General features: G+C 62.1%; 52 protein-coding genes, 1 tRNA gene and 2 riboswitches (2 of these 55 cut by a window edge). Of the genes, 33 read left to right on the top strand and 20 right to left on the bottom strand.

The genetic code is table 11. The annotated features are described in order from the left end of the window. On the top strand, positions 1–1,523 hold the 3' portion of the coding sequence (locus GQ59_RS11675) for a glycoside hydrolase family 94 protein (protein WP_051903920.1). It extends 6,982 nt beyond the left edge of the window; 1,523 of the gene's 8,505 nt are visible here — the last part of the coding sequence; its start codon lies off the left edge, out of view; its stop codon occupies positions 1,521–1,523. 91 nt (positions 1,524–1,614) lie between these two features. Here GQ59_RS11675 and GQ59_RS11680 read toward each other — a convergent pair whose 3' ends face one another. Next, positions 1,615–3,384 (bottom strand): glucan ABC transporter ATP-binding protein/ permease, encoded by a 1,770-nt coding sequence (locus GQ59_RS11680; RefSeq protein ID WP_037081825.1) that lies wholly within the window; start codon positions 3,382–3,384, stop codon positions 1,615–1,617. Positions 3,385–3,696: 312 nt separating this feature from the next. On the opposite strand from GQ59_RS11680, the gene GQ59_RS11685 reads away from it, so the two are divergent. Beyond that, complete coding sequence (locus GQ59_RS11685) at positions 3,697–4,437, top strand: LuxR family transcriptional regulator (protein WP_037081325.1); 741 nt, start codon at positions 3,697–3,699, stop codon at positions 4,435–4,437. 119 nt (positions 4,438–4,556) lie between these two features. Next, entirely contained in the window at positions 4,557–8,018 is a 3,462-nt protein-coding gene (pyc, locus tag GQ59_RS11690) for a pyruvate carboxylase (protein ID WP_037081327.1), read from the top strand. A gap of 2 nt (positions 8,019–8,020) precedes the next feature. On the opposite strand, the gene GQ59_RS11695 is transcribed toward pyc, so the two are convergent. Then, positions 8,021–8,215, bottom strand: a complete 195-nt coding sequence (locus tag GQ59_RS11695; protein WP_037081329.1) for a hypothetical protein — start codon at positions 8,213–8,215, stop codon at positions 8,021–8,023. 128 nt (positions 8,216–8,343) lie between these two features. Between GQ59_RS11695 and GQ59_RS11700 the strand changes: the two genes are divergently transcribed. The 4 genes from GQ59_RS11700 (at position 8,344) to GQ59_RS11715 (ending at position 12,802) form a co-directional block, all read left to right on the top strand. Further along, complete coding sequence (locus tag GQ59_RS11700; RefSeq protein WP_037081331.1) at positions 8,344–9,534, top strand: MFS transporter; 1,191 nt, start codon at positions 8,344–8,346, stop codon at positions 9,532–9,534. A 126-nt stretch (positions 9,535–9,660) separates the two neighbouring features. After that, positions 9,661–10,911 (top strand): flavodoxin-dependent (E)-4-hydroxy-3-methylbut-2-enyl-diphosphate synthase, encoded by a 1,251-nt coding sequence (ispG, locus tag GQ59_RS11705; protein WP_037081333.1) that lies wholly within the window; start codon positions 9,661–9,663, stop codon positions 10,909–10,911. Positions 10,912–10,915: 4 nt separating this feature from the next. Beyond that, positions 10,916–11,980 (top strand): histidinol-phosphate transaminase, encoded by a 1,065-nt coding sequence (gene hisC / locus GQ59_RS11710; protein ID WP_037081335.1) that lies wholly within the window; start codon positions 10,916–10,918, stop codon positions 11,978–11,980. Positions 11,981–12,142: 162 nt separating this feature from the next. Further along, the gene (locus tag GQ59_RS11715) at positions 12,143–12,802 is read left to right on the top strand and encodes a YiaD family glycine zipper/OmpA-like lipoprotein (RefSeq protein WP_037081827.1); all 660 of its coding nucleotides are present in this window, start codon (positions 12,143–12,145) and stop codon (positions 12,800–12,802) included. A 29-nt stretch (positions 12,803–12,831) separates the two neighbouring features. Here the strand turns inward: GQ59_RS11715 and GQ59_RS11720 are convergent, their stop codons facing one another. Continuing rightward, positions 12,832–13,473 carry a LysE family translocator gene (locus tag GQ59_RS11720; protein ID WP_037081339.1) on the bottom strand — a complete coding sequence of 214 codons (642 nt, stop codon included), beginning with the start codon at positions 13,471–13,473 and terminating at the stop codon, positions 12,832–12,834. 19 nt (positions 13,474–13,492) lie between these two features. Then, the gene (locus GQ59_RS11725) at positions 13,493–14,407 is read right to left on the bottom strand and encodes a polyprenyl synthetase family protein (protein WP_037081341.1); all 915 of its coding nucleotides are present in this window, start codon (positions 14,405–14,407) and stop codon (positions 13,493–13,495) included. A gap of 130 nt (positions 14,408–14,537) precedes the next feature. Here GQ59_RS11725 and mtgA point away from each other — a divergent pair, with 130 nt between their 5' ends. From mtgA to GQ59_RS11745, 4 genes are all read left to right on the top strand, one after another. Beyond that, positions 14,538–15,284 (top strand): monofunctional biosynthetic peptidoglycan transglycosylase, encoded by a 747-nt coding sequence (gene mtgA / locus GQ59_RS11730; RefSeq protein ID WP_432762581.1) that lies wholly within the window; start codon positions 14,538–14,540, stop codon positions 15,282–15,284. 74 nt (positions 15,285–15,358) lie between these two features. Next, positions 15,359–16,006: a glutathione S-transferase family protein gene (locus GQ59_RS11735; RefSeq protein ID WP_037081344.1), complete on the top strand. Its 648-nt coding sequence runs from the start codon at positions 15,359–15,361 to the stop codon at positions 16,004–16,006. Between the two features lie 149 nt (positions 16,007–16,155). Continuing rightward, positions 16,156–16,341, top strand: coding sequence for a 50S ribosomal protein L32 (gene rpmF, locus GQ59_RS11740; RefSeq protein WP_037081346.1), 186 nt, complete (start codon positions 16,156–16,158; stop codon positions 16,339–16,341). Positions 16,342–16,479: 138 nt separating this feature from the next. Then, complete coding sequence (locus tag GQ59_RS11745; protein ID WP_037081348.1) at positions 16,480–16,887, top strand: hypothetical protein; 408 nt, start codon at positions 16,480–16,482, stop codon at positions 16,885–16,887. Between the two features lie 14 nt (positions 16,888–16,901). On the opposite strand, the gene phaR is transcribed toward GQ59_RS11745, so the two are convergent. After that, positions 16,902–17,477 carry a polyhydroxyalkanoate synthesis repressor PhaR gene (gene phaR / locus GQ59_RS11750; protein ID WP_037081350.1) on the bottom strand — a complete coding sequence of 192 codons (576 nt, stop codon included), beginning with the start codon at positions 17,475–17,477 and terminating at the stop codon, positions 16,902–16,904. Positions 17,478–17,736: 259 nt separating this feature from the next. Between phaR and GQ59_RS11755 the strand changes: the two genes are divergently transcribed. Then, a complete protein-coding gene (locus tag GQ59_RS11755; protein ID WP_037081352.1) occupies positions 17,737–18,918 on the top strand; it encodes an acetyl-CoA C-acetyltransferase in 1,182 nt (393 codons plus the stop codon). 140 nt (positions 18,919–19,058) lie between these two features. Further along, positions 19,059–19,787 carry a beta-ketoacyl-ACP reductase gene (locus GQ59_RS11760; RefSeq protein WP_037081354.1) on the top strand — a complete coding sequence of 243 codons (729 nt, stop codon included), beginning with the start codon at positions 19,059–19,061 and terminating at the stop codon, positions 19,785–19,787. 252 nt (positions 19,788–20,039) lie between these two features. On the opposite strand, the gene GQ59_RS11765 is transcribed toward GQ59_RS11760, so the two are convergent. Together GQ59_RS11765 and GQ59_RS31055 are read right to left on the bottom strand one after the other, a co-directional pair. After that, positions 20,040–20,297, bottom strand: coding sequence for a YMGG-like glycine zipper-containing protein (locus GQ59_RS11765; RefSeq protein WP_037081355.1), 258 nt, complete (start codon positions 20,295–20,297; stop codon positions 20,040–20,042). Between the two features lie 41 nt (positions 20,298–20,338). Next, a complete protein-coding gene (locus GQ59_RS31055) occupies positions 20,339–20,494 on the bottom strand; it encodes a DUF3309 family protein (protein WP_007775119.1) in 156 nt (51 codons plus the stop codon). A 725-nt stretch (positions 20,495–21,219) separates the two neighbouring features. Here GQ59_RS31055 and GQ59_RS11775 point away from each other — a divergent pair. From GQ59_RS11775 to GQ59_RS11795, 5 genes are all read left to right on the top strand, one after another. Continuing rightward, positions 21,220–24,387: a helicase-related protein gene (locus GQ59_RS11775; RefSeq protein WP_037081357.1), complete on the top strand. Its 3,168-nt coding sequence runs from the start codon at positions 21,220–21,222 to the stop codon at positions 24,385–24,387. Positions 24,388–24,392: 5 nt separating this feature from the next. Next, entirely contained in the window at positions 24,393–24,806 is a 414-nt protein-coding gene (locus tag GQ59_RS11780) for an RNA-binding S4 domain-containing protein (protein WP_037081358.1), read from the top strand. A 203-nt stretch (positions 24,807–25,009) separates the two neighbouring features. Beyond that, complete coding sequence (fdxA, locus tag GQ59_RS11785; RefSeq protein WP_037081359.1) at positions 25,010–25,348, top strand: ferredoxin FdxA; 339 nt, start codon at positions 25,010–25,012, stop codon at positions 25,346–25,348. 385 nt (positions 25,349–25,733) lie between these two features. Continuing rightward, a complete protein-coding gene (locus GQ59_RS11790; protein ID WP_037081360.1) occupies positions 25,734–26,306 on the top strand; it encodes a CarD family transcriptional regulator in 573 nt (190 codons plus the stop codon). A gap of 310 nt (positions 26,307–26,616) precedes the next feature. After that, a complete protein-coding gene (locus GQ59_RS11795) occupies positions 26,617–27,483 on the top strand; it encodes an RNA polymerase factor sigma-32 (protein WP_037081362.1) in 867 nt (288 codons plus the stop codon). A gap of 14 nt (positions 27,484–27,497) precedes the next feature. Here the strand turns inward: GQ59_RS11795 and GQ59_RS11800 are convergent, their stop codons facing one another. After that, complete coding sequence (locus GQ59_RS11800) at positions 27,498–29,012, bottom strand: M48 family metalloprotease (RefSeq protein WP_152564310.1); 1,515 nt, start codon at positions 29,010–29,012, stop codon at positions 27,498–27,500. A 324-nt stretch (positions 29,013–29,336) separates the two neighbouring features. Here GQ59_RS11800 and GQ59_RS11805 point away from each other — a divergent pair, with 324 nt between their 5' ends. Both GQ59_RS11805 and GQ59_RS11810 read left to right on the top strand, forming a co-directional pair. Continuing rightward, on the top strand, positions 29,337–29,849 hold the full coding sequence (locus tag GQ59_RS11805) for a winged helix-turn-helix transcriptional regulator (protein ID WP_037081366.1): 513 nt from the start codon (positions 29,337–29,339) through the stop codon (positions 29,847–29,849). A gap of 62 nt (positions 29,850–29,911) precedes the next feature. Further along, the gene (locus tag GQ59_RS11810; RefSeq protein ID WP_201772423.1) at positions 29,912–31,261 is read left to right on the top strand and encodes an MATE family efflux transporter; all 1,350 of its coding nucleotides are present in this window, start codon (positions 29,912–29,914) and stop codon (positions 31,259–31,261) included. Here GQ59_RS11810 and GQ59_RS11815 read toward each other — a convergent pair whose 3' ends face one another. From GQ59_RS11815 to GQ59_RS11840, 6 genes are all read right to left on the bottom strand, one after another. Beyond that, positions 31,262–31,969: a thiamine ABC transporter ATP-binding protein gene (locus tag GQ59_RS11815; RefSeq protein WP_037081370.1), complete on the bottom strand. Its 708-nt coding sequence runs from the start codon at positions 31,967–31,969 to the stop codon at positions 31,262–31,264. It abuts the gene before it with no gap. After that, positions 31,962–33,581, bottom strand: a complete 1,620-nt coding sequence (gene thiP, locus GQ59_RS11820; protein WP_037081371.1) for a thiamine/thiamine pyrophosphate ABC transporter permease ThiP — start codon at positions 33,579–33,581, stop codon at positions 31,962–31,964. Before thiP ends, GQ59_RS11815 begins: the two co-directional genes overlap by 8 nt. Positions 33,582–33,585: 4 nt before the next feature. Then, the gene (gene thiB, locus GQ59_RS11825) at positions 33,586–34,596 is read right to left on the bottom strand and encodes a thiamine ABC transporter substrate binding subunit (protein ID WP_037081372.1); all 1,011 of its coding nucleotides are present in this window, start codon (positions 34,594–34,596) and stop codon (positions 33,586–33,588) included. Positions 34,597–34,635: 39 nt separating this feature from the next. Then, a riboswitch (TPP riboswitch) is annotated at positions 34,636–34,743 on the bottom strand. A gap of 62 nt (positions 34,744–34,805) precedes the next feature. Further along, positions 34,806–35,255 (bottom strand): response regulator, encoded by a 450-nt coding sequence (locus GQ59_RS11830; protein WP_037081373.1) that lies wholly within the window; start codon positions 35,253–35,255, stop codon positions 34,806–34,808. A gap of 159 nt (positions 35,256–35,414) precedes the next feature. Then, complete coding sequence (locus GQ59_RS11835; RefSeq protein ID WP_037081374.1) at positions 35,415–37,235, bottom strand: ABC-F family ATP-binding cassette domain-containing protein; 1,821 nt, start codon at positions 37,233–37,235, stop codon at positions 35,415–35,417. 3 nt (positions 37,236–37,238) lie between these two features. Continuing rightward, a complete protein-coding gene (locus GQ59_RS11840; RefSeq protein ID WP_174459613.1) occupies positions 37,239–37,895 on the bottom strand; it encodes a thiamine diphosphokinase in 657 nt (218 codons plus the stop codon). Positions 37,896–37,989: 94 nt separating this feature from the next. On the opposite strand from GQ59_RS11840, the gene GQ59_RS11845 reads away from it, so the two are divergent. From GQ59_RS11845 to GQ59_RS30550, 6 genes are all read left to right on the top strand, one after another. Further along, positions 37,990–38,829 (top strand): AAA family ATPase, encoded by an 840-nt coding sequence (locus GQ59_RS11845; protein WP_037081829.1) that lies wholly within the window; start codon positions 37,990–37,992, stop codon positions 38,827–38,829. Beyond that, positions 38,826–39,266, top strand: a complete 441-nt coding sequence (locus GQ59_RS11850) for an NUDIX hydrolase (RefSeq protein WP_037081376.1) — start codon at positions 38,826–38,828, stop codon at positions 39,264–39,266. The genes GQ59_RS11845 and GQ59_RS11850 overlap by 4 nt, the downstream gene beginning before the upstream one ends. A gap of 53 nt (positions 39,267–39,319) precedes the next feature. Beyond that, positions 39,320–39,397, top strand: a riboswitch (SAM riboswitch). 58 nt (positions 39,398–39,455) lie between these two features. Continuing rightward, positions 39,456–40,376 (top strand): homoserine O-acetyltransferase MetA, encoded by a 921-nt coding sequence (gene metA, locus GQ59_RS11855; RefSeq protein WP_037081378.1) that lies wholly within the window; start codon positions 39,456–39,458, stop codon positions 40,374–40,376. Positions 40,377–40,387: 11 nt separating this feature from the next. After that, the gene (locus GQ59_RS11860; protein WP_037081380.1) at positions 40,388–41,569 is read left to right on the top strand and encodes a vWA domain-containing protein; all 1,182 of its coding nucleotides are present in this window, start codon (positions 40,388–40,390) and stop codon (positions 41,567–41,569) included. A gap of 82 nt (positions 41,570–41,651) precedes the next feature. Beyond that, positions 41,652–42,674 carry an aldose epimerase family protein gene (locus GQ59_RS11865; RefSeq protein WP_037081382.1) on the top strand — a complete coding sequence of 341 codons (1,023 nt, stop codon included), beginning with the start codon at positions 41,652–41,654 and terminating at the stop codon, positions 42,672–42,674. A gap of 298 nt (positions 42,675–42,972) precedes the next feature. Beyond that, on the top strand, positions 42,973–45,099 hold the full coding sequence (locus GQ59_RS30550) for a methyl-accepting chemotaxis protein (protein ID WP_051903921.1): 2,127 nt from the start codon (positions 42,973–42,975) through the stop codon (positions 45,097–45,099). Between the two features lie 54 nt (positions 45,100–45,153). On the opposite strand, the gene GQ59_RS11875 is transcribed toward GQ59_RS30550, so the two are convergent. From GQ59_RS11875 to GQ59_RS11895, 5 genes are all read right to left on the bottom strand, one after another. Further along, the gene (locus tag GQ59_RS11875; protein WP_037081384.1) at positions 45,154–46,959 is read right to left on the bottom strand and encodes a PAS domain S-box protein; all 1,806 of its coding nucleotides are present in this window, start codon (positions 46,957–46,959) and stop codon (positions 45,154–45,156) included. Between the two features lie 215 nt (positions 46,960–47,174). Next, positions 47,175–47,249, bottom strand: a tRNA-Gly gene (locus GQ59_RS11880). Between the two features lie 194 nt (positions 47,250–47,443). Then, entirely contained in the window at positions 47,444–48,097 is a 654-nt protein-coding gene (locus GQ59_RS11885) for a hypothetical protein (protein ID WP_037081386.1), read from the bottom strand. A gap of 13 nt (positions 48,098–48,110) precedes the next feature. After that, positions 48,111–50,264, bottom strand: a complete 2,154-nt coding sequence (locus GQ59_RS11890) for a xanthine dehydrogenase family protein molybdopterin-binding subunit (protein ID WP_037081388.1) — start codon at positions 50,262–50,264, stop codon at positions 48,111–48,113. Between the two features lie 3 nt (positions 50,265–50,267). Then, the gene (locus tag GQ59_RS11895; RefSeq protein WP_037081390.1) at positions 50,268–50,726 is read right to left on the bottom strand and encodes a (2Fe-2S)-binding protein; all 459 of its coding nucleotides are present in this window, start codon (positions 50,724–50,726) and stop codon (positions 50,268–50,270) included. A gap of 306 nt (positions 50,727–51,032) precedes the next feature. On the opposite strand from GQ59_RS11895, the gene GQ59_RS11900 reads away from it, so the two are divergent. The 4 genes from GQ59_RS11900 to GQ59_RS11915 all read left to right on the top strand — a co-directional run bounded on the left by GQ59_RS11900 (position 51,033) and on the right by GQ59_RS11915 (position 53,600). Then, positions 51,033–51,542 (top strand): prolyl-tRNA synthetase associated domain-containing protein, encoded by a 510-nt coding sequence (locus GQ59_RS11900; RefSeq protein WP_037081392.1) that lies wholly within the window; start codon positions 51,033–51,035, stop codon positions 51,540–51,542. 57 nt (positions 51,543–51,599) lie between these two features. Then, positions 51,600–52,574, top strand: a complete 975-nt coding sequence (trxA, locus tag GQ59_RS11905; RefSeq protein WP_037081393.1) for a thioredoxin — start codon at positions 51,600–51,602, stop codon at positions 52,572–52,574. Positions 52,575–52,722: 148 nt separating this feature from the next. Further along, on the top strand, positions 52,723–53,400 hold the full coding sequence (locus tag GQ59_RS11910) for an LON peptidase substrate-binding domain-containing protein (RefSeq protein WP_037081394.1): 678 nt from the start codon (positions 52,723–52,725) through the stop codon (positions 53,398–53,400). Positions 53,401–53,411: 11 nt separating this feature from the next. Beyond that, a complete protein-coding gene (locus tag GQ59_RS11915) occupies positions 53,412–53,600 on the top strand; it encodes a Trm112 family protein (protein WP_037081395.1) in 189 nt (62 codons plus the stop codon). 244 nt (positions 53,601–53,844) lie between these two features. Here GQ59_RS11915 and GQ59_RS11920 read toward each other — a convergent pair whose 3' ends face one another. Then, entirely contained in the window at positions 53,845–55,059 is a 1,215-nt protein-coding gene (locus tag GQ59_RS11920) for a ubiquinone biosynthesis hydroxylase (RefSeq protein WP_037081396.1), read from the bottom strand. An 87-nt stretch (positions 55,060–55,146) separates the two neighbouring features. Here GQ59_RS11920 and tesB point away from each other — a divergent pair, with 87 nt between their 5' ends. The 3 genes from tesB to GQ59_RS11935 all read left to right on the top strand — a co-directional run. Next, positions 55,147–56,031, top strand: coding sequence for an acyl-CoA thioesterase II (gene tesB, locus GQ59_RS11925; RefSeq protein WP_037081397.1), 885 nt, complete (start codon positions 55,147–55,149; stop codon positions 56,029–56,031). A 224-nt stretch (positions 56,032–56,255) separates the two neighbouring features. Continuing rightward, positions 56,256–56,594 (top strand): P-II family nitrogen regulator, encoded by a 339-nt coding sequence (locus GQ59_RS11930; protein ID WP_007773854.1) that lies wholly within the window; start codon positions 56,256–56,258, stop codon positions 56,592–56,594. Positions 56,595–56,622: 28 nt separating this feature from the next. Then, a protein-coding gene (locus tag GQ59_RS11935) for an ammonium transporter (RefSeq protein ID WP_037081398.1) crosses the window boundary here: on the top strand, positions 56,623–56,744 show its start. 1,306 nt of this gene lie beyond the right edge of the window; 122 of the gene's 1,428 nt are visible here — the first part of the coding sequence; its start codon is at positions 56,623–56,625; its stop codon lies off the right edge, out of view.

Below are 56,744 nucleotides of genomic sequence, written 5' to 3' on the forward strand. Positions count from 1 at the left end.
AGTTCGCTCCGATCCTCGAGGCGAACCGCGACTTCTGGACCGCTTTCACCGGCCGCCTGAAGATCTCGACGCCGGACAAGTCGCTCGACAACATGGTCAACCACTGGCTGCCCTATCAGGCGCTCGGTTGCCGGATCATGGCCCGGACCGCCTTCTACCAGGCATCCGGCGCCTTCGGCTTCCGCGACCAGCTGCAGGACACCTTGGCCTTCCTGGTGCACGAGCCGTCGCTGGCCCGCCGCCAGATCGTCAACGCGGCTTCGCGGCAGTTCAAGGAAGGCGACGTGCTGCACTGGTGGCTGCCCGGCTCCGGCGCCGGCGTGCGGACGATGATCTCCGACGACGTCGTATGGCTCGCCTACGGTATCCACCAGTATGTCTCGGTAACCGGCGATGCCTCGCTGCTCGACGAGGAACTGGCGTTCATCGACGGTCCGGTGCTCGAAAAGAACAAGCACGACTCCTTTATCCAGCCGACGGTCTCGACCGAGACCGCCACCATCTACGAGCATGCGGCAAGGGCGCTGGACCTGGCGATCACCCGTACGGGCGACAAGGGCCTGCCGCTCATTCTCGGCGGCGACTGGAACGACGGGATGAACCGCGTCGGCATCGGTGGACGCGGCATGAGCGTCTGGCTCGGCTGGTTCCTGGCCGCGGCATTGCGCAACTTCCTGCCCTATGCGGAGGCGCGCAAGGACAAGCAGCGCCTCCAGCGCTGGACGGATCATATCGAGACGCTCAAGCAGGCGCTCGAAAAGGCCGGCTGGGACGGCACCTACTATCGCCGGGGCTATTTCGACGACGGCTCTCCGCTCGGCTCGAGCACCAGTGACGAATGCCGTATCGACTCGCTCGCCCAGTCCTGGAGCGTGCTCTCGGGCGAAGGCGATCCGGAACGTGCCGCCCAGGCGATGGATGCGGTGCTCGAAAAGCTGGTCGACAGCCAAGCCGGCATTATCCGCCTGTTCACGCCGCCGTTCCAGGATACCCGCAAGGACCCGGGCTATATCAAGGCCTACCCGCCGGGTATTCGTGAGAACGGCGGCCAGTATACCCATGCGGCGATCTGGGTCGTGCTGGCGCTGACCGCGCTGAAGCGGGGTGACGATGCCTGGAAGTGCTTCCAGATGCTGAACCCGATCAACCATGCGCTGGACCGCGATGCGGCCGAGACCTATCGCGTCGAACCCTATGTGGTCGCGGCCGATGTCTATGGTCACGGTTCCCATACCGGGCGCGGCGGCTGGAGCTGGTACACGGGTTCTGCGGGCTGGCTCTACCGTGCGGCGACCGAGGGCATCCTCGGCATCCGCCGCCAAGGCGACCGGCTGTTCGTCGATCCGGCGCTGCCGAGCGACTGGGATGGCTTCACCGCCGAACTGACCATCGGAGACACGGTGCACAAGATCACCGTCGAAGGCGACAAGGTCACGATCGACGGTCAGGCGGTCAACGAGACGGAAGGTTTCCTTCTTGCCGGAGCCGCTGCCAAGCGTCTGCCGGAACCGGCCAATAGCTAAGACCTCGGGCGACCCGGAGGCTGAAGTTGTCAAAAGAAAACCCGCCGCCATGCGAATGGCGGCGGGTTTTTCATTGAAGTTCCCTCAGCGATCAGGCCGGCTGTGCCACCGAGCCGCCAGGGTCTGCCGCTTCGTCGTCGGTCAGGATGCCGCTTGCCTTCAGCAGCGAGGCGAAGCGTCCGCCACTCGCGCTGAGTTCCTCATAACTGCCCATTTCGGCGACGCGTCCGTTCTCGAGGAAGATCACCTTGTTCGCATCGCGGACGGTCGAAAGCCGGTGGGCGATGATGAAGGTGGTGCGGTTTTCGCGGAGGCGGTCTATGGCCGTCTTGACGCGCGCCTCGGTCTCGACGTCCAGCGCGCTGGTCGCCTCGTCGAGCACAAGGATCGGCGCGTTCTTGAGGATGGCGCGGGCAATGGCGATACGCTGGCGTTCGCCGCCGGACAACCGGTTGCCGCGCTCGCCGACCGGAGTCTCGTAGCCGTTCAACCGCGTTTCGATGAACTCGGCAGCGGCGGCGGCTTCTGCCGCCCTGGCGATTTCCTCCTCGCTCGCGCCCTCGCGGCCGAGGCGGATGTTCTCGCTGATCGACCGGTTCAGGAGGCCTGCATCCTGGAAGACGGTGGCGATGGAATGGCGCAGCGATTTCCGCGTCACGGTGCCGATGTCGATGCCATCGATCAGGATCTCGCCTTCCTGGGGGTCGTAGACACGCTGCAGGAGGTTGATGAGCGTGGTCTTGCCGGCGCCGGTCGGGCCGACGATGGCGACGGTCTCTCCGGCTTTCGCCGTGAACGAGACGTTGTGGACGCCCTGGCTCGTGCTGGCGAAGCCAAAGGAGACATTGCGGAATTCCACATCGCCGCGCACTTCGCCGAGGTCGGCCGCATCTGCCGGCTCGGCGCGCTCTTCGACGGAATCCTCGAGGAGGAAGAAATCCTCGAGCTTGGCGCGCGCTTCGAAGATCTGGGTCGCGAACTGGCGCAGGAGGTCCAGACGACCGATCAGCAGGTTGGCGAAGCCGATGAAGGCCACGACGTCGCCGACCCGGATTTCGCCGCGCTGAACCAGAAGTGTGCCGATGACCAGGATGACACCCATGGACACCGTCGAGGCGGTGCGGTTGAGGGCGCCGGCCAGGGCCCACCAGTCGAGCACCGGATATTGGGCGGCAAGCAGGTCCTTGGTATAGTCCTTGAGCGCCAGGGTCTCGGCCTCGATGCGATTGTAGCTATGCAGCACCGATACGTTGCTGATCGCGTCGCTCACGTGGGAGAAGACCGTGTGATAGTGGTTTTCGACCGACGCCTGCCCCTCCTTGGTGCGGTTCATCACCGTCACGCCGATGATCCAGTAGAGGATGCTCAGCACCAAAAGGACAAGGCTGAGCCGCCAGTCCATCGAGATCGCCGTGGGGACCAGCAGGACGAGCGCCACTGCGGTGGCGAGATGGGTACGCATGAATTCGAGCCAGAGGCCGAAGAGGCTCTCTGCCGCACGCAGCAGGGTGTGCAGCGCATGGGAGGTGCCGCGGGTGTGGTGCCAGGCGAGTGGCATGGAGATGATTCGTCCGAAAGCCTCTGTCAGCAGCGATGCGCGTCGGCCATGGGCGAGCCTGTCTGCTTCACGGGCGACGAGCACATAGGCGACGGTATTGAAGACACCGAAGCCGGCCCATAACATCAGTACCGGCGTGACGGTACTGCCGGACGAAATGGCATCGATGATCCGGCCGAAAAGGATCGGTTCGGCAATGGTGATGACGGCAAGCACGATATTGGCGACGACGACGGCGGCGACGCGCCACTTGTTCTTCGCCAGATATTGGAGCGCTCGTGCGTAAACCTGGAACAGCGTCAACTGGCGCAACCTCTTTCATGTGGAGCCGCCATCGGGGCGGCGCCGGTAAATCTAGTGATCGGAAACGGCAATTCCGCGACGGGAGCCGGAGATAATACTCTTCTGCCAGAAATGTTTCATCGAGGGCAAGGCTTCCCGCATTCGGTGTCTTGAACCAGCCCGCGGCTTATTGCACAAAGCCGTCAAGGGCTAGATTTCGCGGTATACCTTCAATGAATGATAACTATGCTAATCGATTGTGCATAAGGGAAGTAACTGAAATTTAACATAAAGAAAAGAATCGCCCGGAATGAACGCGGCGGGGAGCAAGCCTTGAATATTCATCTGGTCGTGCAACTCTTGGTACTCGTGGGCGAACTCAAGACCGAGGCGGAGCTGACGGCCCAGCTCGAATCCCTGCTGAAGGCCTATGGATTCGAATATTACGGACTGGTCATCCGGCCACGCTCCCTCCAGAATTCGGACGGTCTTGTCCTGGCCGGCTGCTGGCCGGAAGGCTGGCAGGAAATCTACGAAGCCCGCAAATATGCCCTGGTCGATCCGACCGTTCGTATGCTCAGCATCGCGCAAAGGCCGTTCCGCTGGCGAGATGCGGTCCTCAGGCTGCGGAACGATCCGCATCGGCAGCGCATGCAGCGGATGATGCAGGAGGGGACACGTTTCGGCCTTCAGGACGGCTACGTGTTTCCGGTCTATGGCCGCAACGGCTTGCTCGGCAACATGACGCTCGGCGGCCGGCCGGTGGATCTCTCGCCCGCTGAAATGGCGCTGTTCGATGCCGCCGCCAAGAAGGCGTTCTGGCGTTTTCTGGACCTGCGCGGACAGGCGGAAGAGCTGGAGGCCGTCGCGAAGGTGGACACCCAGCTTACCCGTCGCGAGATGGAAGTCATCGTGCTGCTCGCCGACGGCCTGACCTCCAACGAGGTCGCGAAGTCGCTGGATATATCGAGCCATACGGTCGACTGGTACATCAACGGGCTTCAGGAGAAGCTGCGCGCCAAGAACCGTCAGCATGTGGTCGCTTCGGCATTTCGCCTCGGCCTCATTGCCTGAGCGATTGGTCTTCTTGCGACACATCCGGTCTCCCCAAGAAATTGCGCTTGCCTGATTAAGGCAATACTGATTTCTTTGCAGTGCAGCATTACGTTCGATGGCGCCTGAGGAGATCCGTCTTGCCTATTTCCAAGATCTTAGTTGCCAACCGCTCCGAAATAGCGATCCGGGTCTTCCGTGCGGCCAATGAGCTCGGCATCAAGACTGTTGCGATCTGGGCGGAAGAGGACAAGCTTTCGCTGCATCGGTTCAAGGCCGATGAGAGCTATCAGGTCGGTCGCGGGCCCCATCTTTCCAAGGACATGGGGCCGATCGAAAGCTATCTTTCGATTCCGGAAGTGATCCGCGTCGCCAAGCTTTCCGGCGCCGACGCCATTCATCCGGGATACGGCCTGCTTTCCGAAAGTCCGGAATTCGTGGAGGCCTGCAACGATGCAGGCATCATCTTCATCGGCCCTCGGCCGGATACGATGCGCCAGCTCGGCAACAAGGTCGCGGCCCGCAACCTGGCGATTTCGGTCGGCGTGCCGGTGGTGCCGGCGACCGAACCGCTGCCGGACGACATGGCCGAAGTCGCCAAGATGGCCGAGGAAATCGGTTATCCGGTGATGCTCAAGGCGTCCTGGGGCGGCGGCGGGCGCGGCATGCGCGCCATTCGCGATCCGAAGGACCTCGTCAAGGAAGTGACCGAGGCCAAGCGCGAGGCGATGGCCGCCTTCGGCAAGGACGAGGTCTATCTCGAAAAGCTCGTCGAGCGCGCCCGCCACGTGGAGAGCCAGATCCTTGGCGACACCCATGGCAATGTGGTGCATCTCTTCGAGCGCGACTGTTCGATCCAGCGCCGTAACCAGAAGGTCGTGGAGCGCGCGCCGGCACCCTATCTGTCGGAAGCCCAGCGGGCTGAACTGGCGGCCTATTCGCTGAAGATCGCCGCTGCGACCAATTATGTCGGCGCCGGCACTGTCGAATACCTGATGGATGCCGATACCGGAAAATTCTACTTCATCGAGGTGAACCCGCGCATCCAGGTCGAGCATACGGTAACCGAGGTCGTCACCGGCATCGATATCGTCAAGGCGCAGATCCATATCCTCGAGGGTTTTGCGATCGGCACGCCTGAATCCGGCGTGCCGGCTCAAGCTGACATCCGCCTCCACGGCCACGCGCTGCAATGCCGTATCACCACCGAAGATCCGGAACACAATTTCATCCCGGATTACGGCCGCATCACCGCCTACCGATCGGCTGCCGGTTTCGGCATCCGTCTCGACGGCGGCACCGCCTATTCCGGTGCTGTCATCACCCGTTATTACGATCCGCTGCTGGTCAAGGTGACGGCCGCCGGCTCGACGCCGGCCGAAGCGATCAGCCGCATGGACCGGGCGCTCAGGGAATTCCGCATCCGCGGCGTTGCCACCAACCTGACCTTCCTCGAAGCGATCATCGGCCATCCGAAATTCCGCGACAATTCCTATACGACGCGGTTCATCGATACGACGCCGGAACTGTTCGAGCAGGTCAAGCGCCAGGACCGCGCCACCAAGCTCTTGACCTATCTCGCCGACGTCACCGTCAACGGCCATCCGGAAACCAAGGGCCGGCCGGCACCGTCCGAGCATAGCGCCAAGCCTGTCCTGCCCTATATCAACGGCCCGGTCCCGGACGGAACCAAGCAGCTCCTCGACACGCTCGGTCCGAAAAAATTCGGCGAGTGGATGCGCAATGAAAAGCGCGTGCTGATGACCGATACGACGATGCGCGACGGCCATCAGTCGCTGCTGGCCACCCGCATGCGCACCTATGACATCGCGCGGGTCGCCGGGGTCTATGCGCGGGCGCTGCCGAACCTGTTCTCGCTGGAATGCTGGGGCGGCGCGACGTTCGACGTTTCGATGCGCTTCCTGACCGAAGATCCGTGGGAACGTCTGGCGATGATCCGCGAGGACGCGCCGAACCTGCTGTTGCAGATGCTTTTGCGCGGCGCCAACGGGGTCGGCTACAAGAACTATCCCGACAACGTGGTGAAGTATTTCGTCGCCCAGGCCGCCCGGGGCGGTATCGACCTCTTCCGTGTCTTCGACTGCCTCAACTGGGTCGAGAACATGCGCGTCTCGATGGATGCGATCAACGAGGAGAACAAGCTTTGCGAGGCGGCGATCTGCTATACGGGCGATCTCCTGAACTCCGCGCGCCCGAAATACGACCTCAAGTATTACGTCTCGCTGGCCGAGGAGCTGGAGAAGGCGGGCGCCCATATCATCGCGCTGAAGGACATGGCCGGTCTCCTGAAGCCGGCTGCGGCGCGGGTGCTGTTCAAGGCGCTGCGCCAGGCGACCTCGCTGCCGATCCATTTCCACACCCATGACACGTCCGGCATCTCGGCCGCGACGGTGCTTGCGGCGGTCGACGCGGGCGTCGACGCGGTCGATGCGGCGATGGACGCGGTATCCGGCAATACGTCCCAGCCCTGCCTCGGCTCGATCGTCGAAGCGCTGTCCGGCACCGAACGCGATCCGGGCCTCGATCCGGAATGGATCCGCCGCATCTCCTTCTACTGGGAAGCGGTGCGCGGCCAGTATGCCGCCTTCGAAAGCGACCTCAAGGGACCGGCCTCGGAAGTCTATCTGCATGAAATGCCCGGCGGCCAGTTCACCAACCTCAAGGAACAGGCCCGCTCGCTCGGGCTTGAAACCCGCTGGCACAAGGTCGCCCAGACCTATGCGGATGTGAACCAGATGTTCGGCGACATCGTCAAGGTGACGCCGTCCTCCAAGGTGGTCGGCGACATGGCGCTGATGATGGTCTCCCAGGACCTGACGGTCGCCGATGTCGAAAATCCCGCGAAGGACATCGCATTTCCGGATTCGGTCGTGTCGATGCTGAAGGGCGATCTCGGACAGCCCCCCGGCGGCTGGCCGGAAGCGCTGCAGAAGAAGGCGCTGAAGGGCGAACAACCCTATACGGCGGTGCCCGGCTCGCTTTTGCCACCCGCTGACCTCGCTGCGGAGCGAAAGGTCATCGAGGACAAGCTGGAACGCAAGGTCAGCGATTTCGAGTTCGCCTCCTACCTCATGTATCCCAAGGTCTTTACCGACTTCGCGCTTGCCTCGGACACCTACGGCCCGGTCTCGGTTCTGCCGACGCATGCCTATTTCTACGGGCTCGGCGATGGCGAGGAAATGTTCGCCGATATCGAGCGCGGCAAGACGCTTGTTGTCGTCAACCAGGCGATGAGCGGCACGGACGCCCAAGGCATGGTCACCGTGTTCTTCGAACTCAACGGCCAGCCGCGCCGCATCAAGGTGCCGGACCGCGCGCACGGGGCTTCCGGCAGTGCGGTGCGCCGCAAGGCGGATATCGGCAATGCCGCCCATCTCGGCGCACCGATGCCGGGCGTCATCAGTCGCGTCTTTGCGACAACCGGCCAGGCGGTCAAGGCCGGCGACGTGCTGCTCTCCATCGAGGCGATGAAGATGGAAACGGCGCTGCATGCCGAAAAGGACGGAACCATCGCCGAGGTCCTCGTCAAGGCCGGCGACCAGATCGACGCCAAGGATCTGCTGATCGTTTATGGCGGCTGATTTCAGCCGCCTTCCCTGGCTGCCCGGACTTTCCCTCCGAGCCGTTCACCGAAAATAGCTATCAGGCCGGCGCTCTCGATCAGGGGTGCGCCGGCGCTGTTGTTAGCGGCCGGCAGATCGCCCAGATCACGAAAACGAGCGCCGTATATGATGCGGATTGTTGACCGATCGGAACCAAAGTTTTCGGGCGTGGTCAATTGCGGCGAACTTTTCTTTCCGTTGTGGGTTTCGCCTCGACACAATTTGTGAGAGGCAGGACGTCTTCGTAGCGTTGCAAATTCAATCGATTTAAATATGTTCGCGACGATCGAAAAGGAACCTACCCATGGATAGTCGCGCGCCCTCCAACGCTTCCTCTGGCTCCCGAATTTTCATCACCCGCGAACGGATCGGTGTGTCGCTGCTCTTCCTGATGAACGGCTTCATGGTCGGTGCCTGGGCGCCGAAAATCCCGGAATTTGCGAGCCGGCTGGGCTTGAGCGAGAGCGCGCTCGGGCTGATGATCCTGACCTTCGGCCTCGGATCGCTGGTGATGATGCCGCTTGCGGGAAGCCAGATCGCCCGTTTCGGATCGAGCCAGGTTTCCAAATATATCGCGGTGCTGCTGACGCCGACATTGCTGCTCCTCACCTGGGTCGGCAGCATCTGGTCGGGCGCCGCGGCAATCTTCCTTTTCGGCGGCCTGATCGGCGCCATGGACGTGGCGATGAACGCCAATGCGGTCTCGGTCGAGAAAAGAATGCGCCGCGCGATCATGTCGTCCTGCCATGCATTCTGGAGCCTCGGCGGATTGCTGGGATCCTCGACGGGCGGTTTCCTGATCGAACATATCGGCGTTTCCGCGCATGCCGTCCTGGTCACCGTGCTGGCCGCCGTGATGATTCTTGCTGCCTGGCGGGCCCTCCTGCACGACGCGCCGAATCCGGACGAAGCCAGGCACGGCGGAAGCCGCCTGCCGCGTTCGCCGCTGCCCTGGCTGATCGGCATCATGGCGCTGTTCTGCATGATCCCGGAAGGTGCGATCCTCGATTGGGGTGCGCTCTATCTCCGCAACGAGCTTGCAGCATCCGTCACGCTTTCCGGCTTCGCATTCGCGGCGTTTTCGCTCACCATGGCGGCGATGCGCTTTGCGGGCGACCTGATCCGCGACCGTTTCGGCGCGGTGAAGACGCTGCGGGTCTGCGCCGTCATCTCGATTTTCGGCCTGCTGCTGATCGGCTTTGCGCAGAATGCGCCGATGGCGATCGCCGGTTTTGCGCTGACGGGCATCGGCATTTCCAACATCGTGCCGATCGCCTTTTCAGCGGCCGGCAACCTGCCGGGCATGGCCGCCGGCGTCGGGCTCTCGGTGGTCACGACCATGGGCTATTCCGGCATTCTGGTCGCGCCATCCGCCATCGGCTTCATTGCCGAGCACACCGGCCTTGCGATCATCTTCGCCGGCCTTTCGGCGCTCATCGTCGTGGTGCTGATACTCTCGCCTTTGGCCAAACATGCGGACACGGCGCATCACTAGGTGCGTCAGCCTGCCGGGCTGGAACAGGTAAGGTCGGTGCGATAAAGTGAGTGTCGCGGCGGTTGACAAGCCGCGAGCCATACGCCACCTGAAAGGCGCTTCATTCCCAAAGCGACGAGACTTCCGATGACCGCACCCATCGACTACGACCCGAAACCGCGCCGCGCCACAGTCGCCGTCGATGTCGGCGGCGTCATTGTCGGGGGAGGCGCGCCTGTCGTCGTGCAGTCAATGACCAATACCGATACCGCCGATATCGATGGTACGGTCGCCCAGGTCGCGGCGCTCTACAAGGCCGGTTCGGAAATCGTCCGCATCACCGTCGATCGCGACGAGAGTGCCGCCGCGGTGCCGAAGATCCGCGAACGTCTGCTGCGGCTCGGCATGGATGTGCCGCTGGTCGGAGACTTCCATTATATCGGCCATAAGTTGCTGGCAGACCATCCGGCCTGCGCCGAGGCGCTGGCGAAATACCGCATCAATCCCGGCAATGTCGGTTTCAAGGACAAGAAGGACAAGCAGTTCGCCGACATCATCGAGATGGCGATCCGCTACGACAAGCCCGTCCGGATCGGCGTCAACTGGGGTTCGCTGGACCAGGATCTCCTGACCACGCTGATGGACCGCAACGCAGCAGATGGTTCGCCGCTGTCGGCGCGCCAGGTCATGCACGAGGCGATCGTTCAGTCGGCACTGATTTCCGCCGAGCTCGCCGAGCAGATCGGCCTGCCGCGCAACCGTATCATCCTGTCGGCCAAGGTCAGCCAGGTGCAGGACCTGATCGCCGTCTATTCGATGCTTGCCGAGCGCTCCAACCATGCGCTGCATCTCGGTCTGACCGAAGCCGGCATGGGCTCCAAGGGCATCGTTGCCTCGTCGGCGGCCATGGGCTACGTGCTGCAGCACGGGATCGGCGACACGATCCGCGTTTCGCTGACGCCTGAACCGAACGGCGACCGTACCCGCGAAGTGCAGGTGGCGCAGGAACTGTTGCAGGTCATGGGCTTCCGCCAGTTCGTTCCCGTCGTCGCCGCCTGTCCCGGCTGTGGCCGCACCACCTCGACGGTGTTCCAGGAACTCGCCCAGAACATCCAGAACGACCTGCGCAAGAACATGCCGGTCTGGCGCGAGAAATATCCGGGCGTCGAAGCGCTCAACGTCGCGGTGATGGGCTGCATCGTCAACGGTCCCGGCGAGAGCAAGCACGCCGATATCGGCATCTCGCTGCCCGGCACCGGCGAAACGCCGGCGGCCCCTGTGTTCATCGACGGCAAGAAGGCGCTGACCTTGCGGGGTGTGAACATCGCCGCCGATTTCGAGAAACTCGTCATCGACTATATCGAGCAGCGCTTCGGCCAGCGCACCGCTGCAGAATAATTCCATGAGCCAATACTGGTCGCCGATCGTCAGCCGGCTTGCGCCCTATGTCGCGGGCGAGCAGCCGCGCATCCAGAACCTCGTCAAGCTCAATACCAACGAGAACCCCTACGGGCCTTCTCCAAGGGCGGTTGCCGCAATCCAGGCGGCCGCGGGCGATGCTCTTCGGCTTTATCCGGATCCGTCGGCGACTGCATTGCGCGAAGCGATTGCAAAGCGGTTCGGGGTAGACGCGGATCAGGTCTTCGTTGGAAACGGTTCGGACGAGGTGCTGGCGCACACGTTTCAGGCGCTCCTGAAGCACGACAAGCCGCTGCTCTATCCGGATATCACCTACAGTTTCTATCCGACCTATAGCCGGCTCTACGATATCGACGTCGTCGAAATCCCGCTCGATGAAGGCTTCCGGATCAAGATCTCCGACTATGACCGGCCCTGCGGCGCAATCATCATTCCGAACCCGAATGCGCCCACGGGGATCGGCCTGGCTATCGCTGAGATCGAGGCTCTGGTTTCCGGGCATCCCGACGTGCCGGTCGTGGTGGACGAGGCCTATATCGATTTCGGCGGCGAGACGGCGGCCAACCTGATTGTCCGCTATCCGAACCTTCTCGTCGTCCAGACGCTGTCGAAATCCCGTTCGCTGGCGGGGATGCGCGTCGGTTTCGCGCTTGGCCAGCGGCATCTGATCGATGCCCTGGAGCGGGTAAAGGACAGTTTCAATTCCTATCCGCTCGACCGGCTGGCGCAGGTTGCCGCCACCGCTGCGATCGAGGATGTGGAATGGTTCGAGATTTGCCGGCAGAAGATCATCGCGACACGCGACCGCCTCAGCGACGAATTGCTCGCGATGGGTTTCGACGTGCTGCCGTCGCAGGCGAATTTCGTCTTCGCCAGGCATCCGGCCCTTTCCGGCGCTGAGGTCTATTCCGCGTTGCGGGCCAAGGGTGTGCTGGTGCGGCACTGGAACAAGCCGCGCATAGCCGACTATCTGCGCATCAGCATTGGTACGGATGCAGAATGCGACCAGCTGCTCGAAGTCCTGAAAAGCCTGCCGGCCGCGAGCTGATCTGCTCATTTTTCGCCACGCCGGATTTCTTCGTCGGGTGTCTTGATGGGCGCCGTTCCTGCCCGCATCGTGGTCGATCACGAAGACATGCCGCCCTCCTCGCTATTGCCGCAATTCATGGTAAATGAGGTGGAACCACTGACGACGGGGATATCCATCTACATGCTCAAGAAAATCGCAATCGTCGCACTTTGCGCGACCTATCTTTCCGCCTGCACCACGACCGACCCCTATACGGGCGAGCAGAAGATTTCCAACACCGCCGGCGGCGCTGCCATCGGCGCGGGCCTTGGCGCACTTGCCGGCGGTTTGACCGGCGGACGCCATGCGGGCCGCAATGCGCTGATCGGTGCCGGTATCGGCGCGCTCGCCGGCGGCGGGATCGGCGCCTATATGGACAACCAGGAAGCGGAACTGCGCGCGCAGCTGCAGGGAACCGGCGTTTCGGTGACCCGCGTCGGCGACCGCATCATCCTCAACATGCCGTCGAACATCACGTTCGCCACCGACCAGGACCAGGTGATCCCGCCCTTCTACCGAACGCTGGATTCCGTGGCGATCGTGCTGAACAAGTTCAACCGCACCCTGATCGACGTCAACGGCCATACGGACTCGACCGGCAGCCTGCAGCATAACCAGGCGCTCTCCGAACGCCGCGCCGCCTCCGTCGCGAACTATCTCGGCAGCCGTGGTGTGGACCAGCGCCGCATGTCGACGATGGGCTTCGGGCCGTCGCAGCCGGTTGCTTCCAACGCGACCTCGGACGGCCGGGCGCAGAACCGCCGCGTCGAAGTGGCGATCGCGCCGATCACCCAGGGCTGATCATAAAAGTCTGAGGGAAGGCGAGCCGCTCAGATGCGGCTCGTCAGCAGCTTCAGGCCGGCGACGCTGTAGAACACCGCCATCGTACCTTCGACCCAGCGCCGCGCGGCCTTGTAGCCGCGCAGTGCGTGGGATGTCGAAAAGACAAGCGCATAGGTGGTGAAGATCAGCATGCTCGAGCTCATGCAGACGGCGATGATCAACAGGATCGCCGAGGTCGGCGCATTGTCCGGCAGGCCGAGCGAAATGATCGCCAGCCAGGCAAAGATCGCCTTCGGATTGGTGACGTGGACCGCGTAACCGCGCAGCCAGAGCTGGCGGGCGGTGTAGTTCGTCCTGGCATTGCCCAGTGCGACCTTGGAATCCGGCAGGCGGGCGGACTTGTAAGCCTTCCAGGCCAGGTAGATCAGATAAATCCCGCCGAGCACCTTCATGATCTCCAGCGCGATCGCATAGTTGCGGAGCAGTGCCGCAAGACCGAGCGCTGCGGCGCAAGCCCAGGTGAAAGAACCGCAGGCGATGCCGAGCGCCGTGATCAGGCCGGCGCGGCGGCCTTGCGAGATCGAGGTGCCGATGATGGCGAAATTGGCCGGGCCTGGGCTCGCGACATTGATGACATAGGCCACATAGGCCGGCCACATGTAGGGCAGATAGCTCAGGACGTCCGGCATTCTCGTTTCCTATCCCTTTTCAGTTTTCCCGGCTGGCGACGAAGCGCGCGGTCTCCTGCAGAATGAACGCCTTTTCGCCGTAGGGCGCAAGCAGTTCCACGGCTTCCTTCGTCAGAACATCGAGCCGGTCTTCCGCCCAGGTTATACCGTGCAGGGCGACGAGCGTGCCCTTGCCGCGTCCGGCATCCTTGCCGGTTGCCTTGCCCATGGTTGCGGCATCAGAGGTCAGGTCGAGCAGATCGTCGGCGAGCTGGAAGGCGAGGCCGATCTTCTGGCCGAAGAGCCGCAGCCTTTCGCGATGCTCCGGCTCGGAGCCGGCGATGATCGCGCCCGCCTCGCAGGCAAAGCGCAGCAGCGCACCGGTCTTCATCGCCTGCAATATGGTGATGCCTGTCTCGTCGGGCGGTGATCTTTCGGCGGCGAGATCGAGGGCCTGGCCGCCGGCCATGCCGCCCGGTCCCGCAGCGCGGGCGAGCGACAGGACGAGCTCCGTTTTCAGCCGGTCGGCCAGCACTGTTTCGGGTGCGGCGATGATGTCGAAGGCATAGGTCAGCAGGCTGTCGCCGGCAAGGATCGCGGTCGCCTCGTCGAAGGCCTTGTGCACGGTCGGCTGACCGCGGCGCAGGTCGTCATTGTCCATCGCCGGCAGGTCGTCGTGGATCAGCGAATAACAATGCAGGCATTCGAGCGCGACGCCGACCCGAAGCGCCACATCCACCGGACCGCCGAGCAGGGCGGCACTCTCGCGGACAAGGAAGGGCCTCAGCCGCTTCCCGCCGTTTAGCGACCCATGCCGCATGGCGGCCATCAGATGCGCCGGGCGGGTCATCTCGTCGGAAAGAGGGGTATCGGACAGGAGAGACGAAAGCAATGCTCCCGTCTCGGCGGCGCTCTGCCGCAGGCGTGTTTCGAATGCCGTTTTCGCGTCCGTCATGGCCGCTGTTTGGCATGCCGAGTGTTGGCTGGCAACGGCGATTCACCAGGACACGCGAAGTTTTCGGCACCAGACTCGCCTTGGCCACGTTGAACGGTTATGAAACTCAAAACGAGGGACGAGTGCGATATTGGACATCACACCCGAACAGCAGTCGGAGGAGGAGGAGCCCGTGAGGGCCGGGTGGAGACGGCGCCGAGTGTCCGGCAATCTGATCCGCCGGATCGTGCTGATCGCGGTCGCGCTGGTGGTGTTGCCCTATCTGCTGATCTTCGTCTACGCGCTGCCGTTCATCCGCCCAGTCTCGACGCTGATGCTGTCGGAACTGGCGCTGTTTCGCGGATACGACCGGCGCTGGGTAAGCCTCGAAGAGATTTCACCCAACCTCGTCCGATCGGTGATGATGTCCGAGGACGGCCAGTTCTGCTTCCATGGCGGCGTCGACTGGAACCAGATGCGCGGCGTGGTCGAGGATGCACTCGACGGTGAGGCGACGCGGGGCGCCAGCACCATTCCGATGCAGACGGCCAAGAACCTGTTCCTGTGGAACGGTCGCTCCTTCATCCGCAAGGGGCTGGAACTGCCGTTGGCGATGGGTGCCGATTTCGTCTGGTCGAAGCGGCGGATGATGGAGATCTATCTCAACGTCGCCGAATGGGGGCCGGGCATCTATGGCGCGGAGGCAGCGGCGCAATATCATTTCAAGGTGCCGGCTTCGAAGCTGAGCGCCCGGCAGGCGGCCCTTCTGGCCGTAGCGCTTCCCAATCCGATCACCCGCGTCGCCGGCAAACCGAGCCGCGGCGTGCAGCGCCTGGCCGGTGTCGTCGAGAACCGAGCGCGCGGTTCCGGCGATTACATCAAATGCATTTATGATTGAGGTCTATCGATTTCATTGGTCGCGTCCGGGCAAGGCCATTATGAGGCTGAATGAACCAACCGGAGATGTGGCGCATGGAAAAGCTTACCCTTTATATCGGTAACAAGAATTACTCCTCCTGGTCCTTCCGCCCCTGGATTGCGCTGACGGCGGCGGGCATCCCCTTCGAGGAGGTGCTGATCCCCTTCGATTTCCCGGCCGGCAATCCGAAATTCAGGCCGATCTCGCCGACCGGCAAGGTGCCGGTGCTGCACCAGGGCGATATTCGCGTCTGGGAATCGCTTTCGATCATCGAATACGCCGCGGAGCTTTTCCCGGACAACGGCATCTGGCCGAAAGCCGCTGCCGACCGCGCGGTTGCGCGTTCCATCTCGATGGAGATGATTTCCGGCTTCCGGGCGTTGCGCAATGCCTGCCCGATGAACATGCGTCGCCCGAAGGCGAGGATCGCGCTCCCGGACGGCGTCATGGACGACGTGGCGCGCATCGAGACCATCTGGCGCGAACTCAGGGCGAAGTCCGGAGGGCCATTCCTGTTCGGCGAATTTTCCGGAGCGGACGCGATGTTTGCGCCTGTCGTCAATCGTTTGGACGTCTACGACTTGGCGATCGATGCCGAGACGCTCGCTTATATGACGGCGATGAAATCGCATCCGGCCTGGCTCAAGTGGCAGGAGGCGGCGCTTGCCGAAACCTGGATCGTGCCGGAGGACGAGGCCTAGCTCGCATATTTCTCAAAAAATCCAGGCGGGGACTGGTCAAAGCCCGGCAGGGCATGTATAAGCCGCCCAAATTTCCGAGATCGAGACATGTCCAATCGGCCTCAGTTCCGGCCGGGGATTATGTTTTGCACGCAAGTGGAGTAACGAAAATGGCTGTACCGAAGAGAAAAACGAGCCCGTCGAAGCGCGGTATGCGCCGCTCCGCAGACGCACTCAAGGCTCCGACCTATGTCGAAGACAAGAACTCCGGCGAACTGCGCCGCCCGCACCATGTCGATCTGAAGACCGGCATGTATCGCGGCCGTCAGGTTCTGACGCCAAAGGAAAACGCATAAGCGTTTTTTGTTCTATTGCATCAAAGGCCGGCTATGCCGGCCTTTTTTGTTGCGCAATGATTTGTTTAATTGCGCAAAGACTTGCGTAAGCAAGGCAAGCACGTACAGTCCGGCCCACCCGATTGGAGTCTTAAGACCATGCTTGCCGCATTGCCGCTGATGATCATCCCGTTCATTCTCTATAACCTGGGCATGCTCGGCATTCTGGGCGGCGGCGGTGTCGCGTCGCTCGGCAACGTCATCAGCTCGCTTCAGATGCTGTCGGGTGCCGTCTGGACCATGACGCTCGGCGACGTGATCATCGTGATCTCGCTGGTCTTCCTGTTCGTGGAAATCCTGAAAGCCAGCCGCAACGGCCGCGGTTCGCTGATCAACCACATGCTGTCGATGCTGGTTTTCATCGCCTACCTGGTCGAATTCCTGCTGGTGCGGGATGCCGCGACGCAGATCTTCTTCATCCTGATGACGATCACTTTCGTCGACGTAATCGGCGGCTTTGCGGTGGCAATCCGCGCAGCCGGCCGTGACGTGTCGATCGGGCTCTAGACGCCCTTCAGGTCTTAGAGATTATCGAGGCGGCTCTGCAGGTTGCGGAGCTGTTCCTTCAACTCGTCGATATCCTTGGCGTCGGTCTTCTTGGCGACAGGCGCCTGGGGCTGTCCCGTAAACGGCGAGAACATCTGCATGGCCTGGCGGAACATGTCCGTGTTGCGGCGTACATGCTCTTCCATCATCTGGATCGGCATCTGCAGGTTCTTGCTGAGCGGCGTATCGCCAAAGGCGCGCGTCATCTGTTCGCGCATCTGAACCTGCTGGTCGGTGAAAGCCTTCATCGAGTGTTCGAGGAAGGTCGGAACCACCATCTGCATCTGGTCGCCGTAGTAGGAAATCAGCTGCCGCAGGAAGGAAATCGGCAGCAGCGTGTTGCCGGTCTTCGATTCCTGCTCGAAGATGATCTGGGTCAGGACCGAATGGGTGATGTCGTCACCGCTCTTGGCGTCCTGAACGGTGAAGTCCTCGCCCTTCTTCACCATCTTCGCCAGGTCTTCCAGCGTCACATAGGTGCTGGTGCCCGTGTTGTAGAGGCGCCTGTTGGCATATTTCTTGATTATGATTTCGCCTTCGGTCTTCGCCATGATTGCCTCCTGCTCCCGTCAATATGGTTTGGTCATTATCGATTGGCTGCTTCTCCCGACAGGAATGTAAGCCTAAATGGCGAGGACTTACAAACGATTTGTGCGGCGCGGCGACGGGTTTGTTGCGCAGCAAACCCGTGAAATTTAACGGGCATTTTCGAAACGCCCGACGGGTTGGCAGCGCGGTCCGGCTGCCGTTTGACTCTCGGCTCAAGCTTTGCCAGTCTCGCAGACAAATAACGGATAAGAGGAAACGTCCATGTCTAATCCATCCATCGTGATCGCAGCCGCTGGCCGTACCGCGGTCGGCTCCTTCAATGGCGCCTTTGCCAATGTCCCGGCGCATGAACTGGGCGCGGCGGCGGTCAAGGGTGCGCTGGCGCGCGCCGGCGTCGATGCGGCTGAGGTGGACGAGGTCATCCTCGGTCAGGTCCTGCCGGCGGGCGAGGGCCAGAACCCGGCCCGACAGGCGGCGATGAAGGCCGGTGTGCCGAAGGAAGCCACAGCCTGGGGCATCAACCAGCTCTGCGGCTCGGGTCTGCGCGCCGTCGCGCTCGGCATGCAGCAGATCGCGCTTGGCGACGCCAAGATCATCGTTGCCGGCGGCCAGGAATCGATGTCCATGGCGCCGCATTGCGCGCACCTTCGCGGCGGCGTGAAGATGGGCGATTTCAAGATGATCGACACGATGATCAAGGACGGCCTGACCGACGCGTTCTACGGCTACCACATGGGCATCACGGCGGAGAACATCGCCCGCCAGTGGCAGCTCTCCCGCGAGGAGCAGGACCAGTTCGCCGTGTCTTCTCAGAACAAGGCGGAAGCCGCGCAGAATGCCGGCCGCTTCAAGGACGAGATCATCCCGTATATCATCCAGACGCGGAAGGGTGATGTGACGGTCGAGAACGACGAATACATCCGTGCCGGCGCGACGCTGGATTCAATGGCCAAGCTGCGGCCGGCCTTCGACAAGGAAGGCACGGTGACCGCCGGCAACGCCTCTGGCCTCAATGACGGCGCTGCCGCTGCCGTGCTGATGACGGAAGCGGAAGCCGCCCGCCGCGGCATCACGCCGATGGTTCGCATCGTTTCCTGGGCGACTGCCGGCGTCGATCCGCAGATCATGGGCACCGGCCCGATCCCGGCTTCCCGCAAGGCGCTCGAAAAGGCAGGCTGGAAAGTCGGCGATCTCGATCTCATCGAGGCCAACGAAGCCTTTGCCGCGCAATCCTGCGCCGTCGTCAAGGATCTCGGTTTCGATTCGTCGATCGTCAACGTCAATGGTGGCGCGATCGCCATCGGCCATCCGATCGGCGCGTCGGGCGCTCGCATCCTCAACACGCTCCTCTTCGAGATGAAGCGCCGCGGCGCCAAGAAGGGTCTTGCCACGCTGTGCATCGGCGGCGGCATGGGCGTCGCCATGTGCCTCGAAGCCATGTGATGCGATAGAATGATTGTGGATAGTCCCGCCGAGGTTGCAAAACTCTGCGGCGGGACTATCTCCCCACTGAAAGCATGTCAAAATAGGTAAGTATCCGATCACATAGAAGGACCGGATCAAATCGAAGAGGGGAAGATCGCATGAGCAGGGTTGCATTGGTTTCGGGAGGAACGCGTGGGATCGGGGCAGCCATCTCCGTCGCGTTGAAGGCGGCAGGTTATCGTGTCGCGGCAAATTTTGCGGGCAATGAGGAAAAGGCGAAAGCCTTCCATGACGAGACCGGGATTGCGGTCTTCAAGTGGGATGTCTCCAGCTACCAGGCCTGCGTCGACGGAATAGCAAAAGTGGAGGCCGAGCTCGGCCCGATCGAGGTGCTCGTCAACAATGCGGGCATCACCCGTGACGGCATGTTCCACAAGATGACGCCTGAACAGTGGAACGAGGTGATCGGCACCAACCTGACCGGCCTCTTCAACATGACGCATCCGATCTGGAACGGCATGCGCGAGCGCGAATTCGGCCGGGTCGTCAACATCTCGTCGATCAACGGCCAGAAGGGCCAGATGGGTCAGGTGAACTATTCGGCAGCCAAGGCGGGCGATCTCGGTTTTACCAAGGCGCTGGCCCAGGAAGGCGCTTCAAAGAACATCACCGTCAACGCCATCTGCCCCGGCTACATCGCGACCGAAATGGTGCGTGCGGTCCCGGAAAAGGTGCTGAACGAGCGGATACTCCCCTTGATCCCTGTCGGACGCCTCGGCGAGCCGGAAGAGATTGCCCGTTGCGTCGTCTTCCTCGCTTCCGATGATGCCGGCTTCATCACCGGTTCGACGCTGACGGCGAATGGCGGCCAGTTCTTCGCGAGCTGATCTCCGTCATTAACCTTTGAGCAGGTTTCAGCGCATGACGGTGCGCTGAAACGCCCGGTCTCTATGGTTAACAAATTGTTTTTACACGACATCTTGCGGTGAACAAACCGCGAAACGGGTGATGTCGCCGATTCGTCGGCGATTCGTTCCGGCTTTGGCCAAGGGTTAATGCCGACGGTTTCTCCAGGGCAAAACAAAACCGGCGCCGATTGCTCGGGCACCGGTCCTGAGGGACTGGATTGTTGCTCGCGATTAGCGGCAACGGGCCTCGTAACGACGGCCGTAACGGTCGCGATAGATGCAGTAGCCGCGGCGTTCCGAGGACTGGCCGATCGCAGCGCCGACCAGGCCGCCTGCAACTGCGCCAACTGCCGCGCCACCCCAGCTATTCGTCACGGCGCCGCCGATAACGGCACCCGTGCCGGCGCCGATTGCGGTGCCGCGTTCAGTTGCAGTACAGGAGGCGAGCGTGCCGATCATGCAGCCCGCAATCAGAATCTTCTTCATCATGTCAGTTTCCCTTCCCTTTGGTACACACGGCTACGCCGCTTTTAAATCCTGCCCATCAGCAGCAGGATAATGATGATAAGCACGACAAGGCCCAATCCGCCCGACGGACCATAGCCCCAGCCTCGGCTATAACCCCAATTCGGCAAGGCGCCAATGAGTAGCAGAATGAGGATGACGAGCAACACGGTTCCGAGCATGATTTTTCTACTCCGCTAGATAATCCGGTATGGATTTGGCGAGGAAACGTAGCGGCGCGATTTTTGTTCCATCGGCTTGCAAGCGTGTGCTCTCACGTGCGGTCAAAGTGCGTTAGCCAATGTTAATGGCAGCTGAACGATTTGCTTCCGAGGTCTTTACCGCGACGGTTTTCTTGCGGGTTTCTCCTTATGGGACCTACCATATCTTGTGAGAACAAATAGCGAAGACATGGATGTCTGTGATTCGTCGGCGATTCGTTCCGCCTTTGGCCTGAATCTTAATTCCGTGCTCAAAACGAGGGTGGAGCAGCCTGAATGGGTTCATGAAACATTAACCATATCAATGGATTGACTCTTCCGATTCTTCGTGAAAGCACAGCTTTGGGATGAATCCTGCGGTTGTGCGCACTCAATCTTGATGCAGATTCAGGATGTCGTGGAGAAGTCCGGAGTCGCATCAACATATAGCGGTGAACAAAAGCTGAATCATCTTGAGTCGGCGATTCGTCTCCGATTCGTTCGCGTCTGTTCCTTTGCGTATAAAATTCGAATCGCCGAGCGTTGATTTGCTGCCTTCAGCGATCACTCTTCGGTCGCAAAACCATTCTTCAGGCTTGCGTTTGCCGGCCGAGATCGCCATGTGTTGCGAGGCTTGGAGTTTTGGGCGCAGGTGCGAAACCCAAGCCTTATGTGATGCGCGGAACCAGGCATTGAATTTCCAGCCCATGATGCTCAGCGGGCGCGGCGTCACCGCCGTCCTCGGACCTACCAATACCGGCAAGACCCATTATGCCATCGAGCGCATGGTGGCGCATGGCACCGGTGTGATCGGCCTGCCGCTCCGGCTGCTGGCCCGCGAGGTCTATACGCGCCTTGTCGAGAAGGTCGGCGCCTCGCAGGTGGCGCTCGTCACCGGCGAGGAAAAGATCACTCCGCCGAACGCCCGCTTTTCCGTCTGCACCGTCGAGGCCATGCCACGCGAGACGAAGGCCTCGTTCGTCGCGATCGACGAGGTGCAGCTCGCCGGCGATCTCGAGCGCGGCCATATCTTTACCGACCGCATCCTGCACTTGCGCGGGCGCGACGAAACGCTGCTCCTGGGTGCGGCAACCATGCGGCCGATCCTCGAGCGGCTTCTGCCGGGAATAACCATCGTCGAGCGGCCGCGCCTCTCGCAGCTCTTTTACGCGGGCCAGAAAAAGATCACCCGCCTGCCGCAGCGGTCCGCCATCGTGGCGTTTTCGGCCGACGAGGTCTATGCGATCGCCGAGCTCATTCGCCGCCAGCGCGGCGGCGCTGCGGTGGTGCTGGGCGCGCTCAGTCCGCGTACCCGCAATGCGCAGGTCGGCCTCTACCAGTCCGGCGATGTCGAATATCTCGTTGCGACCGATGCGATCGGCATGGGACTCAATCTCGATGTCGATCACGTGGCGTTCGCCCAGGACCGGAAATTCGACGGCTATCAGTTCCGCAGCCTCAATCCGGCAGAACTGGCGCAGATCGCCGGCCGCGCCGGGCGGCATGTGCGGGACGGGACGTTCGGCGTGACCGGACAGGTCGCGCCTTTTGAGGACGAACTGGTCGAGCGAATCGAAAGTCACCACTTCGATCATGTCAAAGTGCTGCAATGGCGGTCGAAAAACCTCGATTTTTCGTCGCTCAAGGCTCTGCGGGATAGCCTGGATGCCTCGCCGACCCTGCAAGGATTGACAAGGGCGCTTCCCGCGACCGACAGCCAAGCCTTTGATTATCTTTCGCGTTATCCCGAAATCAAGGACATTGCGACGACGCCCCAGCGCGTCGAGAAGCTCTGGGAGGCCTGCGCGCTGCCGGACTATCGACGAATTGCGCCGGCGCAGCACGCGGACCTTATTTCGACTCTTTTTTCCGATCTTGTACGCTTCGGGACGGTGAATGAAGAATTCATGGCGGAACAGGTCCGCCGCGCCGACCGCACCGATGGTGAAATCGACACATTATCGGCCCGCATAGCGCAGATCCGGACATGGACCTACGTCTCTAATCGCCCTGGTTGGCTTGCCGATCCGACACACTGGCAAGAAAAGACACGGGAAATAGAGGATAGGTTATCGGACGCGCTACATGAAAGGTTGACGAAACGCTTTGTTGATCGCAGGACATCTGTGCTCATGAAGCGCCTGAGAGAGAATGCGATGCTGGAAGCTGAAATCAGTGTGAATGGCGATGTCTTTGTAGAAGGACATCACGTCGGGCAATTGGCCGGTTTCCGGTTCACGCCCGTTTCGGGAACCGAGGGCCCCGACGCCAAGGCGGTGCAGGGTGCCGCTCAGAAAGCGCTGGCGCTCGAATTCGAGGCGCGGGCCGCGAGGCTCTATGCCTCCGGCAACAGCGATCTGGCGGTCGGCTCCGACGGGTCCGTTCGCTGGCTCGGCGAGCCCATCGCCCGTCTTGCACCGACCGAGCATGTCATGCGGCCGCGCGTCATCCTGCTCTCCGACGAGCAGCTGACCGGCAATGCGCGCGAACATGTGCTCGCCCGCCTCGAGCGCTTCGTCAACCATCACATCGCCACGGTTCTGAAGCCGCTCGACGATCTGTCGCGTGCCGAAGACCTGCAGGGCCTCGCCAAGGGCCTCGCCTTCCAGCTCGTCGAAAGTCTCGGCGTGCTGTTCAGGCGCGACGTCGCGGACGACGTCAAGTCGCTCGATCAGGATGCGCGTGCCTCGATGCGTCGCTACGGCATCCGTTTCGGCGCCTATCATGTCTTCATGCCGATGCTTCTGAAGCCGGCACCGGCCGAACTCATCACGCTCCTCTGGGCGCTGAAGAACGACGGCCTCGACAAGCCCGGTTACGGCGATCTCATCCCGGCACTGGCTGCGGGACGCACATCGGTGGTCGCCGATCCGACGTTCGAGCGGATGTTCTACAAGCTCGCGGGTTTTCGTTTCCTAGGCAAGCGCGCCGTGCGTATCGACATCCTGGAGCGCCTTGCCGATCTCATCCGCCCGCTTCTGCAGTGGAAGCCGGGCTCGACACCGCGTCCGGAAGGGGCATATGACGGTCGCCGCTTTACGACCACGACCGCGATGCTCTCCATTCTCGGCGCGACGCCGGACGATATGGAAGAAATTCTCAAGGGCCTCGGATACCGTGCCGACGCCGTGAAGGCGGAAGAGGCACAGGCGTTCCTTGCAGGCCACGATGCAGGTTCCGTGAACGTTGCGGCTGCTCCAGCTTCGGCAGGAGATGCACCCGAAGTCTCCGAAACAGACGACGCCGATGCGAGTGAGGCTCCGGCCGAGACTGCGACGGAGGCAGCTCCCGCCGAGGCCGTGGCTGATGCCGCGCCGGCTGAGACGGTTGCTGCAGAACCGGCTGCTTCGGAAGAGGCTCCCGCTGAGCAGGCTGCGGCTGGAGACGTCACCGACGAGGCAAAGGCTGCCGAGGCCGGAGAGCCGAAGCCGGTCCTGTTGTGGCGTCCGGGCGGCGGTCGTGAAAGCAACCAGCGCGGCGGACGGCCCCAGCATGGCGATCGTCGTGGCCATGGCGGCCAGCGCAACAATGCCGGTGGCGAAGCCGGCCAGCCGGCTCAGGGCCGTCGCGACGGTGGCGAGCGGCGTGATGCACGCCCGGCCGGCGAACGCAGCGGCGGTGAACGCAAGGACGGCGGCAAGCCGAACCGCGACAACAACCGCCGGCCAGATAACAACAATACCAACAACCGCGGGGGTGATCGCCCGAACCGCGGGGAGCGCCACGAAGGTGGTCCGCGTCCGGAGCGCAACGACCGCGGCAAAGGGCCGCAGCCTGCTCGCTTCGAGGCCAAGCCGCCCCGCAAGGAAAAGCCGATCGATCCGGACTCGCCCTTTGCAAAGCTCGCAGCTCTCAAGGAGCAGATGAAGAAGTAAGGCCCATGACGGAAAAACAGCCACAATCCGGTTCGCGTCAGCGCATCGACAAGTGGCTGTTTTTTGCCCGCATGGCGAAGTCGCGGTCGATCGCCCAGGATATGATCCGCTCCAACCACGTGCGGGTGAACGGCGATCTGGTTTCCCAGCCGAGCTCCCAGGTGAAGCCGGGTGATCGCATCGATCTCAAGCTCGAGCGTCGCGATCTTGTGCTGGTGGTGAAGACCGGCGGGGAACGGCGGGGGCCCTTCGAAGAGGCCCGGCTGCTCTATGAAGACATCAGTCCGCCTCCTGAAGAAACAAAAAGGCTGACGCTGTTCGAGCAGGCGCAACGCGCGCAGGGAAGCGGTCGACCGACCAAGAAGGAGCGCCGCGAGACCGATCGGCTGTTTCCGGGTATCGACGCGGACCTAGATTAGAAAAAACGACCCGCTGCGCCAAGGTTTTCAGCACGGATATCCTTGCTAAGCAAAGCCAAAGGCTTTACCTGACTGTCGAAAAGCCGGATCGCCTACCTCCTGTCATTTTTGCAGTTGGGTTTTCGCCTCTCCCGGCTTTCCGGTGTGCCGGCGCTTCCCATCCGTCGACGTGCCGCTGATCCGCGAAAGTCCTGGAGTGCCGCATGACGTATGTCGTGACCGACAATTGTATCCGCTGCAAATATACCGACTGCGTCGAGGTCTGCCCGGTCGACTGCTTTTATGAAGGCGAAAACTTCCTCGTCATCCATCCCGACGAGTGCATCGACTGTGGCGTCTGCGAACCGGAATGTCCCGCCGAGGCGATCAAGCCGGACACGGAACCAGGCCTCGACAAATGGCTCAAGATAAACACTGAATTCGCTCAGATCTGGCCCAACATCACGGTCAAGCGCGAGGCGCTGCCCGAAGCCAAGGAGATGGACGGAGTCGCCGACAAGTACGAGCAGTATTTCTCGGCCGAACCCGGCAAGGGCGATTGAGATTTGCCGCGACGGAATGGCTCGGGAGCCGTTTCGAATCACTTTGCCTTTTTGTTGGGCAGAGCGCAGTTGTAGCGCTCTGTGCACCTGCAAAAGCAAATTATTGATTTCCGCACTTTTTTGTGGTAGACAATAAGAACTGTTCCACAAGGCGGCACGTGCGTGCCCAAAAAACATCACGAAAGCAACAGACCACCCAAAGCGCGGTTTCCGTGACATTGCAACGCTTGAATGTTGTCGGTCGCAGTTCCCGATGGGTGTTTTTCGCTCGCGTTGGTCGGACCAGTATGGAGTGACCCGACGGTTTCCCCCGTCTCATCCGGGCCTGACAGACCCGGTTCCCCCGACCCGGCAATGGGTGAGTAACAGGGAGTTTGTGAAACGAATGACGACTCAGCAGAAAAAGACTTCTCCCGGACGCCAGGGCTTCAAGACTGGTGAATCGATCGTATATCCCGCTCATGGTGTAGGCACTATCTCTGCGATTGAAGAGCAGGAAGTGGCCGGCATGAAGCTTGAGCTTTTCGTAATCGATTTCGAAAAGGACAAGATGCGCCTCAAGGTGCCAGTCGCAAAGGCCGTCAGCATCGGCATGCGCAAGCTGTCCGAAACGGATTTTGTCGAGCGCGCTCTCAAGGTTGTTCAAGGCAAGGCCCGCGTGAAGCGCACCATGTGGTCGCGCCGCGCCCAGGAATATGATGCAAAGATCAATTCCGGCGATCTGATCTCGATCGCGGAAGTGGTTCGCGACCTCTATCGCGCCGACAACCAGCCGGAACAATCCTATTCCGAGCGTCAGCTTTACGAAGCCGCTCTCGATCGCATGGCTCGTGAAATCGCTGCCGTGAACAAGATGTCCGAAACCGAAGCCGTCCGCCTTGTCGAGGTCAATCTCGCCAAGGGTCCCAAGCGCGGCAAGAACATCGAGGAAGATGAGGCGCAGGAAGAAGCGGCCTGATCATCCATCCATAGTTCTCCCAAAAACCCGGCCTTCGAGCCGGGTTTTTTATTGGAACTTTTTGCCCGTCTCCGCGTTAATCCGCCGGAACGGCGAACTGATGTGCGTCGGTTTGCGTTCGGGACAGCTAAAGTGCGGGGCGGAAGATCGGTCTCTCGAGACGGTCGGTAATCCCCCCGCGGAACTCAAGACGAGGGGAGCAAAAGCGGCAGGATATTCACTCCATCATCGTTCGGGCTTGTCGCGTGCACGGTGTCCCTGGTTTGTGCCTCGCTGCTTTTGTCGGATCAGACCGTTCACGGAGAACACCATGACAGCCATGTCCGCAGACCGCACGATGATCAAGATAGCAATGTCCGCTCCATATCTCGCCCGGGAGGAGGAGCGCGATCTGGCGGTCCGCTGGAAGGACGATCAGGACCAGGATGCCCGAAACCAGATTGCCCTTGCGCATATGCGTCTGGTGATCGCCATGGCTTCGAAGTTTCGTGGCTTCGGATTGCCAATGAGCGACCTCGTACAAGAGGGCTATGTAGGGCTGCTCGAAGCGGCGGCAAGGTTTGAACCGGCCCGCGACGTGCGTTTTTCCACTTATGCCAGCTGGTGGATTCGCGCCTCGATGCAGGATTACATTCTTCGAAACTGGTCGATCGTGCGGGGAGGCACCAGTTCAGCGCAGAAGGCGCTGTTCTTCAATCTTCGCCGGCTGCGCGCCAAGCTCGCCCGCGGCGATTCCAATCTCACCGCACGGGCAATTCACGAGGAGATCGCAGTGGCGCTCGGCGTCAGCGTTTCCGATGTCCAGACCATGGATGCCCGGCTTTCCGGCAACGATTCCTCGCTGCAGGCGCCGTCGATCGCCGGCGATGCGGATAGCGGCGAACGGCTGGATATGCTGGCGAGTGCCGAACCGCTGCCGGATGAGCAGGTTTCCGGGATGATCGACGGCGAGCGGCGGCTGAAATGGCTGCAGGGCGCGCTCACCAAGCTCAACGACCGGGAAAAGAAGATTATTCGCGCCCGCCGCCTGACGGACGATGGCGCCACGCTCGAAGCGCTCGGCGCCGAACTCGGCATTTCAAAGGAACGTGTGCGGCAGATCGAAAGCCGGGCGATCGAAAAGCTCAAGTCGGCGCTGGTGTCGGCCAATCCGCAGATGGCTGCGGCCGCCTGCTGAGGCGGCCCCCGATCTCATTCGGAAATGATCTTGAACTTCTGGCCCGGGGAGATCGTCGCCCCGGCTGGCAGGGCGTTGATCAGCTTGAAGAGATCGAGCTTGCGATCCGTTCCCATTACGCGCGCCGATAGCGATGCGATGGTGTCGTCCTTGGTCGCCGTGACGATACGCACCCGCAGCGGCTTCAGCGTCGCGATTTCCTGAGGCGTCATCCGGCGGAAGGTTGAACGCAGGATCTCGGCAGTCGTATCGAGCGCCGGACTGCCCTTCGGCACTGCCGTCAGGAAACGGAAAATCTGATTGTCGACGCGGATAACCGTCACATCGAAATCCCAGCGTTCGGCGGAAGCCCGTGCGGTTGCCGCAGGCATGCCGTTCACCTGGATCTCCCGCACCGTGTCCGGCTGCAGGCCCGCGACCCAGCCGCTCGTCAGGTAGTTCGGCAGATTGTCGTTATCGCCCGCGGCAACGCCGTCGAAGCGGATCGCCGTTTCGCCGGGGCCGGTCGCCAGCACCGCTTCCACCTTGTTGTCGATGCGGAAGTCCGGCGGCACGTCGAAACGGATGCCGAGGCCGCCGTGCAGAAAAGTCTGGCCGCGGACATAGCCCTCCTGCGGGCTGTCGCCGTAGAGCAGGCCATCGATGCCGGCGATGTAATAATCGCGCCCCTTGTCGCCGACCGTGCCTTCCTGGCCAAAATTGCGGGCATGGCGGCGTGCGAGATCGACGCGCTGGGCGGAGTTCGGATGGCTCGACAGGAAGTCGAGGCTCTGGTCGCTGTCCGGATCGACCGCCGAATAGCGGGCATAGGCCGCCATCGAATCCAGGAAGCGAGCTGCCGCATAGGGGTCGTAGCCCGCTTCGCCGAGCATCCGCACGCCGATCACGTCGGCCTGCAGTTCCTGCTGGCGCGAAAATGCCGCGAGCCTGAGCTTGCCGCGGGCCAGCGCCTGCTTGCCGGCAAGATCGCTGGAGAGGACTTCGGCGACGACGCGGCTCGCGATCACTTCCGCCTCTTCGCGGCGCTGGCGTTCGATGCCGTGGTTGGCGGTGACGTGGCCCATCTCGTGCGAGAGCACGGCTGCGACTTCCGATGCGTCATTGGCAAGCGCCAGAAGGCCGCGCGTCACATAAAGATAACCGCCCGGCAGCGCGAAGGCGTTGATCGCCGGCGAGTTCAGGATCGTGATGCGGAAGGACTGGTTGGGATTTTCGGAAACGGCCGTCAGCGCGCCTGCGATGCGGGCGACCAGCCGCTCGGTCTTGGCGTCGCGATATTCGCCGCCGTAGCTGGCGACAATGCGCGGATGCTCGCGCGCGCCCATCTGCGCCCGCGGATCGTTCTTCTGAACCTCGTCGACGATCTGCGGCGAGTCGGAGGGAGAGACATTCGGCGTATAGGCCTGGTCGAAGAGCGACTGGCAGCCGGAAAGGATCGCACCGCTGAACAGCAGGGCGCCCACGGCCCGCCGGCCGGGCAGGGCACGGACAATCGTCCAGACAGCCGGGATCGCTGTGTCGCGCCTCATCGTCCTCGTCTTCCGCACCATTATTCCCAAGGTCCGCCATCCAGCTTGGCAGAGGTCCTCTCGATCCAAGCTGGCTCCTTCTCTATGTCGCTTAGCGATTTTCGCGTCGAATGCACAGATGCTCTTATTGAAATATGTCTTGCTGGTGCGTTTGCAATGAAAATCCCCGTTGCCTTTCCGCGATGCCACCGCGGCACGTCCAAATTGTGGCGAGTTCCATAACGGTCCGGCCTTCCCTGTCGCCAAACGTGATCACGCAAATAGTGACTTGCAAATTGCAATCTACTTGTGCCACAAGGCTGCGTCTCCGCGGAGCAGACATCTATGAAACGAACAGGTCCCCTCGACACCGGATGCCCGGTGTTGCGCAGTCTCAAGCATGTCGGCGAGGGCTGGAGCTTCCTGATCCTGCGCGATGCACTGGCAGGCACGACACGTTTCGACGAATTCCAGCGCAACCTCGATATCGCCCCGAACATCCTGACCAGCCGGTTGAAGTCGCTTGTCGAGTCCGGGCTGATGGAACGGCGGCGCTACTCCGAACGGCCACCGCGCGACGAATACCACCTCACGCAGCGCGGTCGCGACTTCAAGCCCGTGGTGCAGGCGCTGCTTGCCTTCGGAAACCGGCATTTTGCGCCGGAGGGCGAAAGTGTGGTGATCGTCAACACGGAGACCGGCGAGCAGGCCGATCCGGTGATGGTCGACCGTCGCAGCGGCAAGCCGCTCAACGATCCCGTCTTCACCAACGCGGCCGGTCCGGCTGCGAGCGAACGCATCCGTCGTCGCTACCCATCCGTGAACCAGTTATTGCAGCATAGAGAGGCTGATCGATGAGTGCCGTGACCACCGAAGCCGTCGAAGCGGCGCCTGCCTTCGAAGACCCGGACGCGGCGCCGATCAATCCACGGACCCGGCAGCTGCTGCAGGATCCGATCCTGCCGATGCTGATCAGGCTCGCATGGCCGAATATCCTGATCATGCTCGCCCAGGCCTCGACCGGCCTTATTGAAACCTGGTGGGTTTCGCATATGGGCACCGCGGCGCTGGCCGGCATGGCTCTGGTCTTTCCTGCGGTGATGCTGATGCAGATGATGTCTGCCGGCGGTTTCGGTGGGGCGATCTCGTCTGCCATCGCCCGCGCGCTCGGCAGCGGCCGGCGCGGGGATGCCGACTTGCTTGCCTGGCATGCCGTCGTCGTCAATATCGTGCTCGGGCTGCTGTTTTCGGCGGTCATGCTCGCCTATGGCCGGCCGATCTATCGGGCGCTCGGCGGCGAAGGCGCGGAACTCGAGGCGGCGCTCGTCTATTCCAACGTGGTGTTCGGCGGCATGGTGTTCGTCTGGCTGATGAACGGCCTGGCGAGCGTCGTGCGCGGCACGGGCAACATGCTGTTTCCGGCTCTGGTCACCTGTGTGGGGGCAGCACTCCTCGTGCCCGTCTCGCCGCTTCTCATCTTCGGCTTCGGCCCGTTCCCGGGGCTCGGTATTGCCGGCGGCGGCCTGGCTCTGGCACTCTACAGTTTCGGCGGCACCGCGGTGCTTGCCTGGTACATCCTCTCCGGCCGCAATCTCGTGCGCTTCGGCATCGGCCCGCTCCGCTGGACGATGTTTCGGGATATTGTCCGCCTCGGCGCTGCCGCGGCGATCAATTCCGTTCTCACCAATGTGACCATCGGCATTGCCACGGCTCTGGTGGCCACCAAAGCGGGTGTCTCTGCCGTCGCCGGTTTCGGTACCGGCGCGAGGCTCGAATATCTGCTGATCCCGGTGATCTTCGGCATCGGTGCGCCGATGGTGGCGCTTGTTGGCACCAATATGGGCGCCGGCCAGAAAGATCGCGCGATGCGCATCGCCTTCACCGGCGCCGCGATTGCCTTCGTCATCACCGAGGCGATCGGCCTGATCGCGGCGATCTTCCCGGTCGCGTGGATCTCGCTGTTCAGCGAGGAGCATGGAGCGATAGATGCGGGCGTCGCATATCTGCAGATCGTCGGGCCGGTTTATGGTTTCTTCGGCGGCGGGCTGGCGCTCTATTTCGCCTCCCAAGGCGCGGGCCAGCTGCTCTGGCCGCTTGCCTGTGGTTTTCTGAGACTCGCCATTGCAGGTCTCGGGGGCTGGGTGGCGCTGGAATTTACCGGATCGCTCAACGGTCTGTTCTTTGCTCTGGCAGCTGGACTGGTCGCCTATGGTGGGATCCTGTTCCTCGCCATCCGCTCCGGCGTCTGGTTCCGCGGAAAGGCTGCCTGATCAGCCGGAAAGAAATTCGGCGAGTGCCGGAATATCGCGCCGGGCGAGGAATTCCTCGGCCGGCGCCTGCAGCAGGATCTGTCCGCGGTCGATGAAGATCGCATGGTCGGCCAACCGGCCGACCTCATTCGGATCATGGGTTACAATCAGCACCGTATTGCCCGTCTCGCGATGAAGGTCGATGAGCAGGCCGGCCATCGAAAGCCTGAGCCCGGGATCGAGGGCCGCGAACGGCTCGTCCATCAGCAGAACCGGTTTTTTGCGCACCAGAGCCCGCGCGAATGCGGCACGCTGCCTTTCGCCACCGGAAAGCGTCCCCGGCATCCGTTTCTCAAAACCGCTTAAGTCCACGCGTTCCAGCGCCTGCGAGATCGCGGCCCGGTCATTGCCGGAAAGTTTGAGCGACGGGTTGATCCCGAGCCCGATATTGGTGGCGAGGTCCAGATGGGCGAAGAGGTTGTTGTCCTGAAAGACCAGCGATACGGGACGCTCCGAAGGATGTTTCCCCGTCACGTCCTCGCCGGCGATCAGAATATGGCCGCGGTCCGGCGTCTCGAAGCCGGCAACGAGATTGAGGAAGGTCGACTTGCCGGAGCCGGACGGACCGGTAATCGCCGTCACCGCGCCGGCTGGCACAGCGCAGTCGAAGCGGAATTCCCTGGTGCCGAGCTTCAGTTCGACCTTTTTCAGCACGATCCCGTCAGCCATGGCCTGCTTCCCTCCGGCCGGCGGTGCCGATCATCGTCAGCGCCAGGCAGATGATGCCGAGGATGAGCGCCAGTCCGTCGGCATCATCGGTGCGGTAGCTGGATAGCCGGCTATAGACAAGCCAGGGGAGGGTGGTGAGCTCGCTGGAGCCGAACAGCGCCACCGCGCCGAGGTCGCCGAGCGACAGCGCCATGGCGAAGGACAGCGCCGTCAGCAGCGGCTTCGCCAGAACCGGCAAATCGATCCTCCATGCCCGCGAAAAGTCTGAAAGGCCAAGGCTCGCCGACAGCCTGGCGGTCCGCTTGCGGTGCGTTTCCAGCGCCGGTGCCAGGACGCGCATCACGAAGGGAAGGGCCATCAGCATGTTGATGATCGCCACCAGCGCCGGGGCGAAACGGGCGACATCGCCGAATGGCCGCAGCATCAGGAACCAGCCGGTGCCGAGCACGACGGGCGGCACCAGCAGCACCAGCGAGGACATGCCACCGAGGGAGATGGAAAATGTCCTGGCAGTTCCGCCGGCCCGCTTCATGTCGGCGACCGCCCCGCGTCCTGCAATGATCGCCAGGGACGTCAGGACGGCCAGCAGGCCGGCGGAAAGCGCGATCACGAAACTGGTCCATGCGGCGCGCAGGAAGGCGGGGCTGGTGGCGAGGTTCCAGAGATTGGCGTGAACGCCCGCAGCGGCGATCGAGGCGAGCGGCAGGACCAGGAATGCAGTGGCGAGCAGAATGGCGCATGTGTCCCAGAGCCGTGCCGGCCATGTCCGGCCATCGAAACGGCGCGTCGCCCGGCCAGCCGTGATGCCGCTATCGTCAGGGGCTGGAAAAAGCGAAATGGCGATCAGGATCAGCGCAGTGATGCCGATCTGCAGCAGCGACAACGCAATGGCACGGGGCGGATCGAAATCGAAACGCAGCGATTGATAGATCGCGACCTCGAGCGTCGTCGCGGCCGGCCCGCCGCCGAGCACCAGGACGAGCGTGAAACTGGTGGCGCAGAGCATGAAGATCAGGCCAGCGATGCCGGGGATGACGCGCCGTGCCGCAGGCCACTCGATGAAACGGAAAACGGAAAAGGGTTTCATTCCCAGGCTGGAGGAGAGCAGCCAATATTCCGCCGGCAACCGTTCCAGTGCCGCGAGCAGCAGCCTTGCCGCGAGCGGGAGGTTGAAGAACACATGCGCGAGCAGGATGCCGGAAAGCCCGTAAATGCTGACCGGCTGCTCGAGCCCCAGCTTCAATAGCAGGCTGTTCATCACGCCCTGTCGTCCCCAGATGCCGATCAGGCCGAGCGCGCCGATCAGCACCGGCAGGCCCATCGGCAACGCCATAAGCCGGATGACCCACACGCGGCCCGGAAAGCGTGGGCGTCGTGCGAGCGCGAGTGCGACGGGAAGCGCGAAGACCACCGACAGCAGGGTCGAAAGAACCGCCTGCAGCAGGGTGAAGCGAAGAATTCGCCCGGTATAGGCGGTGAACAGCCGGCTTTGGGTGTTGCCCGCATCGAAAGACAGAAGGGCAACGATAGCGATACCGACGAAAAGGCCGATGCCGATCAGGCTCAGCAGCCCCCAGCCTATCCCGCGTCTCCGCTCGGCACGCGTCAGCATGGGATCAGTTCATGCTCATGGCGGTCAGCCATTCGTCGATCCAGGCCTGCCGGTTCCTGGCCACCTCGTCAGACCCCATCAGGAACGTCTTGGACGGCTGCACCAGCTTGTTGAAGGCGTCCGGAAGCGGCTGGGAGGTATTGGCGGCCGGCATCATCCAGTTGGTGGTTGGGATGATGTCCTGGAAGGCCGGCGAAACCATGAATTTCAGGAACTGTTTTGCCAGATCCTTGTCTCCCGTGCCCTTCAGCATGCCGGCGACCTCGATCTGGATATAGTGGCCTTCCGAAAAGGATGCGGCTTGATAGCGGTCGGTCTTCTCCTCGACCATGTGGTAGGCTGGCGACGTCGTGTAGGAAAACACCATCGGCACTTCGCCCTTGGTGAACAGGCCATAGGCCTCCGACCAGCCGGGCGTGACGGTCAGCACGCGTTTCCTGAGCTTCGCCCAGGCCTCCGGCGCCTTGTCGCCATAGACCGATTTCACCCACAGCAGCAGGCCGAGGCCGGGTGTCGACGTGCGCGGGTCCTCGATGGCGATCTTCTGCGCCGGATCGCCGTTCACCAGTTCCTTGAGGCTTCTCGGCGGGTTCTTCATCGTCTGCGTGTCGTAGACGACGGCGAAATGTCCGTAGTCGTAAGGAATGAACGTGTCGTCGCTGTAATTGCCGGGAACCTTGGCCGCCGAGGCGTCGAGCCCGTGGGGCTCGAACAGGCCTGTCGCCTTGGCCTCGGAGATCAGGTTGGTATCGAGGCCGAGTGCGATATCGGCGTCGGTGCCTTTGCCTTCCAGCTTCAGGCGCGTGAGAAGCGCCACGCCATCCGCCACGCCGACGAAATTGAGCTTGCAGGCGCAGGTCTTCTCGAACGTTTCCTTGACCTTGGGCCCTGGACCCCAATCGGAGATGAAGCTCTCATAGGTGTAGACGGTCAGCGTCTTTTCCTGCGCTTCGGCCGGCGCGGAAAAGGAAAGGGCGGCAGCGGCCGCGACGATCGAAAGAATGGTCCCGCGCATCAGCGCCTCCTCTTTTTGCTAACAAGGGGAATAGGCGCTGATAAAGAGCCGTCTAATCCCTCCGCCGGTGTTAACCGGATCAGGTTCCGCGGGTTGGCCAAAGGCCTCTCAGCCGCGCGAAAACAAGCGGCACCCCGTTAGAGCGAGATCAGATTTAGCGGTGAGGCGAATGGCTGGCAAGAGGCGCATTCGGCAGGAGCTGTATTGGCTCAGTGGTTCTGCGGAAACACTTTCAGTTCACGCGGAACAAGCGCCATGCCGCCGAGCCGGTTGGCAACGGCGTAATCGATGGTCTTCTCGACGACGTCAGGCATGACCGGTTTGGTGAGAACGCCGAGCGAGCCTTTGACCCCGCCTTCCACATCGTCCGGATTACCCGTCATGAAGACGACGGTGATGCCATATTGCTCGGCAAGCTCGCGGCCGATCTCCGGACCGGTCCGGCCGTCCGAAAGATTGACGTCCACCAGGGCGATATCGGCGTGAGCCGCGAGCGCCAGGGCGTGTTTGCGGGCATTGGCAAAACCGGCGACTTTCAGGCCCATGGCTTCGATCGTCTCGGCCACATCGAGCGCGATCAGAAACTCGTCTTCGACGATCATGACACGTTGATTCATCGCCTCAGTGGCCAGCCGACGACGCGTAACATTTGTCAGCATTGGATGCCCCCATTCGGTTGATCGGTTCCTGGCAGGCCGATCCGTCGCAGGGACAATTCGACCGTTGTTCATCCCCAGAACGTCTCGGGACATCATATGTTCCGGTCCGCGACAAATATTTTCTAAGCTAACTATTTGTTAAGCTTAATAAATCGCAAATTACCCCTCAATTTCCTCACGCAGCATTTCGAGCTCCAGCCATTCTTCTTCCATTTTGCTGATGCTTTGGCGCAGCTTTTCCATCTCCGCGGCCAGCTTGGCGAAGGCGGCAGGATCCTTGCTGAAGAGGTTGGGATCGGCCATTTTCTTCTCGCGGTCGGCGATCTCGGCTTCGGCCTTCGCCATTTCCTTCGGCAGGTTCTCAAGCGCGAATTTCTGCTTGAAGGAAAGCTTGCCTTTGGCCTTGGGGGTGCCGGAAGCCGGTGCCGCAGTATCGGTTTTTGCCCTGTCGGCTTTCTCCGTACGGCGCCTTTCCTCCAGCGCTCCCTTCCGTTGCGCCAGCATATCCGTGTAGCCGCCGGCATATTCGATCCAGCGGCCGTCCGGTGCGTCCGGATTGGCGGGGGCGATGGTCGAGGTCACCGTGCGGTCGAGAAAGTCGCGGTCGTGACTGACGAGGATGACGGTGCCGGTGTAACCGGCGACGATTTCCTGCAGCAGATCCAGCGTCTCGATGTCGAGGTCGTTGGTCGGTTCGTCGAGGATGAGCAGATTGGAAGGCCGGGCCATGATGCGGGCCAGCATCAACCGGGCGCGCTCGCCGCCCGACAGGTTCTTGATCGGTGTCCTGATCTGCTCCGGCTGGAACAGGAAGTCCTTCATGTAACCGGCCACATGGCGCTGTTCGCCGTTGACCAGCAGCGTCTCGCCGCGTCCATCCGTCAGATAATGGGACAGCGTGTCCTCGGGATCCAGGTCCTCGCGCTTCTGGTCGAGGGTGGCGATTTCCAGGTTGGTGCCGAGCTTGACGGTGCCGGTGTCGGGTGCCAGCTGGCCGGTCAGCATTTTCAGCAGCGTCGTCTTGCCGGCGCCGTTCGGGCCGACGAGACCAATGCAGTCGCCGCGATGCACGCGGATCGAGAACGGCGCGACGATCGGCCGGTCGTAGCTCTTGGTGATGTTTTCGGCCTCGATGACCAGCTTGCCGGATTCGCGGCCCTCGCTGACGGTCGCCTGGACTGTGCCCTGCGGTCCCTTGTGGCCGCGGTAATTGCCGCGCATCGTCTGCAACTCGCCGAGGCGGCGCATGTTGCGCTTGCGGCGGGCGGTGACGCCGTAGCGCAGCCAGTGTTCCTCGCGCTCGATCGCCTTGCCGAGCTTGTGCTGTTCCAGCTCTTCCGCCTCCAGCACTTCGTCGCGCCAGGCTTCGAACTCGCCAAAACCGCGGTTCAGGCGTCGTGACGTGCCGCGATCGAGCCAGACCGTGGCATTCGAGACCTTTTCGAGGAAACGACGGTCATGCGAGATCACCACGAGTGCGCTTCTCGTCTTGCGCAGCTCCTCTTCCAGCCATTCGATCGTCGGCAGGTCGAGATGGTTGGTCGGCTCGTCGAGCAGCAGGATGTCCGGCTCGGGCGCCATGACACGGGCAAGCGCTGCACGGCGGGATTCGCCGCCGGAGAGCGTGTTCGGATGTTCCTGGCCGGTCAGGCCCAGATGTTCGAGCAGGTAGGTGACCCGATACGGGTCGTCGCCCGGGCCGAGGCCTGATTCGGCATAGGCCTGCACCGTCGAATAATCGGCGAAATCCGGCGCCTGTTCCAGATAGCGGATCGTCGAGGAGGGATGGCGGAACACCTCGCCCGATTGCGGTTCGACCATGCCGGCGGCGATCTTCATCAGCGTCGACTTGCCGGAACCGTTGCGGCCGACGAGGCAGATGCGGTCGCCCGGCTCCACCTGCATGCCGGCGCCGGCGAGAAGCGGCGCGCCGCCGAAGCTCAGGAAGATATCGTCAAGTTTCAGGATAGGGGGCGCCAAAGCTTAGGCTCCTGTCATGTCATAGGGGCGGGCAAGGATCATCGCCTTGCCTTCCCTCAAATGGAAATCCACCCGGCCTTCCGCAACGTTCGAGACGGTGCGCGAGGAGCCGAAGGGAAGCGAGAAGTTGTCGAGCGGATAACGGGCGCCGATGATATCGAGCCCTTCCAGGCCCGAAAAACCGACGACGGAAAACAGCGAGCCCCTGGGCAGGTCGAGGTTTTTCGTGCCCGGCAGCAGCGGCAGGGCCTCTTCGTCACCCGACGTCAGCAGGATGTCGAGGCCGCGTTCCGCAAGGCTCATGGCGTGAAGCAAGTGTTGCAGCGCATGGTCGCTACGCTCGCCTCCGAGGGCGCCGACGAAGATCAGCCTCGTGGCGCCGCGCTCGATTGCCTCAAGCGTGGCGATCTCGCCGTCGGTCTCGGTCTTGGCGGGCGGGTAGGTTCGCCGCTCGACGTGCGGGAACTGCGCGATCAGCGCGGCATCCGAGGAGTCGAAATCTCCGACCCAGAGCTCCGGCTTCACGCCCAGCGCCACCGCATGGCGCATGCCGCTGTCGGCCGCGATGAAGCGGCTGCCGACAACGGTGTCCCGCAGGCGGTCGGTGACGCGCAAATTGCCGCCGAGCAGAATGGTGAAGGTCGAATGGCTCATGCGCATTGCCCATAGCGCAAAGCCAGCCGAAAGGGAAAGCTGTTGCGCCGCCGGGGATCAGCTTTTAGTTTGCGGCGCGTTGATCGATCAGGATGCGAAGATGCAGTTTCAGGGTACAGCGGACTATATTGCCGACAAGGATCTGATGGTGGCGGTCAACGCCGCGATCCGGCTCGAACGTCCGCTGCTGGTGAAGGGCGAGCCCGGCACCGGCAAGACCGAGCTGGCGCGGCAGGTGGCCGCCGCACTCGGGCTCGACCTGATCGAGTGGAACATCAAGTCCACCACCAAGGCGCAGCAGGGTCTTTACGAATACGACGCCGTCTCGCGACTGCGCGACAGCCAGCTCGGGGACGAACGCGTCCACGACGTGGCCAACTATATCCGCCGTGGCAAGCTGTGGCAGGCCTTTGCCTCCGACAAGAAGCTCGTCCTGTTGATCGACGAGATCGACAAGGCGGATATCGAATTCCCGAACGACCTCTTGCAGGAACTCGACCGCATGGAATTCCATGTCTACGAGACCGGCGAGATGGTGAAGGCCAAGGTCCGGCCGATCGTCATCATCACCTCTAACAACGAGAAAGAACTGCCCGACGCCTTCCTGCGCCGCTGTTTCTTCCACTATATCCGCTTTCCGGACGTCGATACGCTCGCCCGCATCGTCGAGGTCCATTATCCCGGCATCAAGCAGACGCTGGTGCGCAATGCGCTGACGCAATTCTACGAAATCCGCGAGATGCCGGGCCTGAAGAAAAAGCCCTCGACCTCCGAGGCGCTCGACTGGATCCGGCTCCTGGTCTCCGACGATGTCGATCCGTCGGACCTGCGCGGCGACGTCAGGAACGCGCTGCCAAAGCTGCATGGCGCGCTGCTCAAGAACGAGCAGGACGTGCATCTCTTCGAGCGGCTGGCCTTCATGGCGCGGCGGGAGAGATGACACCTGATGCGTTCAAGGTACTGATCTATGCCGTTTGGCAAGATCGGCTGCTGGTTTTCGATGAACCGGATTTCCCCGATCAATGGCTGCAAGTGCCGGGCGGTACGATCGAACCAGGGGAAGCGCCGGACATCGCCGCCGCTCGTGAGTTTCACGAGGAGACGGGTCTCGATGTCCAGGTTCCGTTACATCCGCTTGTGGTTCACGACTATCGTTTTCCGAAGGACGGCGGCGAAATCTGCCATCGCCGGCACTATTTTCTGCTCCGCCTGGCGGGGAACTACCCCGATACCTGGATTCATCTTGAAGAGCATCGCTTCGATGGTGGCGAGCCCATTCGGTTTCGCTTCTCCTGGATGCGGTTGGACGAAGCGGCGCGCCAGCTTGGCGGCGGAATGGCGGATGCGCTTCCACTTGTTCTCAAGGACGGACTATAGAGGCAAGATTATGCTCCCATTGACGCCGGGAGTAGCAAGGCGTATTTGAACTCTCGAGAATTCGTGGTGATTTGGCCGGCCGGCTTGCAGCCACGTTAAAAAAGTCGCTAAAGGGCCGCGAGAAGATGTCTTCCCACGGACCGGTCGCGATTTATTTTGCCGCCGGTTTTATTTTTGTTGGGTAAAGACATGCCGATCAAGATTCCCGATACCTTGCCCGCATACAGCACCCTCGTTTCCGAGGGCGTTCGGGTGATGACCGAAACCATGGCGGTGCGGCAGGACATTCGTCCGCTGCAGATCGGGCTCCTCAATCTCATGCCGAACAAGATCAAGACCGAGCTGCAAATGGCGCGCCTCGTCGGCGCTTCGCCGCTGCAGGTCGAGTTCTCGCTGGTCCGCATCGGCGGCCACAAGGCGAAGAACACGTCGGAAGATCACCTCCTCTCGTTCTACGAGACCTGGGAAGAAGTGAAGCACCGCAAGTTCGACGGTTTCATCATCACCGGCGCGCCGATCGAGACGCTTCCCTTCGAGGACGTCACCTATTGGGACGAGATGAGGCAGATCCTCGACTGGACCGCGACCAACGTGCATTCGACCATGAATGTCTGCTGGGGTGCGATGGCGGCGATCTATCATTTCCACGGCGTGCCGAAATACGAGCTCAAGGAAAAGGCGTTCGGTGTCTATCGCCACCGCAACCTCGTGCCGTCGTCGATCTATCTCAACGGTTTTTCGGACGATTTCCAGGTGCCGGTATCGCGCTGGACGGAAGTGCGCCGTCCCGACATCGAGAAGAACCCGGATCTCGAAATCCTGATGGAGTCCGAGGAAATGGGCATCTGCCTGGTGCATGAAAAGGCGGGCAAGCGGCTCTACATGTTCAACCATGTGGAATACGACTCCACCTCGCTGGCGGACGAATATTTCCGGGACGTGAATGCCGGCGTGCCGATCAAGATGCCGCACAACTACTTCCCGCATAACGATGATACGCTGACGCCCTTGAACCGTTGGCGCAGCCATGCACATCTTCTGTTCGGCAACTGGATCAACGAGATCTACCAGACGACGCCGTATGATCCGGAGAAGATCGGTACCGAATAGGCTTCGACGCGATGTTCATTCCCTTCTTCCTTCACCTCAAAGAAGCGAAGATCCCGGTAACACTCCGGGAATTCCTCGACCTTCTCGAAGGCATGGAGGAAGGGATCGCTGATTTCGATGTGGAGGCCTTCTACTTTCTCGCCCGCACCGCGCTGGTGAAGGACGAGCGGCATATCGACAAGTTCGACCGGGTCTTTTCGTCCTATTTCCGCGGGCTCGAAGCCGTCTCCGGAGAGTCGGGCCTGGACGTTGCCAGCATCCCCGAAGAATGGTTGCGAAAGCTCGTCGAAAAGCACCTGACGGACGAAGAGAAGAAGCTCGTCGAGTCGCTCGGCGGGTTCGAGAAGCTGATGGAGACCCTGCGCCAGCGGCTCGAGGAGCAGAAGGGCCGGCATCAGGGCGGCTCGAAATGGATCGGCACCGGCGGCACCTCGCCCTTCGGTGCCTATGGCTATAATCCGGAAGGCGTGCGGATCGGCCAGGACCAGTCCCGCCACCGCCGGGCGGTGAAGGTGTGGGACAAGCGCGAGTTCGCCGATTTCGACGACAAGGTGGAGCTCGGGACCCGCAACATCAAGCTGGCGCTCAAGCGGCTGCGCCGCTGGGTGCGGGAAGGGGCGGTCGAGGAACTCGACCTGCCCGGCACGATCCGCTCCACCGCCGAACACGGTTATCTCGACGTGCAGACCCGGCCGGAACGGCGCAATGCGGTCAAGCTGCTGATGTTCTTCGATGTCGGCGGGTCGATGGACGACCATATCCGGGTAGTGGAAGAGCTGTTCTCGGCAGCTCGTGCGGAGTTCAAGCATATGGAGCATTTCTACTTCCACAACTGCCTTTACGAAGGCGTGTGGAAGGAGAACCGCCGACGGTCCGACCGGACGCCGACGCTCGACCTCATCCGCAGCTACGGCGCCGACTACAAGGTGATCTTTGTCGGGGATGCCTCGATGAGCCCCTATGAGATCACCCATGCGGGCGGTTCGGTGGAGCACTGGAACCAGGAGCCGGGGGAGGCCTGGATCAGGCGCGTCACCGACCATTTTCACCGCTGCGTCTGGCTCAACCCGGTGCCGCAGGACCATTGGAGCCAGACCACCTCGATCGGCATCATGCGGCAGCTGGTGACCGAGCGCATGTTCCCGCTGACGCTCGGCGGCCTGGAACAGGCGACGCGCGCGCTTACGCGCTAGAGCCTTTTTTCTTTTCCACGGCGTTGCGGGTCGTCGCCAAATCGCGCAGTTTGCCGCAACACATCAGTGGAGGAGCGATCTCATGGCGGACCAGAATTTCGAAGTTTTCGGCAGCACGGAAAAGGGCGAAACCGTCTATCGCGTCAGGATCTCCGGCGGCGGGCTCACCGCCAGTGTCATCACCTGGGGCGCGGTGATCCAGGACCTCAGGCTCGACGGCCATCAGCCGCCGCTCGTGCTCGGTTTCGAACGGTTTGAGGATTACCTGAACCATTCTCCTTATTTCGGCGCGACGCCTGGCCGCTCGTCCAACCGTATTGGCGGTGGCCGCTTCGTGCTGGACGGGAAGCAATATCAGCTGGAGCTGAATGAGCGGGGTGTGACCCATCTCCATGGCGGTTCGGACGGCATCGGCCGCAGCAACTGGACGATCGTCGAACATGCGGCCGACAAGGTGGTACTGCGGATCACCGATCCCGACGGCCGTGCCGGTTATCCGGGAAACTGCACGGTCACGGCGACTTACCAACTCAAGAGCGACGGCGTTCTTTCCGTCGTCTACCAATCCACCACGGATCAGCCGACGCTCGCCAATATCTGCCAGCATACCTATTTCAATCTCGACGGCCGCGAGGACGCGCTCGATCATGACATCATGATTGCCGCCGACCATGTGCTGGTCCTTGACGACAAGCAGGTGCCGACCGGCGAACTGATGGCGGTCGCGGGCACGCCCTTCGACCTGCGCGACATGGGGCCGATGAAGCGGTTCGACGGCGATGCCCAGGTCCTGTTCGATCACAACTTCTGCCTGTCGCCGGAGCGTACCCCCAAGCGTTCCGTGGCTTTGGCGCGCAGCATCCATTCCGGCGTTTCGATGGAAGTTCGCACCACCGAGCCCGGCGTTCAGCTCTACGCCGCCTTCAAGCTGCCGCAGATCCCCGTGCCGGGCCTGGACGGACGCCACTATGGACCGTTTGCCGGGTTCTGCCTCGAAACCCAGGTCTGGCCGGACGCCATCAACCATGCCGATTTCCCAAATGCCGTGCTGCGCCCGGGCGAGGTATTGCTGCAGGAAACCGACTATGTCTTTTCAAGGCAATGATCGCCGGCCTCGTCCGGATCCGGATTATCTGCGGCTCAGCAAATAACCACTATCTCGCAAGCCCGGCTTGCTTCGGCGTCCATGTAAAATTGGTAAGCCGCAGATTTCATTTGCAATTTTATCGTTGCGTGAGGCTTCCGAAGCCAAGTTACCGCGCGTCGTTCTACATTGTGGAACGCAGTAAGATTTTGACATTAGTTAAATTTCAACGGATTTCAGCATAGTTTTCTTCAAGATTGGCATTGCCGCCCGCCGGGCGGCTGCCCTCTGCTTCTGCGGAGCACAATTCGAGGGATATATGAACGAGATCAGCATCCGGAAGCCACTGTCGAGGCGGCTTACCGTCTTCGGTTTTGCAGCCGTGCTTTTCGCAAGCGTCGTGATCGGCGGGCTTGCCTGGGAACGGCAGTCGAGCATGACCGAGCAGGCGCTGCAGACCGAACTCGACAGCGATCTCGCGGTCATCCAGGACGACATGGCCGCCCAGGGGCGTGCCGCATCCGCGCTGGCGCTGACGATCGCGTCCCTGCCGGAAACCTCCCCGCTCATTCTTGCCAACGATCGGCAGGGCCTGCTCTCTCGCTTCTCCAATATGAAGACGGTGAAGGACGCGAGCGGCCTCGAAATGATCACCTTCGTCACGGCAACGGCCGACGTCGTTGCCCGCGTTCACGATCCGGATGTCTTTGGCGACAGCGTCAAGGCGCGCCGCAAGATGGTGGCGACCTCGCTCAGCGACAAGAAGCTCGTCGTCGGCATCGAGACCGGCCGCACCGCGGTCAGCCTGTTCGCAACCGCGCCGGTCGTCACGGACGGCAAGGTGATCGGTGTCGTGGACGTCGGGCTGAAGCTCGTCGATGCCTATTTCTCCCGGCTGACCAAGGAAGTGAACGCCCATGTCACCCTCTATACCAAGGGTGCCGACAAGTTCGACAAACAGGCTTCCACCCATGGCGGCAATCCGATCCTGATTGCGCAGGAGCTGCAGGAGGCCTATGACAAGGGCGCCGTGCGACGCTACGCGGACATCGGCGGAAAGCATTATGCCGTTGAGGCGGTGCCGCTGCTCGATTTCTCGGGAACCAAGGTCGGCGTTCTTGAGATCGCATCGGATATCACGCCGCTCGTCGCTGCCAGCGAAGCCGCACTGTGGATGACCGTCCTCGGCACGGTCGTCGTTTCGATCCTGTCGCTGATCGGATTCCTCATATTTGCCCGGTCGCTCGGCGGCACCGTCCGTCGCCTGACGGTGACGATGACGAAACTTGCCGCAGGCGATCTCAGCGCCGGCGTGAGCGGCCAGGAACGCCAGGACGAACTCGGCGCGATGGCGAGGGCCGTGCAGGTCTTCAAGGCATCAGCCGAGGAGAATATCCGGCTCGAACAGCAGGCATCGGAGGCCCGCGAGGCGCAAGAACACCAGCGTCAGCACCAGTCGGCGATCGACAATGCCAAGGGCGAGGACCTGCGCGCCTTCGTGCATGCGATCGAGGAAGGCTTCAACCGGCTTGCCGGTGGCGATCTGACAGTCCGCATGGACGGTGCCGTCGCGGCGGAGTTCGAGCCGATCCGCGCCAAGTTCAACAGTTCGGTCGGCAACCTCGAAGAGGCGATCGGCTCGGTCGTCGGAGCCGTCGGCACGATCCGCGCGGGGTTGCAGGAAATCTCGATTGCCTCCAACGATCTTGCCAAGCGGACGGAACAGCAGGCCGCAAGCCTTGAAGAGACCGTCGCCGCTCTCGGCCAGGTGACCTCGGCCGTCAACGACAGCGCCAGCGGCGCAAGCCGCGCCCAGGGCGTCGCGTCGCTTGCCCAGCAGAAGGCTCAGCGCGGCGGCGAGATCGTTGCCAGTGCGGTCGCTGCCATGGCGGCGATCGAAGGCTCGGCGGAGCAGATCAACCGCATTATCGGCGTGATCGACGACATCGCCTTCCAGACCAACCTTCTGGCCCTCAATGCAGGTGTGGAAGCCGCCCGTGCAGGCGAAGCCGGCCGTGGCTTCGCGGTTGTCGCTCAGGAAGTCCGCGGGCTTGCCCAGCGCTCGGCCGATGCCGCAAAGGAGATCAAGGCTTTGATCTCGACATCGTCGGCGCAGGTCAAGCAGGGCGTCGAGCTCGTCACCGCTTCCGGCAAATCGCTCGACGACATCGTCAGCGAAGTCGCGCAGATGAGCACATTCGTCAACACGATCACCTCGAGCACCAGCGAACAGGCCACCAGCCTGCGCGAAGTGGCGGCCTCCGCCGACCAGATGGACAAGGTGACCCAGCAGAATGCCGCGATGGTCGAAGAAACCACCGCCGCCGCCCAGAGCCTGACTCAGGAAACCGACAGCCTCGCCGACATGGTGGCCCGATTCAAGACGAATGCCGGCGCACCCTCGCAGGGATATGCTGCCGGCGGTTATCGCTCGCGCGCAGCCTGATCGGGCTTTTCGAAATTGACGACGCCGTCGGTCCAAAGCCGGCGGCGTTTCCGGTCATGTCGGTTGGCGGATGCGACGGAGCTCGCCTTCCAGCATCGTCATGTTCACGGGTTTTCGAATGGTCGTCCAGTCGCTGAAGAACTCGTGATCTTCGAGCTGCTCGTATCCGGTGCAGAACAGGAAGGGCACGCCGCGGGTCTGCAGCCATTCCGCAAAAGGATAGACCGGCTTTCCGCCAAGATTGACGTCGAGAACAGCGACGTCGGGGAGCTGCGTGCCGCCGACCAGACGCATGGCTTCGTCGGCGGTTGCAGCCGGCCCGACGACTTCCCAGCCGCGCGATTCAAGTTCGCTGCAGAGTTCCATGGCGATGAGCGTCTCGTCCTCGACGACGAGTATCCGTCCGGCCGAGCCGGTCTCCGACGATCTGGGCGCGGCCTCCTGGCCCGGGGCCGGGGCGGCTGAAGCGTCGGGACGATAGACGGACTGCGGTAGCGTCGCAACAAGGCACATGCCGGTTGCGGGCCAGCTGATATCGAGTTTGCCAGCCAGCTGGCGGGTGGCGACCTCGGTCACCAGGGTGGAGCCGAAACCCCTGGAGACGGGCTTGTGCACCGGCGGTCCGCCGGTCTCGGCCCAGCGAAGCTCCAGTTCGAAAGACGGCAGGATACGCCATGAGACGTCGACCCGCCCTTCCGCGACCGACAATGCCCCGTATTTGACGGCATTGGTGGCAAGTTCATGGATGAGGAGGCTGATCGGCTGTACGGCATTGGGGGTGAGGGTGACGGTGGGGCCGCCGATCATAAGCTGGTTGACACTCTGATAGGTTCGGGTTTCCTCGGTGAGGACGGCTGCGAGGTCTCCGCCCTGCCACCGGTTCTGAGCGAGCAGGGAATGGGCGCGGCTGAGCGTCGAAACGCGTCCCCGAACCGCGACGATGAACTCCTCCTTGGTTTCGGCGCGTGTGAGGGACACCAGGGCCTGCACGACCGCCAGGGCATTCTTGGCCCGGTGATCGACTTCCCGGGCCAACAGCTGGCGGGAATCCTCGTTGGCCTTGCGTTCGGTAATATCGCGCAGGATGACGGTCGCAAGTTTTCCCCCGCCGATCTGTACCTGCGAGATCGACGCCTCGACCGGGAATTCCTCGCCATTGGCGCGCAGGCCGCTGATGGCCCCCAAGGCGCCCATCCGGCGGTTGGTGACCCCGGTCTCCTTGAACAGTCGGATATGTTCGGCATGTCCGTGCCGAAACCGCTCGGGGATGAAGCGTTCGATCGGCGAGCCGATCGCATCTTTGCCTGCAACGCCGAACATGCGCTCGGCGGCCGGGTTGAACAGCACGATCCGTTGACCTTCGTCGACGGTGATCAGCGCGTCCATCGCCGATTCCACGATCCCCTCCATGCGTCGCCGGCTTTCCAGCAGGGCATCCTCGGCCGCCTTGCGCTCGGTGATATCGCGCAGGATGACGGTGGCGAGGCGCTCGCCTCCGACCTCGACCTGCGAGATGGAAGCCTCGATCGGAAATTCCGTGCCGTCGGCGCGCAAACCGCTGATCGCGCCGAGCGAGCCCATCTGTCTCGTGGTCACGCCGGTCTCGGCGAAACGGTGAATGTGCGCTGCGTGGGTCGGACGATAGCGCTCCGGCATGAAATGGGAGATGTGCTGGCCAAGCGCCTCGTTGGCCGGCAGGCCGAACATGCGCTCCGCGGCCGGATTAAACAGGATCACCCGTTGCTCGTCATCAATGGTGATGATCCCGTCCATTGCCGAGGCAACGATGCCCTCGAGCCGCTGCATGATTTCAACAGCGGTTTTCTGATTGAGTTTCTGTTGGTGCGGGCGAGATTCCATGACGGCACATCTCCAGTTCAACCCGCGAATCACTGGTGCGATATCGCGTAGGCGGTTGTAACTAATATGCCATCTCGCGCATTTGGTGAATGCGTAAATCATTAGATTTATGTGGGAAGGTCATGAAATGCCGGATGCCTTGGCATCGGCAGCGCCGCCGAGGCCCGCGAACGATCAGATCATCGGTCGAAGACACGCTAATGTTCTGGGAGATTTGGAGCGGGCGAAGGGATTCGAACCCTCGACCCCAACCTTGGCAAGGTTGTGCTCTACCACTGAGCTACACCCGCTCATCAATCCATCGGTCCGTGGTAGTGAAGCTTGACCGTGGCGTCGTGGCTCGTTGCCGGCGACGGGCGCTATATGGCCCAGTCCTTTTTCAAATGCAACAGGGAAATGACGATTGGCGCCAAGAAAAATTGCGATCCCGTCAAAGCCCCTGCAAACCGCCGGTTCCGTGTCGGAACCGGCGGTCGCGTTATCTTCAGGATGCGGGGCAGGCTGCTCCGGACTTCACCCAGGCGCTGATGAGCTCGCCGAATTCGGCCTGCGTGCCCGGCACCGGTTCGCGGCCGGCGCCGGGGTTCCAGCCCCAGCCGACCAGTTCGTCATGCGCCATATGCTCGACGATCTGATCCATGGTCTTGCCGCCGTTGCGGGCCGGGTCCTTGATCTGCTGACAGATCTGCCCAAGCGATTTGCCGACCCAGGCCATTTCGACCGGCGCAAGATGCCAGGCGGGATTGCCCGGAATGCTCTTGATCGTGTCGGCCTGGCCGACAACCGGTGTGTTTTCGGCGCTGTGGCAGGTGGTGCACTGCATGCCCGGCAGGCCCATGCCACCGTCGCCACGGAAGACCGGTGGCTGGTGCGGATGCATGTTGGCACCCTGAAGCGGCCGGTCTGTCGCCGGGTGACAGTTGACGCAGCGCGGGTGCTGGATGACCTTGCCCGCCTCCTGAAAGAGCGCCACGGAGCGTTCCCGCTCGTTGGCGATCGACTGGAAGGAGGCGGCGGGCTTCAGCGTTTTAGCATTGGCCTGGGCGTCCTGGGCGACCGAGGCGGGCGACAGCAGCGTGCCGACACCTACGAAAAGACAGAGGGCGGCAACGCCGGTGATAGCGAGTTTCCAATTCATCGGGTTTTGATCCTCAGGCCGAAACGATGTTGACGATGGGCAGCTGCCGGACCGGTGCTCCGGTCAGGTGACGCCAGGCATTGGCAACCGCCGGACCGACGGGCGGCACGCCGGGTTCGCCCACGCCGCTCGGCTTTTCGCTCGACTGGATGATCTCGACGGCCACATCCGGCATCTCGTTGATGCGGATGGAGCGGTAGTCGTGGAAGTTCGACTGCACGATCTTGCCGCCCTTGGCCAACGTCACCGCGTCGAAGAGGACTGCGCCGAGGCCGTAGCCGACGCCGCCTTCCATCTGTGCCTTGATGACGTTCGGATTGACGGCGACGCCGCAATCGACCGCACACCAGACCTTGTGAACGCGCGGTGTGCCTTCCGGGCCGATCGAGACTTCGACGATCTGTCCGACGAAGGTGCCGAAGCTCTCGACCACCGCAACGCCGCGGGCGCGGCCTTCCGGCACAGGCGAGCCCCAGTTGGCCATTTCGGCAGCCTTCTTCAGTACGCCCGCATGGCGCGGCTTTTCGCCAAGCAGTGCAAGGCGTCCCTCCACCGGATCCTTGCCGATCTTCTGGAAGAGCTCATCCACGAAGGTCTCGACCGCAAAGCCGGTATGGGTATGGCCGACCGACCGCCACCAGAGCGGCGGGACGGAGAGCTGAACGTTGTGGGCGCTGACCTTCAGGTTCGGGATCGTGTAGGGCAGGTTGGATGCGCCTTCGACGGAGGTCGGATCGAGATCGGCCTTGCCCATGATCGACTGGCCGACGATCACCTGTTCCCAGGCGGTGATCTGGCCTTGAGCGTTGATGGCGCCGCGCATCCTGTGGGCATACATCGGGCGGTAATAGCCGCCGCGGATGTCGTCCTCGCGCGTCCACATATGTTTGAGGGGACGGGTCTGGTCGGTTGCGGCATAGACGGCTGCCGCTTCCTGCATGTAGGGCGAACCGAACTGAGCCTTGCGGCCAAAACTGCCGCCGGCGAGTTGGGTGTTCACCCGCACCTTGGCTTCGTCGAGCCCGAGGATCTTGGCGGCGACCTCCTGGTCCATGCCGGGGAACTGGGCGCCGTTGTAGATATCGACCGATCCGTCATCCGCCTTGATGAAGACGGCGTCGAGCGGCTCCATCGGCGCGTGAGCCAGGAAGGGGAAGACGATCTCGGCTTCCACCGTCTGCAGGCCGGACGCCTTGAAGGCGTTGTCGACATTGCCGTTATTGGTCGCCTCCAGTCCTTTTTCGCCGAAAAGCTTGCGATAGTCGGCGGAAAGCTCCTCCGACGAGCGGGTTTCGGCCTTGGAGAGATCCCATTCGATGCTCAGCGCATCGCGGCCCTTGAGCGCCGCGAACGTGTTGTCCGCATAAACGGCGATGCCCGACGGCACCTGCTTCACGTCGACCACACCCTGCACCTTGCGGGCTTCGGCGTCATCGAAGCTCTTCACCGTCGCACCGAAATGCTCCGGATGGGCGACGACGGCGATCAGCAGGTTGTCCGGCGTGATATCGAGCGTGAAGATCGCCGTGCCGTTGGTCTTGCCTTGGGTATCGAGCTTCGGCAGGTCGGTGCCGATCAGCACGAAATCCTTGGGGTCCTTGAGTTTCGGCTCCGCGGGCGGCGTCTGGCGGACCGCCTTTTCGGCGAATGCACCGAAACCACTTTCCTTGCCGGAGGCAGCGTGTTTGATGCGGCCCTTCTGAACTGTGATCTCGGAGGCCGGGACCTTCCAGTCTTCCGCCGCTGCCGCGACCAGCATGGCCCGCGCGGTGGCGCCGGCCTTGCGCATCTGCTCATAGGAATTGGCGATGGAGCTCGAACCGCCGGTTCCCTGCAGGCCGAACATCAGGTTGGCATAGACCTTGTTGTCGGTCGGCGAGTGGACGGCGCGCATCTGGCTCCAATCGGCATCGAGTTCTTCGGCCACCAGCGTTGCAAGGCCGGTGAACGGGCCCTGGCCGAATTCGATGTGCTTGGCGAGCACCGTCACTGTGTCGTCGGTGCCGATCTTGACGAAGGCGTTCATCGGGGCAAGCGCCGGATCGCCGCCTCCACGCACGCCGGTCGGCGCAGCGGAAACGAATTTCGGAGCGATCGCCACGCCGATGACAAGGCCGGAGCCGGCGAGAAAACCGCGGCGGGTGGTGTTGATGTCCTGGATGGTCATGGCTCAGCCCTCCATCGAATTGGCAGCGTTGTGGATCGCCGCACGGATGCGATGGTAGGTGGCGCAACGACAGATATTGCCGGTCATCGCGCCGTCGATATCGGCATCCGTCGGCTTCGGCACCATCTGCAGCAGGGCGACCGCCGACATGACCTGCCCGGACTGACAGTAACCGCATTGGGGCACGTCAAGGCCCGCCCAAGCCGTCTTCACAGCATCGGCTTCCTTGCCCGAAACGCCTTCGATGGTGACGACGTCCGAGCCTTCGATCGTGGCGATCGGGGTCACGCAAGAGCGGCGGGGCATGCCGTCGAGATGGACAGTGCAGGCGCCGCACTGGGCGACGCCGCAGCCGTATTTGGTACCCGTGAGCTTTTCGAAGTCGCGGATGACCCAGAGAAGCGGGGTGTCGGGGTCGCCGTCGAACGTTCTTTCCTGTCCGTTGAGCGTGAAGGTGACCATGAGGGGACCTTTCTTATGAGAAGCCGGGCGCTGCGCCGGCGCTGGAGATGAAGATGAAGTGGTTGCTATCGGCCGGGGCCGGTAACCAAGGGCGCGGAAATTCGCGTCGAAAAAACTTGAGAAATCTAGAATAGTTATTGTTTATCAGCTGGATGCCGGGTGAAATCCGGTTCTCCTCAGCTGGAATAGATGGTCGATCATCATACAAGTTCAAGCGCCTCACGAGATCGTGTGCACCTGCCTTGGCCGGCCCAACCATTCCGGTTATAGTCCGCCCGCCCCGCCAACAGAGCCAATTCCATCAGCATGACAGAGACAAAGCCGAAAACCGCCGAGGATCTTTTCCGTTTCCTCGACAGTCTGAATATTCCGCATTCGACAAAGACACATCCGCCGGTTTTCACCGTGGCGGAATCCGAAAGCCTGCGTGACGAGATCCCCGGAGGCCATACCAAGAACCTGTTCGTGAAGGACAAAAAGGACCAGTATTTCGTCCTGACGGTCGAGGAGCGCGCGACGGTCGACCTGAAGACCGTGCACAAGGTGATCGGAGCGTCGAGCCGCGTCTCGTTCGGGCGGGCGGAAATGCTTCTGGAATATCTGGGCGTGGTTCCCGGCTCGGTGACGGTGTTCGGCGCCTTCAACGATACCGGGCGCAATGTTACCTTCGTGCTCGACGAAGACCTGATGAAGCAGGACATCATCAACGGCCATCCGCTGTCGAACGATGCCACGACGTCGATCGGGCGCGGCGATCTCATCCGCTTTCTGGAGGCGACCGGACATGCGCCGCTTGTCTTGAAAGTAACAGACTGACATACGATCTTTGCAGCCTAGACGGCGAAGATGCGAAGCGTTCCCGGGAGAACATTCATGAGCGGCAGCAATAACCCCTATGGTGGTTCTTACGGCGGACAGATGACCGCCTCGGCAAGTTTTGGCGCGGCACCCGCCGCATCGGCTCCTGCAGGGGGTTACGTCTCCGATACGAGCACGGCCGGTTTCACCAAGGACGTTCTCGAGGAATCGCGCCGGCAGCCGGTGCTGGTGGATTTCTGGGCGCCTTGGTGCGGCCCGTGCAAGCAGCTGACGCCGGTACTCGAAAAGGTCGTCAACGAAGGCCAGGGTCGGGTGAAGCTCGTCAAGATGAATATCGACGATCATCCGTCGATCCCGGGCCAGCTCGGCATCCAGTCGATCCCGGCGGTCATCGCCTTTGTCGACGGCCGTCCGGTCGACGGTTTCATGGGCGCCGTCCCGGAAAGCCAGGTTCGCCAGTTCATCGACAAGCTTGCCGGACCTCCCGGCGCCGATCAGGCTGCCGAGATCGAAGCGGCGCTCGTCGAGGCCGACACCCTGCTTGCCGGCGGGGAAATCCAGGAAGCCGCCCAGCTTTACGGCGCCGTCCTGCAGGCCGATCCGGAAAACCCCAAGGCTGCCGCCGGGATGATGCAGTGCCTGATCGCCATGGGCGAGACGGCTCGCGCCAGCCAGATGCTCGCCTCTCTCCCGGAAGAGCTTGCCAAGGAACCGGCGGTCCAGGCGGTTGCCAAGAAGCTCGAGCAGATCGAGGAAGCCCGCAAGCTCGGCGATCCCGTAGCGCTGGAGCGCCAGCTCGATGCTAATCCGGACGACCACGACGCCCGCCTGAAGCTCGCCAAGATCCTCAACGTCCAGGGCGAACGCGACAAGGCTGCCGAGCACCTGCTGACCATCATGCGCAAGGACCGCACGTTCGACGACGACGGCGCCCGCCGTCAGCTCCTGGCATTCTTTGATGTCTGGGGTCCGAAGGATCCGGCGACCATCGCCGCCCGCCGCCGCCTCTCCTCCATCCTGTTTTCGTGAGCCCGGACCTGTTTTCGTGAGGCGGGCGCCAATCCCCGAGGATTGGCCTTGCGTTCTCGGGTAGGCGCCCCACATAATTCGTTGCGGCGAATCTTTGGTCTTGGCCGACGGTCGTCTGGCCAGTGATCCTCTGGGAGGTGTCGGACCCATGCATGTGGGAAACGCAAGATATCTGAAGCGCGAGGATCTGCCGGAGACTATTCCTGTCTTCCCTCTCACCGGCGCACTGCTTCTGCCGGGCGGACAGCTGCCGCTCAACATCTTCGAGCCCCGTTATCTTGCGATGTTCGACGCGGCGCTCGCCGGTGACCGGCTGATCGGTATCGTGCAGCCGTCGCTGCTCGAATCCGGCGAAGCTGCCGAGGGTCCGCGCGCGGCCCTTTCGACGGTCGGCTGCATCGGCCGCATCACCTCCTTTGCCGAGACGGGCGACGGGCGCTACATCACCTCGATCAGCGGCATCTGCCGGTTCCGGCTCATCGAAGAAGTCGGCACGGGCCATCCCTACCGCACATTCAAGATCGCACCGATGATGACGGACCTCTCCACCGAGGACGACGAGGGTACGGTCGATCGCGCCGAGCTGCTGCGCGTTTTCCGCGCCTATCTGGACGCCAACAAGCTGGAGGCGGATTGGGAAAGCGTCGAGCGCGCCGGCAACCGCACGCTCGTCAACTCGCTGTCGATGATGTCACCCTTCGGACCTGCGGAGAAACAGGCTCTTCTCGAAGCGCCAGACCTGCGGACCCGCGCCGAAACGCTGATCGCGATCACGGAAATCCTGCTCGCGCGGGATTTCGGCGATTCCGACACCATGCTCCAGTAAGGCTGAAGTCCATGGACGAGAAACTCAGCAAGGTCGATCCCAAACTGCTCGACCTGCTCGTCTGCCCGCTCTCCAAGAGCCGGCTGTCCCTCAACCGGGAGACCAACGAGCTCATCTCCCAGAAGGCGCAGCTCGCCTACCCGATCCGCGACGGTATCCCCATCATGCTGATTTCCGAGGCCCGCAAGATCGAGGACTGAGGTTTGGTCGGCTTGGGAGAGACAACGTTTCTCCGTTGTCTCTGTCTGGATCCTCGGGTCAGGCCCGAGGACGACGACGGAGAGGTGAGTCTGCAGGTGCCTAAGGCGCCTTAGAGAGGGTCGCAGCGCTTCCTCTTTCGCTGATCGGTTCTACGCACTCCGTCATCCTCGGGCCTTGACCCGAGGATCCAAACGTAAGCACGCGAAAAATGCGCTTTACCTCCTGAGCCAGAGAAGAGGTGAGCTAAATCGCCTCGCCCGCCAGCAGTTTCGGGCCATCCTGGCCGCTCTTTCCGGCCGCCTGGTCGATGAAGAAGGTCTTCAGCTTCGGGAGCTTTTCGACAATGCCAAGGCCGAAGTCGCGGGCGATGCGGATCGGCGTGATATCGTTGGAGAACAGCCGGTTCAGCACGTCGGTCGTGACCCCCATGCGGAACGTATCGAAACGCCGCCAGGACTGGTAACGCTCCAGCACGTTGAGCGCGCCGATATCGAGGCCGAGACGATCGGCTTCCACGACGGTTTCCGCCAGCGCCGCGACATCCTTGAAACCGAGATTGAGGCCCTGGCCGGAAATCGGGTGGATGCCGTGCGCCGCATCGCCGGCAAGGGCGACGCGCGGTGCCACGAAGGCGCGGGCGAGCGTCAGGCCGAGCGGGAAGGCGCGTTTGCCGCCGACCACCGTCAGTTCGCCGAGCTTGTGGCCGAAACGGCGCTGCAGCTCTTCCTCGAACACCAGGTCGTCGGAGGCGACCAGCCGGTTGGCCTCGTTCGTGCGCTCCGTCCAGACGAGCGAGGAACGGTTGTTGGTGAGCGGCAGGATCGCAAACGGGCCGGACGGCAGGAAATGTTCTTCCGCCACACCTTCATGCGGCCGCTCGTGGGCAACCGTCGTGACGATGCCGGACTGGCCGTAATCCCAGGTGACGGTCTTGATGCCGGCCATGTCGCGCAGCTTGGAGCGCACACCGTCGCAGGCGACGAGAAGGCGGGTCTCGACCGTCGAGCCGTCGGAGAGCGACACCGTGCAACGGGTGCTGCCGGAGTGGAAGCCGGTGGCGGAAAGCCCGTGGCGGATGGTGATGCCAAGCCGTTCGGCAGCACCGCGCAGGGCTCTCACCATGGCGACGTTCGGCACCATGTGGGCGAACGGCCTGACTTCCTCGATTTCGCCGTCGAATGTAAGGAAGACCGGCCGCACCGGATCGGACGTGCGGCTGTCGGTGACGACCATCCGGTTGATCGGCTGGGCATCGACGGCAATCTCGTTCCAGACGCCGATGACGTCCAGCATGCGGGTCGCGGCCGCAATGATGGCAGAGGCCCGCTCGTCCTTTTCCCAGGTGCCGGCAGGAGCCGCCTCGATCACCTCGACCTGCAGATGCGGCGCCGCCTGCTTGACCGCGACAGCGGCGGCGAGACCCACATAACCGCCTCCTACAACCAGCATGTCCAGCATTTGCCTAAACTCCTGTGAGACTTGAGAATATCATGTCCTGGATATAGATCATCCTGACGCCGCTTCCTATCACCGGAGTTCGTCATAATGTCGCGCCAGACCGAATCCCCCTCCGCCATGGAACAGCTCATTGCGACGCTCGACCTCGAAAAGCTCGAGGAGAACATCTATCGCGGCACCAGCCCGGATGTCGGCTGGCAGCGGGTATTCGGCGGGCAGGTGATCGCCCAGGCCCTGATGGCCGCCCAGCGCACCGTGGAAGTCGATCGTTTCGTGCATTCGCTGCATGCCTATTTCATGCGTCCCGGCGATCCTTCCGTTCCGATCCTCTATCAGGTGGAGCGCATCCGCGACGGGTCAAGCTTCACCACCCGCCGGGCGGTAGCGGTGCAGCACGGCAAGGCAATCTTTGCCATGTCGGCTTCGTTCCAAGTGGAGGAGGGCGGTTACGAACACCAGATCGACATGCCTTCGGTGACCCAACCGGAAGATCTGATGGGCGAGAAGGAGTTCAAGGAACTCTTTCTCAAGAAGGCGCCGGAGAACGTGCGTCGTTACTGGAGCCGGGAGCGGCCGATCGAAGTGCGCCCCACCTCGCTCTTGCACTATCTCACCAGGGACAAGCTCGAACCACGGCAGGACATCTGGGTCCGGACGGTCGGCGAGGTGCCGTCCGACCGCCACTATCAGGCAGCCGTGCTCGCCTATCTCTCCGACATGACGCTGCTCGACGCGTCGCTCTATCCCCACGGCACGTCGATCTTCGATCCGACGCTTCAGGCGGCGAGCCTCGACCACGCCATGTGGTTTCACAGGCCCGCTACATTCGACGACTGGCTCCTCTATACGCAGGACAGCCCGAGCGCCTCCGGCGCCCGCGGAATGACCCGGGGTAGCATTTACACCCGTTCTGGCACACTGATCGCCTCGGTCGCCCAGGAAGGACTGATTCGGAAAAAGGCAAATGATTAATATTTGTGCAATTTTCCAATTTTGCACAAGTTTTGGACGTCTTTGCGCCATCCAAATGCCCGTTTTTTGAGGCCTGCGTCGTAAGTCTTTACATTTCAATAACTTATAGGCCAGATCGAAACTGGCACGCCCCTTGAATGTATCTCGCCAGTCGCTGTCATGATCTTGACGTCGATGAGGAGAGTCGGCCTTGGCCGAGGACAAACAAAGGATGGGAAAGCCAGATGAAAATCGTGATGGCCATTATCAAGCCGTTCAAGCTGGATGAGGTGCGCGAAGCCCTCACGGCTGTCGGTATCCAGGGCCTGACCGTGACCGAAGTCAAAGGTTACGGGCGCCAGAAGGGACACACCGAAATCTATCGCGGTACCGAATATGCCGTAAGTTTTCTGCCAAAACTGAAGATCGAAATAGCAGTCCCCTCCGACCTCGTCGAAAAGGCCGTGGATGCGATCGCTTCGGCCGCCAAGACCGGCCAGATCGGCGATGGCAAGATCTTCGTCTACTCGATCGAGCAGGCCGTGCGTATCCGCACCGGCGAAACCAACACAGAAGCGCTTTAAGCAGGGCCGACAGGGGAGTTTTTTAGCTATGCAATTTAATAGGATTTCCACGCTGGGACGCCTGGGTGCCGCCGCTGCGGCGCTTCTCGCGCCCGCCGTTGCTTTTGCGCAGACGGCTGCCGCACCGGCCGCTGAAGCTGCAGCCGCAGC

The sequence above is a fragment of the Neorhizobium vignae genome, assembly GCF_000732195.1.
Classification (GTDB): Bacteria; Pseudomonadota; Alphaproteobacteria; order Rhizobiales; family Rhizobiaceae; genus Neorhizobium; species Neorhizobium vignae.

What these genes read in the sequence shown, in the direction of transcription:
- GQ59_RS11700 (WP_037081331.1), top strand. Translation starts at nt 8,344, where the DNA reads ATGGATAGTCGCGCGCCCTCCAACGCTTCCTCTGGCTCCCGAATTTTC.
- ispG (WP_037081333.1), top strand. Translation starts at nt 9,661, where the DNA reads ATGACCGCACCCATCGACTACGACCCGAAACCGCGCCGCGCCACAGTC.
- hisC (WP_037081335.1), top strand. Translation starts at nt 10,916, where the DNA reads ATGAGCCAATACTGGTCGCCGATCGTCAGCCGGCTTGCGCCCTATGTC.
- GQ59_RS11715 (WP_037081827.1), top strand. Translation starts at nt 12,143, where the DNA reads ATGCTCAAGAAAATCGCAATCGTCGCACTTTGCGCGACCTATCTTTCC.
- GQ59_RS11720 (WP_037081339.1), bottom strand. Translation starts at nt 13,473, where the DNA reads ATGCCGGACGTCCTGAGCTATCTGCCCTACATGTGGCCGGCCTATGTG.
- GQ59_RS11725 (WP_037081341.1), bottom strand. Translation starts at nt 14,407, where the DNA reads ATGACGGACGCGAAAACGGCATTCGAAACACGCCTGCGGCAGAGCGCC.
- GQ59_RS11735 (WP_037081344.1), top strand. Translation starts at nt 15,359, where the DNA reads ATGGAAAAGCTTACCCTTTATATCGGTAACAAGAATTACTCCTCCTGG.
- rpmF (WP_037081346.1), top strand. Translation starts at nt 16,156, where the DNA reads ATGGCTGTACCGAAGAGAAAAACGAGCCCGTCGAAGCGCGGTATGCGC.
- GQ59_RS11745 (WP_037081348.1), top strand. Translation starts at nt 16,480, where the DNA reads ATGCTTGCCGCATTGCCGCTGATGATCATCCCGTTCATTCTCTATAAC.
- phaR (WP_037081350.1), bottom strand. Translation starts at nt 17,477, where the DNA reads ATGGCGAAGACCGAAGGCGAAATCATAATCAAGAAATATGCCAACAGG.
- GQ59_RS11755 (WP_037081352.1), top strand. Translation starts at nt 17,737, where the DNA reads ATGTCTAATCCATCCATCGTGATCGCAGCCGCTGGCCGTACCGCGGTC.
- GQ59_RS11760 (WP_037081354.1), top strand. Translation starts at nt 19,059, where the DNA reads ATGAGCAGGGTTGCATTGGTTTCGGGAGGAACGCGTGGGATCGGGGCA.
- GQ59_RS11765 (WP_037081355.1), bottom strand. Translation starts at nt 20,297, where the DNA reads ATGATGAAGAAGATTCTGATTGCGGGCTGCATGATCGGCACGCTCGCC.
- GQ59_RS31055 (WP_007775119.1), bottom strand. Translation starts at nt 20,494, where the DNA reads ATGCTCGGAACCGTGTTGCTCGTCATCCTCATTCTGCTACTCATTGGC.
- GQ59_RS11775 (WP_037081357.1), top strand. Translation starts at nt 21,220, where the DNA reads ATGATGCTCAGCGGGCGCGGCGTCACCGCCGTCCTCGGACCTACCAAT.
- GQ59_RS11780 (WP_037081358.1), top strand. Translation starts at nt 24,393, where the DNA reads ATGACGGAAAAACAGCCACAATCCGGTTCGCGTCAGCGCATCGACAAG.
- fdxA (WP_037081359.1), top strand. Translation starts at nt 25,010, where the DNA reads ATGACGTATGTCGTGACCGACAATTGTATCCGCTGCAAATATACCGAC.
- GQ59_RS11790 (WP_037081360.1), top strand. Translation starts at nt 25,734, where the DNA reads ATGACGACTCAGCAGAAAAAGACTTCTCCCGGACGCCAGGGCTTCAAG.
- GQ59_RS11795 (WP_037081362.1), top strand. Translation starts at nt 26,617, where the DNA reads ATGACAGCCATGTCCGCAGACCGCACGATGATCAAGATAGCAATGTCC.
- GQ59_RS11800 (WP_152564310.1), bottom strand. Translation starts at nt 29,012, where the DNA reads ATGAGGCGCGACACAGCGATCCCGGCTGTCTGGACGATTGTCCGTGCC.
- GQ59_RS11805 (WP_037081366.1), top strand. Translation starts at nt 29,337, where the DNA reads ATGAAACGAACAGGTCCCCTCGACACCGGATGCCCGGTGTTGCGCAGT.
- GQ59_RS11815 (WP_037081370.1), bottom strand. Translation starts at nt 31,969, where the DNA reads ATGGCTGACGGGATCGTGCTGAAAAAGGTCGAACTGAAGCTCGGCACC.
- thiP (WP_037081371.1), bottom strand. Translation starts at nt 33,581, where the DNA reads ATGCTGACGCGTGCCGAGCGGAGACGCGGGATAGGCTGGGGGCTGCTG.
- thiB (WP_037081372.1), bottom strand. Translation starts at nt 34,596, where the DNA reads ATGCGCGGGACCATTCTTTCGATCGTCGCGGCCGCTGCCGCCCTTTCC.
- GQ59_RS11830 (WP_037081373.1), bottom strand. Translation starts at nt 35,255, where the DNA reads ATGCTGACAAATGTTACGCGTCGTCGGCTGGCCACTGAGGCGATGAAT.
- GQ59_RS11840 (WP_174459613.1), bottom strand. Translation starts at nt 37,895, where the DNA reads ATGCGCATGAGCCATTCGACCTTCACCATTCTGCTCGGCGGCAATTTG.
- GQ59_RS11845 (WP_037081829.1), top strand. Translation starts at nt 37,990, where the DNA reads ATGCAGTTTCAGGGTACAGCGGACTATATTGCCGACAAGGATCTGATG.
- GQ59_RS11850 (WP_037081376.1), top strand. Translation starts at nt 38,826, where the DNA reads ATGACACCTGATGCGTTCAAGGTACTGATCTATGCCGTTTGGCAAGAT.
- metA (WP_037081378.1), top strand. Translation starts at nt 39,456, where the DNA reads ATGCCGATCAAGATTCCCGATACCTTGCCCGCATACAGCACCCTCGTT.
- GQ59_RS11860 (WP_037081380.1), top strand. Translation starts at nt 40,388, where the DNA reads ATGTTCATTCCCTTCTTCCTTCACCTCAAAGAAGCGAAGATCCCGGTA.
- GQ59_RS11865 (WP_037081382.1), top strand. Translation starts at nt 41,652, where the DNA reads ATGGCGGACCAGAATTTCGAAGTTTTCGGCAGCACGGAAAAGGGCGAA.
- GQ59_RS30550 (WP_051903921.1), top strand. Translation starts at nt 42,973, where the DNA reads ATGAACGAGATCAGCATCCGGAAGCCACTGTCGAGGCGGCTTACCGTC.
- GQ59_RS11875 (WP_037081384.1), bottom strand. Translation starts at nt 46,959, where the DNA reads ATGGAATCTCGCCCGCACCAACAGAAACTCAATCAGAAAACCGCTGTT.
- GQ59_RS11885 (WP_037081386.1), bottom strand. Translation starts at nt 48,097, where the DNA reads ATGAATTGGAAACTCGCTATCACCGGCGTTGCCGCCCTCTGTCTTTTC.
- GQ59_RS11890 (WP_037081388.1), bottom strand. Translation starts at nt 50,264, where the DNA reads ATGACCATCCAGGACATCAACACCACCCGCCGCGGTTTTCTCGCCGGC.
- GQ59_RS11895 (WP_037081390.1), bottom strand. Translation starts at nt 50,726, where the DNA reads ATGGTCACCTTCACGCTCAACGGACAGGAAAGAACGTTCGACGGCGAC.
- GQ59_RS11900 (WP_037081392.1), top strand. Translation starts at nt 51,033, where the DNA reads ATGACAGAGACAAAGCCGAAAACCGCCGAGGATCTTTTCCGTTTCCTC.
- trxA (WP_037081393.1), top strand. Translation starts at nt 51,600, where the DNA reads ATGAGCGGCAGCAATAACCCCTATGGTGGTTCTTACGGCGGACAGATG.
- GQ59_RS11910 (WP_037081394.1), top strand. Translation starts at nt 52,723, where the DNA reads ATGCATGTGGGAAACGCAAGATATCTGAAGCGCGAGGATCTGCCGGAG.
- GQ59_RS11915 (WP_037081395.1), top strand. Translation starts at nt 53,412, where the DNA reads ATGGACGAGAAACTCAGCAAGGTCGATCCCAAACTGCTCGACCTGCTC.
- GQ59_RS11920 (WP_037081396.1), bottom strand. Translation starts at nt 55,059, where the DNA reads ATGCTGGACATGCTGGTTGTAGGAGGCGGTTATGTGGGTCTCGCCGCC.
- tesB (WP_037081397.1), top strand. Translation starts at nt 55,147, where the DNA reads ATGTCGCGCCAGACCGAATCCCCCTCCGCCATGGAACAGCTCATTGCG.
- GQ59_RS11930 (WP_007773854.1), top strand. Translation starts at nt 56,256, where the DNA reads ATGAAAATCGTGATGGCCATTATCAAGCCGTTCAAGCTGGATGAGGTG.